Annotated in this window: 52 protein-coding genes, 1 tRNA gene and 1 pseudogene; 25 read left to right on the forward strand and 29 right to left on the reverse strand. The window is 62.0% G+C overall.

Going from position 1 to position 56,990, the window contains the following annotated elements; all coding sequences use genetic code 11:
• Positions 1-1,284: 1,284 nt before the first annotated feature.
• From PCA20602_RS07055 to PCA20602_RS07070, 4 genes are all read right to left on the reverse strand, one after another.
• Positions 1,285-2,418 (reverse strand): YbdK family carboxylate-amine ligase, encoded by a 1,134-nt coding sequence (locus PCA20602_RS07055; protein WP_150720624.1) that lies wholly within the window; start codon positions 2,416-2,418, stop codon positions 1,285-1,287.
• A 3-nt stretch (positions 2,419-2,421) separates the two neighbouring features.
• A complete protein-coding gene (locus PCA20602_RS07060) occupies positions 2,422-3,627 on the reverse strand; it encodes a cation:proton antiporter (protein ID WP_150720625.1) in 1,206 nt (401 codons plus the stop codon).
• A gap of 537 nt (positions 3,628-4,164) precedes the next feature.
• Positions 4,165-6,183 carry a bifunctional tRNA (5-methylaminomethyl-2-thiouridine)(34)-methyltransferase MnmC2/FAD-dependent 5-carboxymethylaminomethyl-2-thiouridine(34) oxidoreductase MnmC1 gene (gene mnmC / locus PCA20602_RS07065; RefSeq protein ID WP_150720626.1) on the reverse strand — a complete coding sequence of 673 codons (2,019 nt, stop codon included), beginning with the start codon at positions 6,181-6,183 and terminating at the stop codon, positions 4,165-4,167.
• Positions 6,180-7,889, reverse strand: coding sequence for a ClcB-like voltage-gated chloride channel protein (locus PCA20602_RS07070; protein ID WP_150721082.1), 1,710 nt, complete (start codon positions 7,887-7,889; stop codon positions 6,180-6,182). Before PCA20602_RS07070 ends, mnmC begins: the two co-directional genes overlap by 4 nt.
• Positions 7,890-8,495: 606 nt before the next feature.
• Between PCA20602_RS07070 and PCA20602_RS07075 the strand changes: the two genes are divergently transcribed.
• Positions 8,496-8,951, forward strand: a complete 456-nt coding sequence (locus tag PCA20602_RS07075; RefSeq protein ID WP_150720627.1) for a MarR family winged helix-turn-helix transcriptional regulator — start codon at positions 8,496-8,498, stop codon at positions 8,949-8,951.
• Between the two features lie 78 nt (positions 8,952-9,029).
• Here the strand turns inward: PCA20602_RS07075 and PCA20602_RS07080 are convergent, their stop codons facing one another.
• Both PCA20602_RS07080 and PCA20602_RS07085 read right to left on the reverse strand, forming a co-directional pair.
• Positions 9,030-9,977, reverse strand: a complete 948-nt coding sequence (locus PCA20602_RS07080; protein ID WP_150720628.1) for a DedA family protein/thiosulfate sulfurtransferase GlpE — start codon at positions 9,975-9,977, stop codon at positions 9,030-9,032.
• Between the two features lie 273 nt (positions 9,978-10,250).
• On the reverse strand, positions 10,251-11,816 hold the full coding sequence (locus PCA20602_RS07085) for a DHA2 family efflux MFS transporter permease subunit (protein ID WP_150720629.1): 1,566 nt from the start codon (positions 11,814-11,816) through the stop codon (positions 10,251-10,253).
• Positions 11,817-12,264: 448 nt separating this feature from the next.
• Here PCA20602_RS07085 and PCA20602_RS07090 point away from each other — a divergent pair, with 448 nt between their 5' ends.
• Positions 12,265-13,059 (forward strand): MHYT domain-containing protein, encoded by a 795-nt coding sequence (locus PCA20602_RS07090; RefSeq protein WP_150720630.1) that lies wholly within the window; start codon positions 12,265-12,267, stop codon positions 13,057-13,059.
• A gap of 169 nt (positions 13,060-13,228) precedes the next feature.
• On the opposite strand, the gene PCA20602_RS07095 is transcribed toward PCA20602_RS07090, so the two are convergent.
• From PCA20602_RS07095 to PCA20602_RS07115, 5 genes are all read right to left on the reverse strand, one after another.
• Entirely contained in the window at positions 13,229-13,444 is a 216-nt protein-coding gene (locus PCA20602_RS07095; RefSeq protein ID WP_069341069.1) for a hypothetical protein, read from the reverse strand.
• A 57-nt stretch (positions 13,445-13,501) separates the two neighbouring features.
• On the reverse strand, positions 13,502-14,086 hold the full coding sequence (gene thpR / locus PCA20602_RS07100) for an RNA 2',3'-cyclic phosphodiesterase (RefSeq protein ID WP_150720631.1): 585 nt from the start codon (positions 14,084-14,086) through the stop codon (positions 13,502-13,504).
• Between the two features lie 214 nt (positions 14,087-14,300).
• Positions 14,301-14,696 (reverse strand): hypothetical protein, encoded by a 396-nt coding sequence (locus PCA20602_RS07105; RefSeq protein ID WP_150720632.1) that lies wholly within the window; start codon positions 14,694-14,696, stop codon positions 14,301-14,303.
• A gap of 105 nt (positions 14,697-14,801) precedes the next feature.
• Positions 14,802-15,317, reverse strand: a complete 516-nt coding sequence (locus PCA20602_RS07110; RefSeq protein ID WP_150720633.1) for a hypothetical protein — start codon at positions 15,315-15,317, stop codon at positions 14,802-14,804.
• A gap of 113 nt (positions 15,318-15,430) precedes the next feature.
• Positions 15,431-15,784 carry a hypothetical protein gene (locus PCA20602_RS07115; protein WP_150720634.1) on the reverse strand — a complete coding sequence of 118 codons (354 nt, stop codon included), beginning with the start codon at positions 15,782-15,784 and terminating at the stop codon, positions 15,431-15,433.
• Positions 15,785-16,347: 563 nt separating this feature from the next.
• Between PCA20602_RS07115 and PCA20602_RS07120 the strand changes: the two genes are divergently transcribed.
• Entirely contained in the window at positions 16,348-17,145 is a 798-nt protein-coding gene (locus tag PCA20602_RS07120) for a DUF2076 domain-containing protein (protein ID WP_150720635.1), read from the forward strand.
• Between the two features lie 634 nt (positions 17,146-17,779).
• On the opposite strand, the gene mnmE is transcribed toward PCA20602_RS07120, so the two are convergent.
• The 5 genes from mnmE to rpmH all read right to left on the reverse strand — a co-directional run bounded on the left by mnmE (position 17,780) and on the right by rpmH (position 22,045).
• Entirely contained in the window at positions 17,780-19,189 is a 1,410-nt protein-coding gene (gene mnmE, locus PCA20602_RS07125; RefSeq protein WP_150720636.1) for a tRNA uridine-5-carboxymethylaminomethyl(34) synthesis GTPase MnmE, read from the reverse strand.
• A 107-nt stretch (positions 19,190-19,296) separates the two neighbouring features.
• Positions 19,297-20,952, reverse strand: coding sequence for a membrane protein insertase YidC (gene yidC, locus PCA20602_RS07130; protein ID WP_150720637.1), 1,656 nt, complete (start codon positions 20,950-20,952; stop codon positions 19,297-19,299).
• Positions 20,953-20,976: 24 nt separating this feature from the next.
• Complete coding sequence (yidD, locus tag PCA20602_RS07135) at positions 20,977-21,333, reverse strand: membrane protein insertion efficiency factor YidD (RefSeq protein WP_150720638.1); 357 nt, start codon at positions 21,331-21,333, stop codon at positions 20,977-20,979.
• Between the two features lie 78 nt (positions 21,334-21,411).
• The gene (rnpA, locus tag PCA20602_RS07140) at positions 21,412-21,849 is read right to left on the reverse strand and encodes a ribonuclease P protein component (RefSeq protein WP_174980946.1); all 438 of its coding nucleotides are present in this window, start codon (positions 21,847-21,849) and stop codon (positions 21,412-21,414) included.
• Between the two features lie 61 nt (positions 21,850-21,910).
• Positions 21,911-22,045, reverse strand: coding sequence for a 50S ribosomal protein L34 (gene rpmH / locus PCA20602_RS07145; protein WP_010806664.1), 135 nt, complete (start codon positions 22,043-22,045; stop codon positions 21,911-21,913).
• A 319-nt stretch (positions 22,046-22,364) separates the two neighbouring features.
• Between rpmH and PCA20602_RS07150 the strand changes: the two genes are divergently transcribed.
• From PCA20602_RS07150 to PCA20602_RS26370, 6 genes and pseudogenes are all read left to right on the forward strand, one after another.
• The gene (locus tag PCA20602_RS07150) at positions 22,365-22,721 is read left to right on the forward strand and encodes a hypothetical protein (protein ID WP_150720640.1); all 357 of its coding nucleotides are present in this window, start codon (positions 22,365-22,367) and stop codon (positions 22,719-22,721) included.
• 140 nt (positions 22,722-22,861) lie between these two features.
• Positions 22,862-24,400: a chromosomal replication initiator protein DnaA gene (gene dnaA / locus PCA20602_RS07155; RefSeq protein ID WP_150720641.1), complete on the forward strand. Its 1,539-nt coding sequence runs from the start codon at positions 22,862-22,864 to the stop codon at positions 24,398-24,400.
• A gap of 263 nt (positions 24,401-24,663) precedes the next feature.
• Positions 24,664-25,770, forward strand: coding sequence for a DNA polymerase III subunit beta (dnaN, locus tag PCA20602_RS07160; protein WP_046290265.1), 1,107 nt, complete (start codon positions 24,664-24,666; stop codon positions 25,768-25,770).
• A gap of 180 nt (positions 25,771-25,950) precedes the next feature.
• Positions 25,951-28,428 carry a DNA topoisomerase (ATP-hydrolyzing) subunit B gene (gyrB, locus tag PCA20602_RS07165; protein WP_150720642.1) on the forward strand — a complete coding sequence of 826 codons (2,478 nt, stop codon included), beginning with the start codon at positions 25,951-25,953 and terminating at the stop codon, positions 28,426-28,428.
• Between the two features lie 120 nt (positions 28,429-28,548).
• A complete protein-coding gene (locus PCA20602_RS26365; protein ID WP_150720643.1) occupies positions 28,549-28,737 on the forward strand; it encodes a helix-turn-helix domain-containing protein in 189 nt (62 codons plus the stop codon).
• Positions 28,738-28,874: 137 nt separating this feature from the next.
• A pseudogene (locus PCA20602_RS26370) lies at positions 28,875-29,285 on the forward strand (IS3 family transposase); the annotation flags it as partial.
• Between the two features lie 78 nt (positions 29,286-29,363).
• Here the strand turns inward: PCA20602_RS26370 and PCA20602_RS07180 are convergent.
• Both PCA20602_RS07180 and fmdA read right to left on the reverse strand, forming a co-directional pair.
• Positions 29,364-29,702: an FmdB family zinc ribbon protein gene (locus tag PCA20602_RS07180; protein ID WP_150720645.1), complete on the reverse strand. Its 339-nt coding sequence runs from the start codon at positions 29,700-29,702 to the stop codon at positions 29,364-29,366.
• Positions 29,703-29,727: 25 nt separating this feature from the next.
• Entirely contained in the window at positions 29,728-30,966 is a 1,239-nt protein-coding gene (gene fmdA, locus PCA20602_RS07185; protein WP_150720646.1) for a formamidase, read from the reverse strand.
• Positions 30,967-31,338: 372 nt separating this feature from the next.
• Between fmdA and gdhA the strand changes: the two genes are divergently transcribed.
• Together gdhA and PCA20602_RS07195 are read left to right on the forward strand one after the other, a co-directional pair.
• A complete protein-coding gene (gene gdhA / locus PCA20602_RS07190; RefSeq protein ID WP_150720647.1) occupies positions 31,339-32,682 on the forward strand; it encodes an NADP-specific glutamate dehydrogenase in 1,344 nt (447 codons plus the stop codon).
• Between the two features lie 10 nt (positions 32,683-32,692).
• Positions 32,693-33,538 (forward strand): class I SAM-dependent methyltransferase, encoded by an 846-nt coding sequence (locus PCA20602_RS07195; RefSeq protein ID WP_150720648.1) that lies wholly within the window; start codon positions 32,693-32,695, stop codon positions 33,536-33,538.
• On the opposite strand, the gene PCA20602_RS07200 is transcribed toward PCA20602_RS07195, so the two are convergent.
• Together PCA20602_RS07200 and prpR are read right to left on the reverse strand one after the other, a co-directional pair.
• The gene (locus PCA20602_RS07200; RefSeq protein WP_150721083.1) at positions 33,520-33,660 is read right to left on the reverse strand and encodes a GyrI-like domain-containing protein; all 141 of its coding nucleotides are present in this window, start codon (positions 33,658-33,660) and stop codon (positions 33,520-33,522) included. The genes PCA20602_RS07195 and PCA20602_RS07200 overlap by 19 nt on opposite strands.
• A 25-nt stretch (positions 33,661-33,685) precedes the next feature.
• Positions 33,686-35,695, reverse strand: coding sequence for a propionate catabolism operon regulatory protein PrpR (prpR, locus tag PCA20602_RS07205; protein ID WP_150720649.1), 2,010 nt, complete (start codon positions 35,693-35,695; stop codon positions 33,686-33,688).
• Positions 35,696-35,953: 258 nt separating this feature from the next.
• On the opposite strand from prpR, the gene PCA20602_RS07210 reads away from it, so the two are divergent.
• The 3 genes from PCA20602_RS07210 to PCA20602_RS07220 all read left to right on the forward strand — a co-directional run bounded on the left by PCA20602_RS07210 (position 35,954) and on the right by PCA20602_RS07220 (position 39,108).
• Positions 35,954-36,835, forward strand: coding sequence for an isocitrate lyase/PEP mutase family protein (locus PCA20602_RS07210; RefSeq protein ID WP_150720650.1), 882 nt, complete (start codon positions 35,954-35,956; stop codon positions 36,833-36,835).
• Positions 36,836-36,999: 164 nt separating this feature from the next.
• Positions 37,000-38,343: an MFS transporter gene (locus PCA20602_RS07215; protein ID WP_150720651.1), complete on the forward strand. Its 1,344-nt coding sequence runs from the start codon at positions 37,000-37,002 to the stop codon at positions 38,341-38,343.
• 210 nt (positions 38,344-38,553) lie between these two features.
• The gene (locus PCA20602_RS07220; RefSeq protein ID WP_150720652.1) at positions 38,554-39,108 is read left to right on the forward strand and encodes a hypothetical protein; all 555 of its coding nucleotides are present in this window, start codon (positions 38,554-38,556) and stop codon (positions 39,106-39,108) included.
• A 127-nt stretch (positions 39,109-39,235) separates the two neighbouring features.
• Here PCA20602_RS07220 and PCA20602_RS07225 read toward each other — a convergent pair.
• The 3 genes from PCA20602_RS07225 to PCA20602_RS07235 form a co-directional block, all read right to left on the reverse strand.
• Positions 39,236-39,320 (reverse strand) — tRNA-Leu (locus tag PCA20602_RS07225).
• A gap of 140 nt (positions 39,321-39,460) precedes the next feature.
• Positions 39,461-41,341, reverse strand: coding sequence for a methyl-accepting chemotaxis protein (locus PCA20602_RS07230; RefSeq protein WP_150720653.1), 1,881 nt, complete (start codon positions 41,339-41,341; stop codon positions 39,461-39,463).
• 207 nt (positions 41,342-41,548) lie between these two features.
• Positions 41,549-42,040 (reverse strand): low affinity iron permease family protein, encoded by a 492-nt coding sequence (locus PCA20602_RS07235; RefSeq protein ID WP_150720654.1) that lies wholly within the window; start codon positions 42,038-42,040, stop codon positions 41,549-41,551.
• A gap of 222 nt (positions 42,041-42,262) precedes the next feature.
• Between PCA20602_RS07235 and PCA20602_RS07240 the strand changes: the two genes are divergently transcribed.
• Positions 42,263-43,150 carry a hypothetical protein gene (locus tag PCA20602_RS07240; protein WP_150720655.1) on the forward strand — a complete coding sequence of 296 codons (888 nt, stop codon included), beginning with the start codon at positions 42,263-42,265 and terminating at the stop codon, positions 43,148-43,150.
• Positions 43,151-43,300: 150 nt separating this feature from the next.
• Here PCA20602_RS07240 and PCA20602_RS07245 read toward each other — a convergent pair whose 3' ends face one another.
• Together PCA20602_RS07245 and PCA20602_RS07250 are read right to left on the reverse strand one after the other, a co-directional pair.
• Positions 43,301-43,966: an ABC transporter ATP-binding protein gene (locus PCA20602_RS07245; protein ID WP_343032029.1), complete on the reverse strand. Its 666-nt coding sequence runs from the start codon at positions 43,964-43,966 to the stop codon at positions 43,301-43,303.
• Positions 43,963-44,232 carry a metal/formaldehyde-sensitive transcriptional repressor gene (locus PCA20602_RS07250; protein ID WP_069344710.1) on the reverse strand — a complete coding sequence of 90 codons (270 nt, stop codon included), beginning with the start codon at positions 44,230-44,232 and terminating at the stop codon, positions 43,963-43,965. Before PCA20602_RS07250 ends, PCA20602_RS07245 begins: the two co-directional genes overlap by 4 nt.
• A 109-nt stretch (positions 44,233-44,341) precedes the next feature.
• Here PCA20602_RS07250 and PCA20602_RS07255 point away from each other — a divergent pair, with 109 nt between their 5' ends.
• The 3 genes from PCA20602_RS07255 (at position 44,342) to PCA20602_RS07260 (ending at position 46,164) form a co-directional block, all read left to right on the forward strand.
• On the forward strand, positions 44,342-45,298 hold the full coding sequence (locus tag PCA20602_RS07255) for a nickel/cobalt efflux protein RcnA (protein WP_150720656.1): 957 nt from the start codon (positions 44,342-44,344) through the stop codon (positions 45,296-45,298).
• 65 nt (positions 45,299-45,363) lie between these two features.
• Positions 45,364-45,495: a cysteine hydrolase family protein gene (locus tag PCA20602_RS25980; protein ID WP_425495651.1), complete on the forward strand. Its 132-nt coding sequence runs from the start codon at positions 45,364-45,366 to the stop codon at positions 45,493-45,495.
• A 96-nt stretch (positions 45,496-45,591) separates the two neighbouring features.
• Positions 45,592-46,164, forward strand: a complete 573-nt coding sequence (locus tag PCA20602_RS07260) for a DUF1993 domain-containing protein (protein ID WP_150720657.1) — start codon at positions 45,592-45,594, stop codon at positions 46,162-46,164.
• Between the two features lie 171 nt (positions 46,165-46,335).
• On the opposite strand, the gene PCA20602_RS07265 is transcribed toward PCA20602_RS07260, so the two are convergent.
• On the reverse strand, positions 46,336-47,214 hold the full coding sequence (locus PCA20602_RS07265) for a LysR substrate-binding domain-containing protein (RefSeq protein WP_069340485.1): 879 nt from the start codon (positions 47,212-47,214) through the stop codon (positions 46,336-46,338).
• A gap of 219 nt (positions 47,215-47,433) precedes the next feature.
• Here PCA20602_RS07265 and PCA20602_RS07270 point away from each other — a divergent pair, with 219 nt between their 5' ends.
• The 7 genes from PCA20602_RS07270 to metC all read left to right on the forward strand — a co-directional run bounded on the left by PCA20602_RS07270 (position 47,434) and on the right by metC (position 54,386).
• A complete protein-coding gene (locus PCA20602_RS07270; RefSeq protein WP_150720658.1) occupies positions 47,434-48,258 on the forward strand; it encodes a transporter substrate-binding domain-containing protein in 825 nt (274 codons plus the stop codon).
• 15 nt (positions 48,259-48,273) lie between these two features.
• The gene (locus PCA20602_RS07275) at positions 48,274-48,966 is read left to right on the forward strand and encodes an amino acid ABC transporter permease (protein ID WP_069340487.1); all 693 of its coding nucleotides are present in this window, start codon (positions 48,274-48,276) and stop codon (positions 48,964-48,966) included.
• Between the two features lie 2 nt (positions 48,967-48,968).
• Positions 48,969-49,661: an amino acid ABC transporter permease gene (locus PCA20602_RS07280; RefSeq protein ID WP_069340488.1), complete on the forward strand. Its 693-nt coding sequence runs from the start codon at positions 48,969-48,971 to the stop codon at positions 49,659-49,661.
• A 94-nt stretch (positions 49,662-49,755) separates the two neighbouring features.
• A complete protein-coding gene (locus PCA20602_RS07285; RefSeq protein ID WP_069340592.1) occupies positions 49,756-50,526 on the forward strand; it encodes an amino acid ABC transporter ATP-binding protein in 771 nt (256 codons plus the stop codon).
• A gap of 145 nt (positions 50,527-50,671) precedes the next feature.
• Positions 50,672-51,268 (forward strand): cysteine dioxygenase family protein, encoded by a 597-nt coding sequence (locus tag PCA20602_RS07290; RefSeq protein WP_150720659.1) that lies wholly within the window; start codon positions 50,672-50,674, stop codon positions 51,266-51,268.
• A 207-nt stretch (positions 51,269-51,475) separates the two neighbouring features.
• Positions 51,476-53,077: a rhodanese-like domain-containing protein gene (locus PCA20602_RS07295; RefSeq protein ID WP_150720660.1), complete on the forward strand. Its 1,602-nt coding sequence runs from the start codon at positions 51,476-51,478 to the stop codon at positions 53,075-53,077.
• 109 nt (positions 53,078-53,186) lie between these two features.
• Complete coding sequence (gene metC, locus PCA20602_RS07300) at positions 53,187-54,386, forward strand: cystathionine beta-lyase (RefSeq protein WP_150720661.1); 1,200 nt, start codon at positions 53,187-53,189, stop codon at positions 54,384-54,386.
• A gap of 112 nt (positions 54,387-54,498) precedes the next feature.
• Here the strand turns inward: metC and blaPNC are convergent, their stop codons facing one another.
• The 3 genes from blaPNC to PCA20602_RS07315 all read right to left on the reverse strand — a co-directional run bounded on the left by blaPNC (position 54,499) and on the right by PCA20602_RS07315 (position 56,891).
• On the reverse strand, positions 54,499-55,722 hold the full coding sequence (gene blaPNC, locus PCA20602_RS07305; RefSeq protein WP_150720662.1) for a PNC family class C beta-lactamase: 1,224 nt from the start codon (positions 55,720-55,722) through the stop codon (positions 54,499-54,501).
• Between the two features lie 279 nt (positions 55,723-56,001).
• Positions 56,002-56,427, reverse strand: coding sequence for a hypothetical protein (locus PCA20602_RS07310; RefSeq protein ID WP_150720663.1), 426 nt, complete (start codon positions 56,425-56,427; stop codon positions 56,002-56,004).
• Positions 56,428-56,447: 20 nt separating this feature from the next.
• Positions 56,448-56,891, reverse strand: coding sequence for a hypothetical protein (locus PCA20602_RS07315; RefSeq protein ID WP_150720664.1), 444 nt, complete (start codon positions 56,889-56,891; stop codon positions 56,448-56,450).
• Positions 56,892-56,990: the final 99 nt, after the last annotated feature.

Below are 56,990 nucleotides of genomic sequence, written 5' to 3' on the forward strand. Positions count from 1 at the left end.
GACGGCGAGTCGCTGTTGAACGCGCCGCCCCACCACGATTCCATTGTGTGTTCTGAGTTTAATTTTGGCGTATCAGTTCTTGTACTGATCTCCCAAATCCTACTCATGATGTTTACAAAATATTGGTGTCCTGTGCACTTGCGCGGCTAAGCGACGCACCGAAAAAATCATTTCGCATCCCATGCGAATTACACCGCTCACTGAATTGGCGTAACGCATCGCGGCGTATCGAAGCACGTCGTACCCCGCACCAATTCTCAACTGTCTCGCAAAGCCTCACCTGACGCGGCTCGTAGCCCTTAGCGATGCATTTCGCGAGCGCAACGTCCCCGTTACGTCCCCAATGAAAATCTCTTGATATTCGAGACATCCGCGCGTTTCGAGCCATGCGACGAATGCTCGCAGACCACCCTGCGTTTCGGACAGAACGCAAATGATTTGAAACACAACCGCCGGTCGTCAGTCGTCGGCAGTCGCATCGCGTGAGAAAAAAGGGAAAGAACTGATCGGCGAGTCCGAAAGCAGCCGCTTCGGGACTCGCGAATTGAGAAATTTGACAGTACGGACGATATCGCTCGTTACGGCCAGCAAAACCAACATCATTCACTTCTTGCACCACGTACGGCAGGTCGGGAAAACAACGTGGCGCGATTGTAGCCGCGAACCGGTCAACCAGTCCGAGAACGTCAAAATTATCCACAAAACCGTGTTTTCGGGGGTGTTTTGCACAATATTTAGGCGCCTGTGGATAACTTTCTGGATAAGTTATCGGAGTAGTTGTGCATGGGTTCGGGATAAGTCGCGAATCTTTCCACAGGGGTCAAAATCTGTTCAGAGTTGTTCTTCGGATACCCGCTGTTTGTCCATCCAGTTCTCAATCCGGCAACTTCCTGTTTACACAACGTTAACTGTGGTTATCCACAGGAGTTGGCTGCCTTTGTTAACTACTACTATGTATACATACAGTAAACCTATTAAAACCTTAAAACCTTGCTACGAGCGACGCAAAAACGGCAAAACCCTGTCGTCCTGAACAGTGGAAAACGCAGCGCTTGCGATGCGTGATCGGTCCCACTAACGACCTCGGAAAAGGCCTCTCGTAGGGCTTTGCCCGCGAGGGCGGCACGAACCGGATGCGAATCCCGTGGTGTGCCGCACAGCCGCCCCCACGGCGTCACCACAGACGACCGCATCCGGGAACGCCCGACACAAACCCGCCAGGCAAGAAAAAACCCCGCCAAGGCGGGGTTTCTTCACACCGATCGCTTAATGACCGGGATCAGGCTACAAAGCCCGTTCAGGGGGTGCTGCCCATCGCAGGCATTGCTGCCGGACCATCTCGTTGAGCGATTTGGCGTCTGCATGAACCTCACGCAGCCACACGGCGTCGTTTTTACCGGATGCCACCAACTGGCGAATCTCCTCGCATGCACCTTCGGCTTCAAGCGCCGCCGCATGCGGTTTGATGATCTCGAGCGTCTTGGTGATGTGATCGCCGAGCATCGACCGCTCACCGGTCTGCGGATCCACGTAAGCGCCTTCCAGACCGAACCGGCAGGCTTCGAAGCGGTTGAACGTGTAGACCAGATAATCGTCTTCACTGAGCTCGAACGGACGCTCGTTGAGCAGATAGTGGGCCAGAGACTGGATATAACAGGCGATAGCGGCCGCACGACCTACTGACAAGGGGGTATCCATCACCCGGACCTCGATCGTCCCAAAACCCGGTTTAGGACGAATATCCCAGTAGAAGTCCTTCATGCTCTCGACAACGCCCGTCTTCACCATCTTGTCGAAGTACGTCTCGAAATCCGACCACTTGAGCACGAACGGTGCACGACCCGACAGCGGGAAGGCGAAAACGGAGTTCAGACGGGCTGAGTGGAAGCCGGTGTCCACCCCCTGCACGTACGGCGACGAGGCCGATAGCGCGATGAAATGGGGGATGTAACGCGACATGGCGTGCAGGAGGTACAACGCACTGTCCGGATCCGGGCAGCCGATGTGAACGTGCTGGCCGAAAACGGTGAACTGCTTGGCCAGGTAGCCATAGAGTTCAGACAGAAAGTGAAAGCGCGGGGAATCGTAGATCGTCCGCTCGCTCCAGCGCTGAAACGCGTGGGTACCGCCCCCACACAACCCGACGTTGAGCTGCTCGCTCGCGGCCACGAGCACGTCGCGCACGCGCGTGAGCTGGGAGACGGCGTCGCTGTGGTGATGACAGATGTCGGTCGATAGCTCGATCATGCTTTCGGTCATTTCCGGCTTGATATCGCCCGGATGCGACTCCTTGGCGACGAGCCGCATGACGTCGGCCGCCGCCTTGGTCAGATCGTAATCGTGACGATTGACGATCTGCATCTCCAGCTCCACCCCGAAGGTGCAGGGCTTCGAGGGAATGAATTCTTCTAATGACATGGCTTAATCCTTCCGTTCACCGACAAGGGCCAATGCCCAATAGACCACCAGCGGCCCGGCCAGTTGCAGCAACGCGATGGTGCACATCACCACGGCCTTGAGCATCGGATCGAACTGCGGATAGATGTCGTACGTGTCGGCAACGAGTACGAACGCGAGACTGGCCATCGGGCACAACGACAACCCGAGCGCGACGGCCTGCTTGTAACTGATACCGGCCTGATGGGCGACGGCCACCGTGCCCACGACCTTGGCTACGCCGCGAACGATGATGATCGCCAGCGCCGCCAACCCGCCGAGTACCAGGTATTCCCATTGAAACGCCAGCGACGTCAGCACGAACAGCACCACGGCGAGCAGCCATCCGGCCGTGCCGAAGTACGCCGGCCACAGTTGCGGGCGCTCATCCAGATTCCGGAAGATGATCCCGGCGAGCAGCAGCGTGAGCGAGTTCGGCAGCTTGAGCATGTGCACCAGCGCGACCATCAGCATGATCAGGCCGATCAGCATCACGAAGGCGTGATGGTCCTGGCTACCGAACTTGCGAAAGACCAGATTGCAGGCCTTGGCCAGCACGAACGCCAGCACGATCGAGCCGATGAGCAGGTAGAGCGGGTGGAACAGCACGACCCAGAAGCTGGAGTGATAGGCCTGGTGCATCCAGCCGTAGACCAGCTTGACGGCCACGACCGCATACACGCTATTGAGCGCCGCGAGCGCCAGCAGACGCTCCGTCACCTGCCCCTCGGCACGCAACTCGTTCTTCAACTGGATCACGACCGCAGGCGACGTCGCCATGCTGATGGACGCGATGAGGACCGCCGTGAGCGGCGACACGCTGAAGACACGCAAGACCGCGTAGACCGCGATGAACGTGAGCAAAGCTTCCAGCGCACTCGTGACGATGATCCAGGGATTGGCCCGCATCCATTTCAGGTTCAGGCGGCTGCCCAGTTCGAACAGCAGCAGGCCAAGCGCCAGGTCGATCAGCAGCCGGATGGCCGCGCTCGTTTGCGCGTCCAGCATGGAAGACAGACCCAGGGTGCCACCGACCAGCCCGACCACGGCGTAACCGGTGATGCGCGGCAGGCGCAGTCTCCGGAAACAGATTTCCCCGGCGAGACCGGCAAATACCAATGCCAGCCCGGCGAAGAAAACGGGATCGGGCGCCGGCGGCCAGCCCGGAAAAAGGGACAGTTCCGACGTCATTAATGCTCGCTTTGCGCCGCTTGACGGCGCATCAAGTGGTGAAAAGGAAAGAAAGTCGCGCGCGGGGTTGCAGATGAAGGACAAATGCGCGACGGACCCGAAGGGTTGGGGTCATTTTGCCACACTCGGTTTTTACGCCCTTCAAACGGTCGTCGAGATGGCCGGAGGCCCGCCGTACGGGCATGTCGGGCGAGTACGTCGCGGGAAGGCAGCTCCCGTCGCTGCCAACCCGGGACGTCGACAGTCTTCGAGCACTTGATAATGCCGGGGTAGCCAGAAAGTACGGGGGCAAGCGCCGGCAGGGCGCGCCGCCCCCGCATGGGGCGGGCTTTGCACCGCTATAGGGTCAGATTCGATTTATCGAGACGGTCCACCATTTTCAGAAAATGGACGTGTTGAGCCGAAGCGCTACCGCTCCGACGGGGCGCGAATAACGGGCTGAACGGGGTTTCATCTGACGATCCTGGCGAGGACTTAGCCAGACGGCCGCTGACCTTGGAGACAACGCCATCCCGGGCATTCGGCGCGTAAGGTGTCTCAGGCCTTTCGCAGCGCCTGCATGAGATAGCGTGCCGGATCGATGGCGTCGGCCAGATCGCTGCCGATCGGCCACGGTTCGCCTTCGATCTGGCTGGCGACGAGCTCCGCACACAGCGACGCGAACACCAGTCCGCGAGAGCCGAACGCAAAGCTGGCGTACAGGCCGTCCAGCCGTGGCAGATCCCGCAGATGCCCCCCGGACAGACGTCGCCGCAGCGGCTCGATGGCCGCGACATCCGGCAGTTGCCCGGCCATCGGCAGACGATCCGGGACGAGTGCCCGGAAGGCCGTGCGTCCGCCCAACTCGGCGGCGGCACTCTCACTGGCCAGTCCACCGTCGCCAAAGGCCGCTGCGTGCGCGGGCAGCAAGGTGGCTAGCCGACGCAGGTTGGCCTGATGATCGGCCAGACGGACTTCCTCGGCCGGATCGTCGAACCCGTAGGTCGCGCCTGTGATGGGTCCAGCGCCCCCCAATAGCGATGGCGCGACATAACCGTCGCCGCAAACCGGCACACGAAGCTCGGGCAGCGCGTCGGGCGGCAGGAAGGTCAGTTGCCCGCGAACCCGTCTGACCGGCAGGTACGTCGGGTCGAGGTACGGCGCCAGCAGCTTTTGCGAGAGGTCGGCAGCGGTCACGATTGCCACATCGGCGGTGGTCAGTTCGCGTCCGGTGTCGTCGAACGCCGTCCAGCGGCCGTCCTCACGTCGCGCCAGCCGTTCGACGCTCACGCCATAGCGCGCATCCAGCGACGGCCCCGACGCCACCAGTTCGGCGCGACACAACATGGCCGGGGCAAGCCAGCCGCCCTCCGGATACCACACCCCCCCGTGGGCCAGCGTTTCTCCGGCGAGCGCCGAGGCTTGCGCCACGTCGACCCATTTCGCATACGCGTCCGGATACGCGTGCGCTTCCATGACCTGCTGCAACGCCTGCGCCTCGGTGTCGGTCGTGGCGACCTGAAGCAGGCCGTCGGCGTGTCCGGGCAGGCCGCCCGGGAGCGTTCGCCATTGCGAGAGCGCGTAGAGGAAACCGGCGCGCGTCAGACGCGACAGCACGTTGTCATCGGCCGAGAGTTGCGGATGGAAGACGCCTGCGGGATTGCCTGACGCCGCCGTCCCCGGGGCTTGCGCCCGCTCGAAGAGCCGAACGCGCCAGCCGCGCGCGATGAGGCGTCGCGCCATCGCTGCCCCGGCCATCCCCGCGCCCACGATGATCGCTTCACGCGTGTGCTGCGCCCGTGGCGTGCGGGCCGCAGGCGGATCGTAACGGCGCATGCGGTACGGCGGCGCATAGGGCCCGGCGAGCATCGAGCGTTTTGGCCCGTACCCGTGATGACGGATGACCTGAAAGCCCGCGGCGATCAGATCGCGACGGACCTGTCCGACGGCGGTGTACGTCGCCAGCGTCGCTCCATCGCGCGCCAGCCGACCGAGCGACTTGAAGATCTCCAGCGTCCAGATGTCGGGGTTCCGTGACGGGGAGAAGCCATCGAGATAGAAGGCGTCCGCCCCCACGCGCAGCGACGGCAGCAGATCGGTCGCGTCGCCGAACCCCACGCTCAGCACCACGCCCGGGGCGAGGTCCAGCCGGTGCCAGCCGGCAACCGGCAAAGGCCATACTTCGCACAGCCGTTGCACCAGCGGCGCGAGTTCCGTCATGCCGGGCTGCACGAGCATCGGTTCGAGCGTGCGGCGCAGATCCAGCGCACGGAACGGATATTTCTCCACGGACACGAAGTGCAGCCGGGCGGGACGTTGGGGGTCGTCGCGCCAGGCCGCCCACGTCGCGAGGAAATTCAGGCCCAGACCGAAACCGGTCTCGACGATCACGAATTGCTCGCGCCCCCGCCAGCGCTCAGGCAAGCCATTGCCACCGAGAAAGACGTACCGCGCCTGGCCGAGCGCACCGCCCGTGCTGTGATAGACGTCTTCGAAGGCGTCTGAATAGGGGGTGCCGTCTTCCGTCGTGGACGGTTGCGCAGGTGTGATCGGGCTGCTGCCCGGACGGCGGCTCATTCGCTTCCCCGCTCTTCGGTGACGATTTCGATCAGCCCCGGCAGCGACACCACGCCCAGCCACTCGCCGTCGGCGCCCGTCACGGGCACCCAGTCGGCGTGCATCTTGCCCACCGAGCGCAATGCGCTGACCAGCGCCATGTCGCCGTCGAGCGCCTTGCAGGGCGTGACGATCTCCGTCCAAAGTTCCGGTTTGCCTGTCGCCTGACGTCGCCACCAACTGGCGGCGTCGAGCGTGCCGATCAGGCGGCCATCCTGCGCGCGCACCACAAGGTTGCGGTATCCGGTGTCGACGAAGCGCTCGCCAATGGCATCCGAGCTGTCGGCGGCGCTCACGACGGCGTCGTTATCCTCGTTATCCACGGCCAGAGACGAGAGCCGCATCTCGCTGCCCTCGCCCGTCATCGACAACCAGCGGCCAGCCACCTGATTGCGACGCAGCGACTTTGCGTAGACCGAGTCGGCGCGCAGCGTGTGCGCCGTCAGATAGGCGGTCACGCAGGCCAGCATGAGCGGCAGGACGACCTGATAACTCAGCGTCATCTCGAAGATCATCAGAATCGACATCAGGGGGGCGTACGTCGTGGCCGCAAGAAACGCCCCCATACCGACGACCGCGTAACTGCTCGCCACCGACGCCGTTGCCGGGGCAAGCGCGTTCATCGCGATGCCGTAAAGACTGCCGAGCGCGGCGCCGACGAAGAGCGTGGGCGTGAAGACCCCGCCGACCGCCCCGGACCCGGCGGACGACGCCGTCGCCAGCACCTTGAACACCAGCACCATTGCGAGCGCCTGCCAGGCCCAATGCGTGTGCAGGATCGAGTTCACCACGCTGTAGCCGTTGCCCCAGACCTGCGGCACCTGCAACGAGAGCACGCCCACGATCAGGCCGCCGAGCGCGAGCCGCAGGAACAGCGGGATGGGCAAGGCCCCGAAGCGCGCCTTGGCGGTGTCGAGCAGGCGCAGGAACAACGGTGCGAGCACGCCGGCCAGCACGCCGAGGCCCATGTAGAACAGGACTTCCCAGCCGGAAACGAAGTCGAAGCGCGGCATTTGATAGACCGCGTCGTAGCCGAGGAACTGGCGGATGACGATGTTGGCGATGACCGACGCGACGACCAGCGGCCCGAGCGTTGCCGTCGAAATGGAGCCGTAGACGATCTCGGAGATGAACAACGCGCCCGCAATCGGCGCGTTGTAAGCCGACGTGATACCGGCGGTGGCGCCGCAAGCGACCAGCAGACGGAGGCGCTCGGGCGGGAACGCCAGAATGCGTCCGACGAGTGAGGCAAACATCGCGGCGAGCTGCACCATCGGCCCTTCCCGGCCGATCGATGCCCCGGACGCGACCGAGCACAGCGACGACAGGCTCTTGACGAGCGTTTGCCGCAGACTGAGCACGCCCGTGCCGATGGCGATCGCCTCCATATAGTCGTCGGAGCCCTTCTTGGGCACCCACAGCGAGGCGTACTGAAGAATCAGGCCGGCGACGAGCCCGCCGGCGGTCGGCAGCAGCAGACGCTGCCACCAGTTGAGGTCCTGCGCCAGCTCGACCATGCCGCTGCGGTGTCCGGCGAGCAGAAATTGCAGACCCGAGAGCGCCTCACGGAACGCGACGGTCGCCAACGCCCCCAGCAGTCCCACGATGCCGGCCAGCAGCAACGTGATTTGCAAGGTGTTCGGCGCGAATTGACGTCGCACCCACACGACGACGGGCAATTTGGCCCAAGCGGACACGGCTGACACGGATAGGAGGCGGTTGTTGTCGTAGTGGGCCTCATGGTATCGACCGACGCCTTTTTTTGAAAGCGCACCGCCGGACGATCAAATTGACCGTAGAAACTGAATAATGCTCAGGTAAGGCATTTTTCGTCAGGGTATCGGTGCCGTTTCGGCGCATCGCTCGATGTCGATTGGGTGTCGTCGATCCGTGATCGATTTTGGCTCTGACGGATTCCACCGATTTTTCAAGTTCGGTGGATTTTGCAGACCCTCCGACCGACGACTCGTTTCTGAACGTTATTCAGATAAAGGTAAATTTCGAGGCTTGAAGCGGGTTTTAGAGAGGGATTTTGGCGCTTTGGCGGACGTAGCGCCCTTTCGCTAGGCCACTGATTGCATGGCGTCTGTTGGCGGCCTAATTCCCGCGCGACCCCGGTTGGCCCATCCTTCGACACGAATTCAGTGACGGTGCGCCCTTCCGGCCTTTGCCCCTCATGGACACCTTCAACGCCCCATCACATTGCTGGTCACATTCCACGCGGTGAAATAGAATGGCGCGCAATCGAATTGGAACTCAAGCGTAATACCCGAATGGCAGTTAGCAAAAAGGCCGCACAAAAATCGCCCGTGCGTCTGGAAGATCAACTGGGCTTCGCGTTGTACTCGGCATCGCTGGCGATGACAAAGGCCCACAAGCCGATGCTCGACCGACTGGGTCTGACCTACTCGCAATACCTCGCCATGGTCGTGCTCTGGGAACAGGACGACATCGCCGTCAATCAGTTGGGTGCGCGTCTCGGTCTCGACTCGGGCACGCTCACGCCGTTGCTGAAAAGACTGGAAATCATGGGACTTTTGACGCGTCGTCGTGGCGAAGAGGACGAACGTCAGGTGTTCATCGACCTGACGCCGCGTGGCGTGAGTCTGCGTCGTGAGGCGCGTCAGGTGCCGGCACAAATTCAGGCCGCCACGGGGCAATCCGATACCGCGCAAAAGACGCTGCGCAACCTGCTTCTGCAATTGCGCGATACGCTCACCGACGTCTAAGAAAGAAAACGCGCGCTTCCGTACGGAAAAGCGCGCGTCATTCAGTTGTGCGCAATCTAATGCGCCATCGTCGAAAACTCAGTGTGCGGGCACGAGCATTTCCATCCCGTCGATTTTCTCCACGGTATAACCGGCATCACGCCAGGCATCCAGTCCGCCGAGCAACGGACGCACTTCCGCAAACCCCTGCTGACGCAGTTGCTGGGCCAGTTTCGCGGCCGTCACCTCGTTGGGACAGGCGCAGAACACCACGATGCGGCGATCGCGAGGGATATCCCGCAGCTTCTCGGCGATTTGGTCCGGCTCGATGGCCAGCGCCCCCGGAATCGTGAAGGGATCGACGGCGCGGCGTGCGGCGGAGCGCACGTCGATCACGACCGGCGTGATCTCGTCCTTCATCCAGCCTTCGAGCGTCTTTACGCCGATCCGGGCCATGCGCAGCGAACGCAGCAGGCGGTAACGGTTCAGCCAGCGATTGAGCAGGTACAGCGCGAAGACCAGCACTACCAGCCACAGCACGCCGCGACCGAGCGTGTCGAACGCATCGAGCACGGCCACGATGTGCGACGCGAAGCCCACGCCGAGCGCCACGGCGACACCCGACCAGAGCACCGCGCCAATGGCGTCGTACAGCAGGAAGGTGCGCCACGGCACGCCGAGCGCCCCGGCCATCGGCACCGACAGCGCGGAAAGCCCCGGCACGAAGCGGGCAAACATCAGCACCCGCACGCCGTGACGTCCGATCGCCCCTTCCGTGCGGCTCACACAGGTGTCCGGCGAGATGGACAGACGGCACATCAGACGCAGGATGTGGTGACCGTAGCGACGTCCGGCGAGGAACCAGAGCGCGTCGCCGAGCAATGCGGCGAAGACCGCGAGGGCGATGATCAGCAGCGGCGAGAACAGCGACGTCGATGCCGTCACGATGAGCGTGGGATAGGCCGGCAGCGGCAGCCCCAGCGCCTGTCCGAAGATGTTCAGGAAGACGAGCCAGAGCCCGAAGCGGGCGATCATATTGAACAACATGCCGGGTACCTGTTGGCGGATGAGGGTTGGCCGAAGCGAGGCCGCAGACGACGAACGCGCGCCAGTCGGCGCGCAAAGTTGCATGTTACTGCCGGGCTGTGACGGCCAGAAGCCGTGAAGCCGAAAAGTATTGTTGCTTTTCTGGAACGATCGCCTCAAAAGCGACGGCGACCTGCCGCAATCGTCCCGATAGCGCGCGATTCGGCGACCCCAATGAGGCACCCGACCAAAAAGGCACGGCCTACGAGCGTTCAGCCTGTCATTGACGCGCCATCAGTGCCCCATCGCCGCCGACGCCCCCCGCTTCGGCCGGGTCAGCCAGACGAGCGCGGCCATCGCGAGGAAAACATACCCCGACAAATGGAAGATGTCGTTCGTCGCCAGCATGAAGGACTGGCGTGTCACCAGATCGTTGAGCATGCCGAGATCGGCGCCGTTCGCCAGCCCCAGCCCCTGGCGCAACTGATCGAGGTAGCTCGTCGTGGCATCCGAATACGGGGTGACGTGTTCGGCGAGCCGCGCGTGATGGTAGATGGCGCGGTCCTCCCACATTGTCGTGCTGACCGCCGTGCCGATGGCGCCCGAAAGCGTACGGAAGAAGTTCGACAGGCCGGAGGCGGCCGCCAGACGGTCGTCCGAGATGCTGGAGAGCGTGATGGTCGTGACCGGCACGAAGAAGCAGGCGATCCCGATGCCTTGCACCAGTCGTGGCTCGATGACCTTCGCAAACGACAGATTCAGCGCGAAATGCGAGTTCCAGAACGACACCCCGGCAAAGACGAAGAACGCGAACGACGCCACCGCCCGCAAATTCAGCCGGTTCATGTTTTGCCCGATGATCGGCGACAGCACGAGCGCCAGCAGACCCACGGGCGCTGTCGCCAGCCCGGCCTTGCCGGCGGTGTAGTCCATCACCGTTTGCAGCCATAGCGGGAAGATCACGACCGAGGCGAAGAACGTCATGAAGCCGAACGAAATCACCACGACGCCAAGCGCAAAGTTGCGATCCTTGAAGAGCGTGAGGTCGACGATCGGTTTGTCCGACGTCAGCTCCCACAGGATCAGGAACGACAGGCAGATCGCGGCGGTAAGCGCGAGCGTGACGATCAGACTGTTGTTGAACCAGTCGCGGTCCTTGCCGAGGTCGAGCATCATCTGCAACGAGCCGACGCCGATGGCCAGCAACGCGAGTCCGATCAGATCGATGGGCAGCTTCTGCGTCTTGGTTTCATGACCGCGTAGCAGGAGGAAGCATGAGATTGCCGAGAACAGGCCGACGGGCACGTTGATGTAGAAGATCCACGGCCACGTGTAGTTGTCCGTGATCCAGCCGCCGACCACGGGACCGAAAATCGGCGCGACGATCACCGTCATCGCCCATAGGCCAAGCGCCAGCCCGCGTTTCTTCTCGGGGAAACTGCGCAGCAGAATGGTCTGCGAGAGCGGCACCATCGGGCCGGACACGAGCCCTTGCAGCAGACGGAAGAAGACGAGCGACTCCATGTTGGGCGCGAGGCCGCACAGCATCGACGCAATCGTGAAGGCCATGACCGAGAGCACGAACAGTCTGGCTTCGCCCACGCGCCTCGCGAGCCATCCGGTCAGCGGCACGGCGACGGCGGCGGCCACTGCGTAGGAGCTGATCACCCACGTCCCCTGACTGTTCGAGACGCCGACACTCCCGGCGATGGTCGGCACGGCAACGTTCGCGATGGACGTGTCGAGCACCTCCATGAACGTGCCGAGCGCGAGCCCGACGGTCAGGATGGCCAGTCGCCCGCCGGTAAGCGGCGCGCCGGTCGGCGCGGCGGCGGAGGTTGCGGTGGCAGCGTCTGCCATGTGATGCGTCTCCCTGAAACGACGGCCGGCGCCCGTGGCGCCGCACGATCGATGTCTTTCCCGGATGGTGCCGCACATCCCGCGCGTTGTGCGACGCGGGTTTGGAAGCGAGTCTCTAAATCGTCAGGATGCGCTCGTTACTGTCTCGCAACTCGTCACGTCTTGCGTGAATTACGCGTCCCGTAAGGGTTTGCGGCCGGGGCGGTTCATGGGTTGAGCGTCGGCTGCGGCGATTCGTCCAGTTGGGCCGAACGCCGGACGGTTTTACCTCTTGACGCCGTAGGGGCGGCAGGATTGAATCGCCCGTAGCGCCCGACGTTTGCCATGCTGCGTCGCTGTCCACGGGTGCTGTCGTCACGCCGTCCGTTGTCTCGCAGGCTCAAATAAGAAACTCTCGTCCCTTCGCCCAACGGCGGTCCGGCGAAAAGAAAAACCACAGGATAAGCCCATGCAGCCAGGTAGCGTCGTTCCCCTGTATTACAGCGAGTTCCTTGTCCTGCTGTCCTTCGTGATATCGGCGCTGGGTGCCTATGTCGCGCTGGTGGCCGCGTCGCGGATTCGCGATGAGGACGGACGTATCAGCGCCGGCTATGTCATCGTGGCGGCGTTCGCGCTCGGGGGCATCGGTATCTGGGGCATGCATTTCATCGGCATGGCCGCGCAACGCATGCCCTTCCCCGTTACCTATTCGCTCTGGCCTACGCTGGGTAGCCTCCTGCTGGCAGTGATCGTCTCCGGACTGGCGCTCTGGTACGTCGCGCGGGCGCCGTATCGAAACGCACTGCAATGCGCCGTCGGTGGCGTGGGGGCGGGTCTGGGCGTTGCCGGCATGCATTATCTCGGCATGAGTGCGGTGCGCACGCAGGCGTACTTCGAATGGGATACGACGATCATTGCGCTCTCGGTGCTCATCGCCATCGTGGCGGCGAGCGTGGCGCTATGGCTGGCGTTTCATCTGGAGACCAGCCTGCAACGTGCGCTGGCGGCGCTGGTCATGGCGGTGGCCGTGTGCGGGATGCATTACACCGGCATGCGCGCGGGCACGATCATCTGCACAGCGGAGACACGCGCGCAGGTCAGCCTGCGCTTGCAGGGCGATACGCTGCCGTACGGGGTATTCGTGATCGCGTGTGTGGTGCTGATGGCGATGGCTGTGCTGCTGTATCGCACTTCGCGCAAGCGGCGCGAACGCATGGCGGCGCGTCTGGACGCACTGATGCGTCAACGGGCGGGGCACGTCTGACCGGTTGTGGCAACGTGCAAGACATCTCGCGGAATTCGGAATAGGCGTACGGAATGCGTTGAACGAGCGCATTGCGCGTCGTCACAATACAAAACGCCGGCCCCTCGTAAGACGGGCCGGCGTTTTGTTGGGTCAGGCTTTCAGAGCGTCTGACGACGCTGCACCACGATCAGTGCAGAATCGGGCTTCCGCTGATGGGCATGACATCGCCTGTTTCGATCAGGTCGACGATATCGAACGGTTCAGTGTTGAGTTCGCGCGACGCGCCGGGTTGGCCGGCGTACCACTTAACCATCGCCATGTGACCCAGCACACGGGTCACGATGCCAACGGCACCACGCGGCACTGCGATGTGATTGGATTTGACGATCGATCCGACTTGCACTTGAGCCTCCTGCGAATGACGAGAAACCGATGCGCCGACCGGCCGGCCGGTGCATCGTCATCCGACTATACCGTATTGCGTTGACGGCATTGCCGATTTCTCGGGTGAGGTCTCGAAAAAGCCTTCCGGCTGCCCGCCGTGATGCTCGGCCAGCACGCGGTAATGCGGCCCGCGCGGCGTGCGTACCGAATGGACGAGCACATAGCCATCGCACTGCCAGACCAGCGGTGGCGGAGACAGATCGGACGGCGCGCGACGCGCATGGCGCAACAGGCAGACGTGCGGACGAAACGCTTGCGTCACGACGCGTGCGCCGGTCGCTCGCCACTGCGAGAGCAGCGCGTCGCGTGTGGAGAGGAGATTGTCCGGCACGCTCGGCGCGCCTGCCCAGACGATCTTTCGGTCGGACCAGTAGCCGAGGTGATCGACTGTCAGCGTGAATGGATCGAGCGGCGTGCGCTGCATGAGCCCGAGCAACACGGGCAGACGTGCGGGGTCGACCTCGTCTAGGAATGCGAGCGTCAGATGCAAGGTCTGGGCGCGAAGTATGCGTCCGCCGCATTCTGCATGGGCCGACCGGGCCCAGTCGTGAAGCTGCGCACGTACGCCCGGCCCGGGCCACAAGGCAAGGAAGAGTCGCATGAGAACACCAGGGAGTGGATCCTGCTGATGATTCTCATAGTAGGCGGGAGATCCGGCGAATTCCAGCCGGACAAACGGCAGTGGATCGGCACGATGGATTGTGCCGGCGTTGTGCTGGCACCAGCGAACTTCAGACGGCGCAATGCCGCGTGAGGCGCTGCCCGGACATCACGCTAGGCAATCTTCGTCGCCCAGGCCGGTTACCGGCCGCAGATCAGTTCGTCGAAATACCCGGGGTGATGCCACGGCGACCGCGACGCGGCGTGTCGGCCGGTTTCTCTTCGGGCTTGGCCTGCACGGGCGGACGCATGATGCTGTTCCAGTTGTTCTGGATGGCGGCGTCGGCGCTGTCACGGGAGACGGCGCGTGAGATGTCGGCCGTCGGGTTGAATGCCGACGCACCGCCTGCCGGGGCCGATCCGCCCACACCCGTGGCGCCGTTCGCCGGTGCCGGCGTGTTTTGCGCGTGAGCGTGCGGCGTGACGGCCAGTGCCGTCACGAAAACGGCGGGAAGCATCCACCACAGCGACTTGCGCAACAACGCGAGCGAGGGGATGTAATGGGCAAAGGGGGCATTGGAGGCAACGCGGACAGTCGACTTGTGGGCCATCGGGAATCTCTAGCGAGAAGACGTAGACGCCGGTTCGCTCGCCTCGCAGGGGCGACGTCGGCCGACGTCCGTCACATCGCAATTATCGTTAATGTCGCTACGGGATCAGTAGCTGCCGGGCGGCGGCTTCCAGCCCGGCGGCGGAGGCGGCGGCGGTGCATAGCGCTGAACGGGTTGCGACGACACCATGTCGCCGCGCACAGGAACGCGATTGCCGGAGGCATACATGCACTGAACGTAGGCCTGATCATAGCGGCTTTGCGTCAGATATGCAGACGACTGCGCGTTGCCGGCGCCCACCGCGCCGCCTGCGAGCAGGCCTGCACCCGCACCGATGGCGGCACCTGAGCCGCCACTGATCGCGGCACCGGCCGCAGCGCCGAGGGCGGTACCGAGCACGGCGCTGCCGATGGCACTGTTGTTGGCTGCCGTGGTGGCGTCGATGCCGCCGTTCTGGCCGGAGGCGTACTGGCGGCAGTTGAAATCGTCCTGACGGAACTGATCGAACGATTTCCCCGTACCGGGCAGCGCCATGAGGCTCGGCCCGGTGGGCACGACGACACAGCCGGCGAGTGTGGCAGCGGCGATTGCGATGGCGACGGGGGCTACGAGGCGCGGCATGCGCACGCGGCGCGCGGGTGCTGCGTCATGCGTCGCTGGCGTCGTTGGCGTCGTTCGCGCGTCAGGTCGGGTCAATTGGCTGGGTGATTCGAATGACATCACGTGTCTCCCGATCAGTTCGACGCCGGTTGCGCGGGCACTTCGCGCCATCCGGCAGGACACGTTTTCACGTAGGGATAGTAGGCACCGGCCTTGTCGCAGTAGTACCAGGTGTCGCTGCTCGCACCGGGCTGATCGTTTTGCGCGCCGGGTTGCGGTTGCTCGACGTATTGCTGCGGTTGGGTGGGGACGACGACGAGCGGCGGTGCGTAGTAAGGCGTGGGGGCGGCGTAGGGATAAGCGTACGGATACGGGTAATAGCCGGGGCCGACCCAGACGCGCACGCCGCTATGCCAGGCGAAGGCGCTGCTGCTGGCCATCGCGGCGGCCACGGCGACGAAGCCGAGGACTACAGGAAGACGTTTCACGACACAGACCTCGAAGAACGAACTCCGGGCGCGGTGGATTCCGCCTCGCGGACGAGCGTCGAATACGAGTTGGGTGAAACCGGAGCGATGGCATTCGAAGCCATCCATTCACCCGTCCGACGATGAAGATCGTCGCACACCGATTTCGACCTGAGTCGACGCAACGCCGCCCTGGAGTTGACGCCTCAGAGTCTAGGCCTGACACCCCTGCCGGGCAATTACGACGCCTGTTAGAAGTGTTTCAAAGCATTACGTTTTTGCGTGGATGTTTCCTGACTGAGGTGCCTTCATCGAGGGGGACGGAGTGTCAGCGGGCCGGTGCGTTCCGATGTCGGCGGCGGCGTATCACGGGGATGCGATCGACGCGCCGCCGACGCCATTTCGCTGCGGTATGTGCAGGCGGCTACATGTCGTTACATGACGGTCGGCCGTCTTAAGATCCGCTTAAGCTTGCCGCCGCACACTGGCCTCGTGACTCGCACCCGTCGCATCATCGGTGCGAGGCGCATGACACTTATCACACGCACCGCTCGCACCACTCGCGTCGCTCATAGGGGCACATCATGAATCAGCAGGAATTGCAGACACTTCAGGGCTTTCTGACTCAACTTACGCAAGCGCAGGCTGGCGTCAAGGACGAGCAGGCGGAGGCATTGATCGCCGATGCCGTGCGTCGTCAGCCGGACGCGGCGTATCTCCTCGTGCAGCGTGCATTGCTGCTCGATCACGCACTGGTGTCCGCACGCGCGCAGATCGCGACGCTGCAATCGCAATTGCAGTCGGCGCAGGGCGGCGGCGCACACGACAGTTTCCTCGGGGGCGCCAACACGTGGGGTAACGCGGGGAATGGAGGATATGCAGCGGGGGCGGCGGCACCGACAGCGGCGGCGGGGTATGGCAACGCGGGCGCGGGTGCAGCACCGGCTCAAGCACCGGCCCAGTACCCGACGCAGATGCAAGCCCCTGCGCAGGCGCAACCGGCTCCACAGGCTGCTGCGCCCGCGCAACGCGCGGGGTGGCTAGGCGATGGCGCTCGCAGCACGCTCGGCAGCATCGCGACGACCGCCGCGGGCGTGGCGGGCGGCGCTTTCCTGTTCCAGGGCATCGAGAGTCTGTTTCACCGCAACAGCGGCGGCGGCTTCTTCGGTCAACCGGCGATGGGCGGATTGGGCAGCGGCATGATGCCCTCGGAGACGATCATCAACAACACGATCTATGAGAACGGAAACGGCGGCGGAAGTGGTGGTGGAAGCGGAAGCGGAAGCGACAACTTCCTCGACACGTCGGACTCGGATTTCTCAAACATCGACGACGGCCTGATGGACACCAGCGATTACGACGACGATTCGAATTACGTTTGAGCGATAGAGCGGTGGACGCAGGCGACGACGGTTCGTCGCGGTAGCCCACTAGATTGCATGAATAGCGAATCAAGCAGTCGTCATCACTTTTTTTGCGCCGTATCCGATTCTGACCATAGTGAGGAGATCCTCGCTATGGTCCTCCGTGCGCTGCGCCATTCGAGCAAACTTCCCGCGGACCATCGAGTTTCAACCGTGCGCGCTCAACGGGATCGAACGCGTGTGTGAGGGCGTCATGCCACACATCGGTGCTGAGCTAGCTGTCACCTTCATGCGAAGTCGCCTCTCAAAGGCTCATACCGATTTGCGAGATCGATCGATAGCGTAGATTGCCTCTGGCGTGGTGTCGCCGATTCTGGAGAGTGACACTCTCTACCAACGTTTACGACGAACTGGAGCAGGACCCCTCCACTGCATACTTGATGGCTGCACGCATCTCGCAAGGAGCGATTGAAGTCATCATGCTGCGACCGGCCTGTTTGCAGGGGGCAGGTCACTGCTTCAGTAGAGGGCACGCCGGCAGTGCGCAAGGTGGTAGAGCCACCTCAAGGTGAAATGGACTTCGACAGCGTAGAACGTTGATATCCGGTTGATGGCTGGCAGTGGCTTGCCGTGCAGACAGCTCAGCAGCCCCCTACTTCCCAATACAAAACCGACTGAAGATCACGCCAAGCAAATCATCTGAAGTGAATTCACCGGTGATCGTGCTGAGTTGTTCCTGCGCGAGACGTAGTTCTTCGGCGAAGAGATCGAGTGCGTTTGCGTTCTGACGCGCATGCGCATCCGCCATCTCGATGTGATCGCGTGCCGCGCGAAGGGCCGACAAATGACGTTCGCGCGCCAGAAACACGCCTTCGTTACCCGCCTGCCATCCGGCAATCCTGAGCAGTTCCGCGCGCAGGAAGTCGATTCCCTGCCCACCCTTCGCCGACAGACGTACGCCCAAGGGGGCCGTGCCTTCCGCCGGCAATACCGTCGCCGGTTCGCCCGCCAGATCCGTCTTGTTGTACACGCGCACGATGGGCACGTGCTTCGGCAGTTGCGTTGCGATGACTTCGTCTTCGGGCGTCATGCCGGTGCGCGCATCGAGCAGATGCAGGACCGCATCCGCCTTCGCGATCTCGCTCCAGCTACGCGCGATGCCAATGCGCTCCACTTCGTCTTCCGTCTCCCGCAAACCCGCCGTGTCGATGATGTGCAGCGGAATGCCATCGATCTGAATCGTCTGTTGCACCTTGTCGCGTGTGGTCCCGGCAATTGGCGTGACGATCGCCAGCTCGGCCCCGGCCAGCGCGTTGAGCAACGACGACTTGCCGACGTTCGGCTGCCCGGCCAGCACGACGTTGATCCCCTCACGCAACAACGCCCCCTGCCGCGCTTGCGAGAGCACCTGCGCCAACTGCGCGCGAATGCGTTCGAGTTGACCGAAGGCGTCCGCCGCCTCCAGAAAATCGATTTCCTCTTCCGGAAAATCGAGCGTCGCTTCGACGAGCATGCGCAGATGAATCACCAGATCCACCAGCGAATGAATCTCGCGCGAAAACGCACCGTCCAACGACCGGCTCGCCGAACGTGCCGCCGCTTCGGTGCTCGCTTCGATCAGATCCGCCACCGCTTCGGCCTGCGCCAGATCGAGCTTGTCGTTCAGAAACGCGCGATGCGTGAATTCGCCCGGCTCGGCAAGACGTACCCCGAGCGTCGCCCCTTCGTCGATACAACGCTGCAACAGCAGTTGCAGAACGATCGGGCCGCCGTGACCTTGCAGTTCCAGCACGTCCTCGCCGGTGTACGAATTCGGACCGGGGAAGTACAGCGCGATGCCGCGATCCAGTGCGTCGCCGGCACCGTCGAGGAACGGCAGATACGACGCATGACGCGGCTTGAGCGGTTGCCCGACCAGACGCGCGATGACACGTTGCACGGCGTCGCCGCGATGCTTGCCGAAGGACACGCGCACCACGCCGATGCCGCCGCGTCCGGGGGCGGTGGCGATGGCAGCGATCGGGACGCTTGCAACGGCAGAGGTGGAGGCAGTAACACTCATGGAACGATTCGTTGAAAAACAGTGGCTTATTTTGACATGCACCAAACAAAACCGCCCGCGAGAGACTCGCGGGCGGCCAGGTCTTTCAAACGGTCAGACGTCAATCGTCAGGCCGCCTTTTCCTTTTTCTTGGTCCCGAGCATTCGGTTGATCGACCATTGCTGCGCGATCGACAACGTGTTGTTGACCACGTAGTACAGCACCAGACCGGACGGCAGGAAGAGGAACATCACCGAGAAGATCAGCGGCATGAACATCATCATCTTGGCCTGCATCGGATCCGGCGGCGTCGGGTTCAGCTTCGTCTGGATGAACATCGACACGGCCATCAGCACCGGCAGGATGTAATACGGATCCTGTGCCGAGAGGTCATGAATCCAGCCCAGCCACGGCGCGCCGCGCATTTCCACCGACGAGAGCAACACCCAGTACAGCGCAATGAACACCGGGATCTGAATCACGATCGGGATACAGCCGCCGAACGGATTGACCTTCTCGGTCTTGTACAGCTCCATGAGCGCGGCGTTCATCTTCTGCGGATCGCTCTTGTAGCGTTCGCGAAGCGCCTGCATGCGCGGGGTGATTTCCTTCATGCGCGCCATCGACTTGTAGCTTGCTGCCGACAGCGGGAAGAACACCAGCTTGATGATCACGGTCACGGCGATGATCGCCCAACCCCAGTTACCGATCAGCGCGTGCAGCTTCGAGAGCAGCCAGAACAGCGGCTTGGCCAGAATCGTGAAGTAACCGTAGTCCTTCGTCAGTTCCAGACCCGGCGCGATCTGTTCGAGCATGTGCTCTTCCTGCGGGCCGGCGAACAAACGTGCATCGACCGTCTGGCTGCCGTTCGCGGGAATGCTCGCGAGTTGCTCCTTCACGCCGACACGATACAGACCGTTGTCCAGCTTTCCGATGTAGTTGTCGCGTGCGACACCTTCCTTCGGAATCCAGGCGGTAGCGAAGTAATGCTGCACCATGCCGATCCAGCCATCGCTGGACTGCTTGATGTACTTCGCCTTGTCCTTGTCGATGTCGCTGAACGTGATCTTCTGGAACTTCTCGTCGCTGCTGTAGACCGTCGGGCCCGTGAACGTGTGCGAGAACTTCGCGCCGCTGATTTCGCGGCCGTCGCGCACCAGTTCCATGTACAGCGTCGGCTTGATGGCGGCGTCGGTCTTGTTGACGATCGTGTTCGACACGTCGATCACGTAGCTGCCGCGATGGAACGTGTAGGCACGCACCAGTTGCAAGCCACCCTTGACCGGCGATTCGAACTTCACGGTCAGCGTGTCGCCCGTCATCGTGGTCGGGCCCGGCACCAGCGTGAAGATGTCGTTGTGGTTCGGGAAATCGCCGCCGATCAGACCCGTGCGAGCGAAGTACTGATGGCTCGGGGTGTTGTCGAACAGCACGACGTGCTTGTCGGCTTCGTCGGCATCCGGCCACTTCGTGAGCGCCAGGAACGACAGCGTGCCGCCTTGCGTGCTGATGTCGGCTTCGTAGACGTCGGTCGTGATGCGAACCTTCTGCGCGGTGGCGGCAGCCGGTGCGTTACCCGGTGCGTTGCCTGCGGCAGCGCCGGCGTTGGCCGATTGCGGCAGGTCGTTAGCCGCCGTCTGGTTGGCGCCCGTCGCGGCCGGGGCGGATGCCTCGGGCGTCGGGAAGAACAGCGACGAATGGCCATTGGCGCGTTGCCAGTTGTCGAAAAGCATCACGACAGACAGCGCGAAAATGACCCAGAGTACGGTGCGTTTGATGTCCATGCGGTAACTCGTGGTGGACGAAACTCAGGAATGGCCCGGCGCGCGGCGCGTTACTGCCGATGCGGCCGCGGGCCCGGACGAGACCGTCTGCCTGGCTCGCGACGTGTCGTTTCCGGCGGCCTTGTCGGCGCCATCGGCGTTTTGGTCGGGAACGTTACAGACGTGTCGGGCCGGCGGCACGGGATCGAAACCGCCGGGGTGAAACGGATGACAGCGGCATAGACGCCTGGCCGCGAGATAAGTGCCGTAACCGGCACCGTGCTCGACGATGGCCTCGCGTGCGTAGTCGGAGCAGCTCGGATGAAAGCGGCAACGGTTCCCCAGCCAGGGACTGATCACCAGCTTGTAACCGCGCAGGAGCAACAACAGCACGCTTCGCATCTCGATTCCGCCTGTCAATCCGGCCGAGGTGGCCGGGAGGGCGGCGCATGCCCGGGGTCGGGCGCTACCGTGTGGGGACTAACTACCTTCCGTCTTGTCGTCGGAGGCGCGGCGCTTGCGGGCGGCCTTTTCGGCTGCGTCGAAGAGCTGCGCGAACTCGGTCTGGCACAGTGTGTACAACACCGGCGCCGCCGCCGCTGTATACGTCCCCTTGTCGAATCGCCGGGTCAGTCGCAATACAAAATCCCAGCCGACGAGTGCCGCACGACGCTGGCGGAACATCTCGCGCGCCTGACGTTTGATCAGATTGCGAGTGACCGCACGCGGTGCGTGCTTCTTGCCGACGACAATGCCGATGCGGCCTTCTTGAGGCGTGGCATCGGCAGAGGTGTCCGGCGCATCTTCGCGCCAGCGCATATACAACACGAAGTGCGCGCTGCGACGCAGGGGGCGCAAACTAAAAACGGATGAAAACTCATCCGTTTTGAGAAGTCTGGCGGCCTTGGGAAACCCCAGAGCCGGGACTTCGCGCCTTGCGGACTTAACGCGCAAACCGCGGTATGACCGAGAACCGCGATTAGACGGCCAGGCGCTTACGGCCCTTGGCGCGACGAGCGGCGATGACCTTGCGGCCGCCACGGGTCTTCATGCGAACCAGGAAGCCATGGGTGCGCTTGCGGCGCGTCACGGAAGGCTGAAAAGTACGTTTCATGATGCACTCACTGTGTGAAAAAATTCCCGCGCAGCAGCATCGTAAAACGCCACAAGGACACCGTGAAAACCTGCAAATTCAAGGACTTTCACGCGCATCCCAGCCGTCGGGAGTTGGATAGGAATCCGGTTATCTTTCTAACGAACCCGCTATTTAATCGGCTTTTCCGTTGTGTGTCAATAGGTTAGCCATCGCCCCCGCTGCGCCCGCGCACGATCGCCGCCCGGGTTGTCGCAGATACGCCATCCGGCAGCCTCAAGGCTGTGGATAATGGCGCGAAATGCCTGTGTCGTCATTTTGTGCCAGTGGATAAATGGGAATGTGGGCAGATTTCCCGGGCGTCGCGGCAAATCGTCGCAATTGCCGGGCATTTGCGCAGGCATCGTGCGAACGCAGGCGGGTTAACGCGGTGCGTCCGCCCGGAGATGCGCGTGCTGTGGGCATTCCTGTGGATAACTCGCTTTGCCGACGCTTTGGCGGTAAAATCCCCCATCAATTTTTTTCCCAGCAGAGTACCGGTGACGTCGCCATGTGGATAGCGCGCCGGGTTTTGTCGTCTGCGCGCGCCGGAGGAGCCGGCCGCACGCGCGAGATGGAACCCGAACGCAGCGCCGTGGTTCGCGTCCTGCCGGACTTCTGCAATGCGCCGCTGGTCCGACTCGACCTCTACCGGTGACCCGTCCCGATCCAGTCTGGGACAGGGAAACCGCTTGGTTTGGCACGTTTCGTCCCCATATCTGATGTAACGGATAGTGGGCGAAATAGTGCCAGACCGATGTCGTCGGATGGGCTCCGCGCCACCTGGATACACGCTGCATGAACGATTTCTGGCAACACTGCGCGACCCGTCTCGAACAAGAGCTCACGCCCCAGCAATTCCGCACCTGGATCAAACCGCTGGCGCCGCTCGACTTCGACGAACAGGCGCGCACGCTCAAGATCGGCGCGCCCAACCGCTTCAAGCTGGATTGGGTGAGGAGCCAGTTCTCCGGGCGAATCCAGACCATGGCGTCGGACTATTGGAACGCCCCGATCGAAGTGACGTTCGTTCTCGATCCGAAGGCGGGTCTGCGCGTGCCCTCCTCGACCCCTGCTCCGGCACCCGCCCCGACGCCGAGCGTCGCACCGGCCCCCGTGCCGACGAGCGTCGCGCGTGCCAACCCTGCCGCCGCTGCCGCGCAGGCTGCGGTCGCGGGTGGTCATGCGGCCGATACAGCGTCGCTCGACGGGGAGCGCCCCGATCTGGAAGCGAGCGAAGCCGAGGCGGTGCGCCGCAACTGGCGAGTGACGCCGCAGGAGCCGGTTCAGGTCGGCGAAGTCGAGTCGATCTATGAGCGCTCGAAGCTCAACCCGGTGCTGACCTTCGACAATTTCGTCACCGGTAAGTCGAACCAGCTGGCCCGCGCTGCGGCGATCCAGGTCGCGAACAACCCGGGTACCTCGTACAACCCGCTGTTCCTGTATGGCGGCGTCGGTCTTGGTAAGACCCACTTGATCCATGCCATCGGCAACCAGTTGCTGGCCGAGAAGCAGAACCCGCGCATTCGCTATATCCACGCCGAGCAATACGTGTCAGACGTGGTCAAGGCGTATCAGCGCAAGGCCTTCGACGAATTCAAGCGTTACTACCACTCGCTCGATCTGCTGCTGATCGACGATATTCAGTTCTTCTCGGGCAAAAGCCGTACGCAGGAAGAATTCTTCTACGCGTTCGAGGCGCTGATTGCGAACCGTGCGCAGGTGATCATCACGAGCGACACGTACCCGAAGGAAATCACCGGCATCGACGACCGGCTGATTTCGCGCTTCGATTCGGGGCTGACGGTGGCCATCGAGCCGCCAGAGCTCGAAATGCGCGTGGCGATCCTGATCAAGAAGGCGCAGGCCGAAGGCGTGGGGCTCTCGGAGGACGTGGCGTTCTTCGTCGGTAAGCACTTGCGCTCGAACGTCCGTGAACTGGAGGGCGCGCTGCGCAAGATCCTGGCGTACTCGAAGTTCCACGGTCGCGAGATCACGATCGAGCTGACGAAGGAAGCGCTGAAAGATCTGTTGACGGTTCAGAATCGTCAGATTTCTGTCGAGAACATCCAGAAGACGGTCGCCGATTTTTACAATATCAAGGTCGCCGACATGTATTCGAAAAAGCGCCCTGCCAATATTGCACGGCCGCGGCAGATTGCGATGTATCTGGCGAAGGAGCTGACGCAGAAGAGCCTGCCGGAAATCGGCGAACTGTTCGGCGGACGCGACCATACGACCGTGCTGCACGCCGTACGCAAGATTGCAGAAGAGCGGGGCAAGGACGCGCAGCTCAACCACGAGTTGCACGTGCTGGAGCAGACGCTCAAGGGGTAACGGACCGGTTGGGGCCGGCGTCACGGCCGACGAATTCTCAGGGTGTCGGGCGGGGTTGCCCGGATCCCTGTGGATAAGCTGGGTGCGGTTTGGGGGGAACTGGGGTTTTCGGGCACAATAGCGGATCGGCGCACAATGCGTCCCCGGCTCGTCCACAGCGTTTTCCGCCCTGTTATCCCATCTGCAAGCGATTGATTGATAAGGGAATCTTCGGGTTTTCAGCAGAAACTGGCACCCGTTAACAGTTACTACGAAGGATAAATATGCAATTGGTCAAAACTCAACGAGACAATCTGCTGCGGCCGCTGCAAATTGTGAGTGGCATCGTCGAGCGTCGCCACACGTTGCCGATTCTGGCCAATTTGCTGATTCGCAAGCACGGACAGGACATTTCCTTCCTGTCGACCGATCTCGAGTTGCAGATCACGACCACCGCTGATTGCGGTGCCGGCGCCGATGACGTGGCGACGACCGTGGCCGCGCGCAAGTTGCTCGACATCCTTCGCAACATGCCGGACGCCGAAGTCGCGTTGTCGCTCTCCGACAAGCGTCTGACGGTGCAGGCCGGCAAGAGCCGTTTCCAGTTGCAGACGCTGGCGGCCGAAGATTTCCCGACGGTGGCTGAGGCCAACGACTACGCCGCGAGCTTCGCGCTGCCGCAGCGTGCGTTCCGCCAACTGCTGGGCATGGTGCACTTCGCCATGGCGCAGCAGGACATCCGTTATTACCTGAACGGCATGCTGCTGGTGGTCGAGGGCGAGAAGATCGAAGCGGTGGCGACGGACGGTCACCGTCTGGCGTACTGCAACACGACGATTGCGGGCGAAAAGTTTGCGCGTCAGGAAGTGATCATTCCGCGCAAGACGATTCTCGAATTGCAGCGTCTGCTCGAAGACATCGACGATCCGGTGCAGATCGACGTGGCGCCGAGCCAGGTCAAGTTCCGTTTCGCGAACGTCGAGCTGGTGTCGAAGCTGGTCGAGGGCAAGTTCCCCGACTTCAACCGAGTGATCCCGAAGGGTTACAACAAGAGCTTCGTGATCAGCCGTGAAGAGCTGCATCGTTCGTTGCAGCGCGCCGCGATCGTGACGTCGGACAAGTTCAAGGGTGTGCGTTTCCTGGTGAGCGAAAACCAGTTGAAGATCAGCGCGAACAACACCGAAAACGAAGAAGCGCAAGAAGAAATCGAGATCGATTACACGGGCGAGTCGGTGGACATCGGCTTTAACGTGACGTATCTGCTCGACGTGCTGTCGAACCTCAAGGTCGAGCAGGTGAAGGTCAGCCTCGGCGACGCCAATTCGAGCGCGCTGATCACCCTGCCTGACAACGACGAATTCAAGTACGTCGTCATGCCGATGCGCATTTGAGCGGCTTGTCCGCCATACGCGCCGTCACACATGCGCGAAGGGGCCGAGCGCCCCTTTGGCGTTTCTAGAGAATTATCCTTTTGCGGGATAAGCGGCCTTCGGAGCGCCAAAAGCGTTCGGGGGGCGGCAGGTCATGAAGCAGTAATTCGTCAGAAATGACGCAGTAACCGGAAGATTGTCATGAGCGAACAGCAAAAGCAGGCCGAAAGCGGCTATGGTGCAGCCTCCATTCAGATCCTCGAGGGTCTGGAGGCTGTGCGCAAGCGTCCCGGCATGTACATTGGCGACACGTCGGACGGTACGGGTCTGCATCACCTGGTTTTCGAGGTGCTGGACAACTCGATCGACGAGGCGCTTGCGGGTTACTGCGATGACATCCACGTGATCATTCACGCGGACAATTCCATTTCCGTGACGGACAACGGTCGCGGTATTCCCACGGGCATCAAGTTCGACGACAAGCACGAGCCGAAGCGTAGCGCGGCGGAAATCGTGATGACGGAGCTGCACGCCGGCGGCAAGTTCGACCAGAACAGCTACAAGGTGTCGGGCGGTCTGCACGGTGTGGGTGTGTCGTGCGTGAACGCGCTCTCGTCGTACCTCAAGGTCACCGTGCGTCGCGACGGCAAGAAGCACTTCATGGAATTCCACCGTGGCGTGCCGCAGAACCGTGAGATCGAGATGGTCGACGGCGTTGAGACGTCGCCGCTCAAGGTGTTGGGCGACACGGACAAGCGCGGCACGGAAGTGCACTTCCTGGCTGACGAAACGATCTTCGGCAAGGTCGAATTCCACTACGACATTCTCGCCAAGCGCATGCGCGAGCTGTCCTTCCTGAACAACGGCGTTCGCATTCGTCTGACGGATCAGCGCACGGGCAAGGAAGACGATTTCGCGTTCGGTGGCGGCGTGAAGGGCTTCGTCGAGTACATCAACAAGTCGAAGACGGTGCTGCACCCGACCGTCTTCCACGTGATGGGCGAGCGCGACGGCATTGGCGTGGAAGTCGCCATGCAGTGGAACGACAGCTACAACGAATCGGTGCTGTGTTTCACGAACAACATTCCGCAGCGTGACGGCGGTACGCACTTGACCGGTCTGCGTGCGGCGATGACGCGCGTGATCAACAAGTACATCGCCGAGAGCGAGATCGCCAAGAAGGCCAAGGTCGAGACGACGGGCGACGACATGCGCGAGGGTCTGACCTGCGTGTTGTCGGTGAAGGTGCCTGAGCCGAAGTTCTCGTCGCAGACGAAGGACAAGCTGGTGTCGTCCGAAGTGCGTGCGCCGGTGGAAGAGTACGTGGCGAAGGCGCTGGAGGATTTCCTGCAAGAGACGCCGATCGACGCGAAGATCATTTGCTCGAAGATCGTGGAAGCGGCGCGTGCGCGCGACGCGGCACGCAAGGCGCGTGAAATGACGCGTCGTAAGGGCGTGCTCGACGGCGTGGGTCTGCCGGGCAAGCTGGCGGACTGCCAGGAGAAGGATCCGGCGCTGTGCGAAATCTACGTGGTCGAGGGTGACTCGGCAGGCGGTTCGGCAAAGCAGGGGCGCGACCGTAAGTTCCAGGCGATTCTGCCGTTGCGCGGCAAGGTGCTGAACGTCGAGAAGGCGCGTTTCGACAAGCTGATTTCGAGCGAGCAGATCGTGACGCTGATTACCGCGCTGGGTTGCGGTATCGGCAAGGACGACTACAACATCGACAAGCTGCGTTATCACCGCATCATCATCATGACCGATGCTGACGTGGACGGTGCGCACATCCGTACGCTGTTGCTGACGTTCCTGTACCGTCAGGTGCCGGAGCTGATTGAGCGCGGCTACGTGTACATTGCGCAGCCGCCGCTGTACAAGGTCAAGCACAACAAGGACGAGCGTTACATCAAGGACGAGTCCGAGTTGGGTCAGTACATGCTGAAGCTGGCGCTGAACAATGCGGAGCTGGTGCCGACGACGGGCGCAGCCCCGATTTCGGGCGATGCACTGGGCGAATTGACGCGCAGCTATCAGTTGTCGGATGGCGTGATCGAGCGTCTGAGCCGCGTGTATGAGGCCTCGGTGCTGACGGCGGTGACCGAGGGCGTCGACATCGATCTGACCAACGAAGAAGTCGCGAAGCGATCGGCGGCGGCATTGGAAGCGGCGTTGAGCAATGACCCGCTGGCGCCGGAGATCACGATCACGGCGGTGACGGAAGACGTCGAGAATGCGGATCCGGTGGTGTCGCTGCGTGTGGAGCGTCGTCATCACGGCAACGTGAAGGTCAGCGTGATCGATCCGGACTTCCTGCAAACGGCGGACTATGCGCAGTTGCAGAAGACGGCCGAGACGTTCAAGGGCCTGATTGGCGAAGGTGCGACGATCAAGCGCGGCGAGCGTTCGCAATCGGTGACGAACTTCAAGTCGGCGATGAAGTGGCTGATGGCCGATGCGGAGAGCAAGGTCTCGAAGCAGCGCTATAAGGGCCTGGGCGAAATGAACGCCGAACAGCTCTGGGAAACGACGATGGACCCGACGGTCCGCCGCCTGCTCCGCGTACAGATCGAAGACGCCATTGCTGCCGACGGCATCTTCACGACGCTGATGGGTGACGATGTCGAACCGCGTCGCGCGTTTATCGAGAGCAATGCGCTGCGGGCTGGGAATATTGATGTTTGATTGGGGGGGCATGCCGTTGAATCAAAAGCGACCGCTTCCCAGTTCCCAATAATGAAAAAGCTCCCTTTGTGAACTGCACCCCAAAAGTTGGACGTAAATCCAACCTTTGGGGTGTTTTTCATGAGCGCGCGCTTCGATCTGCGAGAGGCCGCCAGTGTTTCTCGCTGGCAGCGCCAGTATCATGAGGGCGGAATCCACGCTCTGGAGCCGCGCCCCAAAGGCCGACGCCCATCTGTTATGTCCCCGCTCAGTCCCTCAGCCCCTCCCCCCAAAGAGAATGACACTCGCACCCGCGAGGAATTGCTCTAAGAACTTGAATATTTGCGTGCGGAGAACGCGTATCTAAAAAAGCTCGATGCCCTGCTCAAGCAAAAGGAGCAGGGCCAGTACCAAACGGGGCAAAAGAAAAAGCGCAAATAGTGCGCGAGTTACGCTCGCAATACTCACTGGCTAACGGCGAGATCATCGCTTGGCAGACCGGTGAGCGGCCTCACTGCGGCTTCGTAGGCAAGATGCTGGATCAAGCTATGCGGCGCCTGACTGGCAAGCAACGCCCCGTCTTGCACTCCGATCAAGGCTGGCAATATCAGATGAGCGACTGGCAGCGCAAACTTGCACAAAACGGCGTCGAGCAAAGCATGTCGCGACGGGGAAATTGCCTGGACAACGCCGCTATGGAAAGTTTTTTCGCTACGCTCAAGACAGAGTTTTTCTATCTGAACCGGTTCGAAAGCACCAAGCAATTATGCGATGGCTTGCGCGCATACATTCACTACTACAATCACGAACTCATCAGCCTCAAACGAAACGGGCTGAGTCCTGTGCAATACAGAACTCAGCCCGTAGACGTGCGCTGAGCAAACTTGACCGTCTAACTTTTTGGGGTCAGTTCAAAAGGGAGCTTTTTCATTTCGTAGCGACCCCTAGCAAAACGGCTAATGACTAATCATCCACGGTCTCCCCGCTGGTTGCTTCATGCCATTCGACGCCTCTGTCCCGGCGAACTTCACCTTCCCTGTCGAGCAGCAACTACACCCTGCCCTGTGTCCTCCCGTCGGTCCGTCTGATAACTGACGTGGCGCATTCGCAGCCCGCTCATTCGTCGCATGGGCGGCGCGGCTTGCACCTCCCATCAACGCCAGCGCCGGTGCCGTGATCACTCTCGCGCCTTCCGTCCCGCAGTCCGGGCAATGACACGGTGCATCGCGGTCCGCGATCCGGCGCATTACCGCAAACGTCCCGCACGTCGCACATTCGAAGTCGTATATCGGCATTGCTGTCTCCGTCGTGTGTAGCGTGTCAGGACTTCACCAGATCCGGCGAACACGGCATATCGATGCCGCCCTTCACATGACGGACCGGTCCATCGGCATTCGGACGAATATCGAAGTCGAAGATTTGTGTGGGCAACCACAGCGTCGCACACGCATTCGGAATATCCACCACACCGCTGATATGCCCTTGCACCGGCGCGCATCCCAGAATCGAGTACGCTTGCGCACCCGAATAGCCGAACTTCTTCAGATACTCGATGGCGTTCAGACACGCCTGACGATAGGCCACGGTCACGTCGAGATAATGCTGACCGCCGTTTTCGTCGACGGAAATACCCTCGAAAATCAGATAGTCGTTGTAGGTCGGCGTAATCGGACTCGGCTGGAACACCGGATTACGAATGCCGTACTTCTCCATCCCGCCCTTAATCACGTTCACGCGCATATGCACCCAGCCGGCCATCTCGATGGCGCCGCAGAACGTGATCTCGCCGTCCCCCTGACTGAAGTGAAGATCGCCCACGGAAAGCCCGGCGCCATCCACATACACCGGGAAGAAAATCTTCGAGCCGCGTGACAGATCCTTGATGTCGCAATTGCCGCCATGCTCGCGCGGCGGTACCGTTCGCGCACCCGACGCTGCCGCTTTCTCCCGCGCAGCACCCGACAATTTCCCCATGTGCGCCGTCGCTGCGAACGGCGGATTCGCTAGCGGTGGCACACGGTTCGGCTCCTTCGCAATCAGTCCCGTCTCACGGGCATTCCACGTCTCAAGCAGCTTCGGATCCGGCAAACATCCGATCAATCCCGGATGAATCAACCCCGCGAAATTCACGCCCGGAATGTGACGCGAACTCGTGTACACCCCGTGAAAATCCCAGATCGATTTCTGTGCGTGCGGAAAATGATCCGTCAGAAAGCCGCCACCGTTCGTCTTTGAAAAGAAGCCGTTGAATCCCCACTGGCTGTCCGCCTTCGCGCCGATATCCAACAGATCGACGACAAGCAAATCGCCCGGCGCTGCGCCTTTCACGCCGACGGGGCCGGACAGAAAGTGCACGATGGAAAGATCGATGTCGCGCACGTCGTCTGCGCTGTCGTCGTTCTTGATGAAGCCGCCGGTCCAGTCGTAGGTTTCGAGAATGAAGTCGTCACCGGGCTTTACCCAGCATGCCATCGGAATGTCCGGATGCCAGCGGTTATGCACCTGCTCATTCTCGTACGCGGATTGATTGAGATCGACTTTGATGAGAGTTTCTGCCATTTCTCGCTCCTGGTAACAAACGCCAGTGGGGGGCACCAGCGATTCAATTGACGCCGGGCGGCGTCGGATTCACACAGAGAGGTATTCGAGCAACTTCTGACATCAACTACACAGACGAACAACGCACAACGAACGCAAGCTGCTACAGCAGATAAATACAGACATGCTACGTACAAATGTGACGAACTGAGACGGTCCAGCAAAATCCGTACGCAAGCACTTCCAAAAGCACAAACACTTCGCACTACATCAAATTACGGCACGAACTACCGTATTTCCCCTGATTTTTATAATTGCAGATCATATCGCGATCCTAATTGGTGCAAAATACTTTCCCTGTACAGGAATAAGCACCATCGATGGGCATCCGAGATGAAATATCAATCACTTGACGACTTTCTGCGCGCCACCGGCGAGCGCAATCCCGGTCAACCGGAGTTCCTGCAAGCGGTCACGGAGGTGATGGAGAGCCTCTGGCCGTTCATATCGAAGCATCCCAAATACGCCGAGCACGGCCTGCTCGACCGTCTCGTCGAGCCGGAGCGCACCGTCATGTTCCGCGTCTCGTGGGTCGACGATCATGGCGACGTGCAGGTCAATCGCGGGTATCGCATCCAGCACAGTTCGGCCATCGGGCCGTACAAGGGCGGCCTGCGCTTCCACCCGTCGGTGAACCTCTCCATCCTCAAATTCCTCGCCTTCGAGCAGACGTTCAAGAACGCCCTCACCACGCTCCCGATGGGCGGCGGCAAAGGTGGCTCGGACTTCGATCCGAAGGGTAAGAGCCCCGGCGAAGTCATGCGCTTCTGTCAGGCGTTCGTCAGCGAACTCTTCCGTCACGTCGGCAGCGACACGGACGTGCCGGCGGGTGACATCGGCGTCGGCGGCCGTGAAGTCGGCTTCATGGCGGGCATGATGAAGAAGCTCTCCAACCGTGCCGATTGCGTCTTCACCGGTAAGGGGTTGTCGTTCGGCGGCTCGCTGATTCGTCCCGAGGCGACCGGCTACGGCACGGTGTACTTCGCCGAAGAGATGCTCAAGCAAACCGGGCGCAGCTTCGACGGCCTGCGCGTAAGCGTCTCCGGCTCAGGCAACGTCGCGCAATACGCCGTCGAGAAAGCAATGGCGCTCGGCGCGAAGGTCGTCACGGTCTCCGATTCGAGCGGCACCATCGTCGACGAAGACGGCTTCACCACCGAAAAGCTCGCCGAGTTGATGGACGTGAAGAACCACCACTACGGACGCGTCAGCGATTACGCCAAGCGCACCGGTGCAAAGTTTCTCGCGGGCGAGCGTCCGTGGCATATCCCGGTGGACGTCGCGCTGCCGTGCGCCACGCAGAACGAACTCAATGCCGAGGACGCCCAAACGCTGATCGCGAACGGCGTGATCTGCGTCGCGGAAGGCGCCAACATGCCGTCGACCAACGAGGCTGCCAAGCGCTTCGAAAGCAAGGGCATTCTGTACGCGCCCGGCAAGGCCAGTAACGCCGGCGGGGTTGCGACATCGGGTCTTGAGATGAGCCAGAACGCCATGCGCATCTCGTGGCCGCGCGAGGAGGTCGATGCGCGTCTGCACGACATCATGCGCAGCATTCACGAAGTCTGTGTGCAGCACGGTCGTCGTGCCGATGGCTCGGTGAGCTATGTCAACGGGGCCAATGTCGCAGGCTTCGTCAAGGTCGCCGACGCGATGCTCGCGCAAGGCGTGATCTGAGCTAGACACCATGCCCGAAACCAACACCCCTTTCGGTTCCAACGACGCCAACGACGCCGACGACGCCGACGACGCCGACGACGTTATCGAACACAATCGCGCCGCGTGGGATCGCCAGGCGGCGACGCAATGCGAATGGTCGCGCCCGGTCAGCGCTGAAGTCATTGCGGCCGCACGCGACGGCCAATGGGGCGTGCATCTCACGCCCTCCGCGCTCCCCGTCGGCTGGCTGCCCGACGATGTCCGGGGCCTGCGAATCCTGTGTCTCGCCTCGGCAGGCCGCCAGCAAGCCCCGGTATTGAGCGCAGCCGGGGCCAATGTCACCGTGCTGGATATCTCCTCAGCACAACTCGCGCAAGACGACAGGGTCGCGCGTCGCGACGGTCTGACGCTCACGACCCGGCAAGGCGATATGCGCGATCTGTCGATGTTCGACGACGGCGCGTTCGACATCATCTTCCATCCGGTGTCGAATCAATACGTGCCGGACATCCGTCCGGTGTGGCGCGAATGTTTCCGTGTACTGCGACCCGGCGGACGCCTCCTGAGCAGCTTCTTCAACCCGGTGGTGTTCGTCGCAGACCGCAACCCGGAGGACGCCGAGCAAGGCATCATCCGCCCGCGCTTCAAGGTGCCGTACTCGGACGTGCGCGATCTTCCGCCCGATGCCCTCGCCGCGAAGCAAGCCAACGGCGACGCCCTGGTTTTCGGTCACAGCCTCAGCGAGCAGATCGGCGGACAGCTCGACGCGGGTTTCCTGCTCAAGGGCTTTATCGAAGACGACCAACCCAATCCGCGATTCGTCATCGATCGCTTCATGGCGACGTTCGTTGCCACTTACGCGGTGAAGCCATGAACGGGAATCCAGATATCCAGCGTCCCCGTACCCGTCACCGGATCGAAGTCCGCGCTGTAACGCTCGAAGTCGGGGGCGTCGGCGGCTTGTAATCCGGGCGACGGCAGCCACTGGTGCCAGATGTGACGACACCGGCCGTGTCCTTCGTTACCCGGCTTTCATCAATCGCCAGAAGGTCGTTCGGCTGATGCCCAGCGAGCGCGCCGCAGCCGCGCGATTGCCGCCCGCCGCCTGCAACGCGGCAATGGCAGCCTCACGCGTGACGGCTTCGTGACGCTCTCCGGCATCGACTTCGATCTCCCGCTGCGAATCGCGGACCGGCGCACGTGTCTGCGTCAGACGCGCCAACTCCGGAAATACCTCATGCAGTGTTTGCGCATGCGCGGCGACGTCGTTATCGAGGTAGATCGCCGCGCGTGCAAGCAGGTTCTCCAGCTCACGCACGTTGCCCGGCCAGTCATAGCGGTCAAATAGCGGCGAGAGCACGTCGAGGATGGGTTTCATCACGCGCGCATTCAACCCGTATTGCACGGCATTTCTCGCCAGCAGCGTTTGCGCCAGCAGACGAATATCGTCGCGCCGCTCGCGCAGCGCCGGCAACATCACCTGCAACAGGTTCAGACGGAAATAGAGATCGGCACGGAAGCGTCCCTCTGCGACCAGTGCGTTCAGATCCCGGTGCGTCGCGGCGATGACGCGAACGTCGACCGGCACCGGACGCCCCGACCCCAGTCGCATCACCTCACGCTCCTGCAACACGCGCAACAACCGGCTCTGCATCGCCGCCGGCATTTCGCCGATCTCGTCGAGAAAGATCGTCCCCGTGTGTGCGATCTCGAACAGGCCCGCCTTCCCGCCGCGTCGCGCCCCCGTGAACGCCCCCTCGTCATGCCCGAACAACTCGCTCTCGATCAGCCCTTCGGGCAACGCGGCACAGTTGAAGGCGACGAACGGATTGCCGCGCCGTGCACTCGCATTGTGAATGCCCTGCGCGACCAACTCCTTGCCCGTGCCGCTCTCGCCCGTCAGTAGCACCGTGGCGTCGTGCGACGCGCCCGTTCGCGCAAGACGTCGCACTTTCTCGATCTGCGGCGAATCGCCGACCAGCTCCGCTAACTCATGCTTCGCGACGAGATGCCGGGGACGCTGCGTCGTGCGCAAGGACCGGTCGATGCGCTGCGCCATCTGCGCGTCCTGCACCGTGACCACGGCACCGGAGCGCATGCCGTGCTCGTAGATCGGCACGCAACTCGTGATGAATGCCCGGCCGTCGATATGCTCCAGACGCTCCTCGATGGCAAAACCGCTCTCCGACAGCTCCCGCAACATCGGCCCGAGCTTGCGCGTCAGTTCGAACTGACGTGCGCCAGGCGTGGCGATGCGCTCGCCATCCACATCCAGCAGCGTGAACATCGCGGGATTCACCGCTTCCAGTTGTCCGTTCTCGTCGAACGCCGCTACGCCATCGCGCATGTGCGCCACGATGGTATTCAGCCGCATGCGCTTCGACTCCTTCTCGCGACTCACGCGCGCGAGTTCGACGGAGCGCTCGAAGGCCTCCTCCACCGCGCCGAGGGAGTACAGGAAGACGTGTTCGAGCCCCGCCTCCTGCGCGAAGTCGCACGCCATGCCGGGACCGATGATGACTTTGCAGCCCTGCGCAGCGAGCGTGTCGACGGCGTCCTGCACTTCATCCACCGAGCGATACGCGCGCTGGCGGATCTGGATCTTGAGCAACTGGCCGAGATCGTCCAGCTCGCGCGATACGGTCTCGTGCAGCACCAGACCCAGCGGCTGGTCCGGCCACGTGGTCGTCGCACGCGTGATCGCACTGAGCACGTCGAATCCGTTGACCTTCACGGTCACGACCGGGACCGACAGGTTCTCGCGCAAGTACGCGCCGTTCGAACCGGCGGCCAGCACCACGTCGACCGCGCCCGACTCCACATACGACTGCAACGCCGCCACTGCCGCGCCGTAGCCCTCGCGCACGGAATAGAAGCGTGCGCGGTCGGTGTAGCGCGGGGCGACCGTCTCGCAAAGCGTCTGCAAGCGGCTGATGCTCACGAGGGCGATGCCGGGGCGACGGGCACGGGGATCGATGGGGGCGGGCGCAACGCGACGCGGCGGCTCCGCGCTGGTGTGGCTGGGGGGCATGACGGGTGTCTCCGAACGGCGCTGACGGCACGGCTTGAACGTTTCACGACACCGTTTCCGATGTGTTTCAAATGATGTTTCATGAAACGTTTCAAATACTGTTTCGCGAATTCTGCCACATCTGTGGAAAACAGACCGCCCAGCGCAAGCCCATGATTCGGCGGCGATTTTCGCGGCATTCTCAAGTTGAAGGCCGTCTGGCACGCAGATTGCGAACCGTGTCTCCATTTACCGATAACTCACACGGAGACCGTCATCATGACTACCGCGACCGCACAACGCCGCGCCGAATTCCGCCGCAAGGTCGAGGCCCGCCAAGGCCTGCTCGTCCCCGGCGCCTTCAACGCCCTTTCGGCACGCGTCATTGAAGACGCTGGTTTCGAGGCGCTCTACCTCACGGGCGCCGGCGTCACCAACATGTCGCTCGGTCTGCCCGACCTCGCGTTCATCGGCCTGGCGGAGATCGCCGAGCACACCGCCCGCGTGCGCGACGCCGTCTCGCTGCCCATCGTCGTCGACGCCGATACGGGCTTCGGCAACGCGCTGAACGTGCGTCACACGGTGCGCGTGCTGGAGCGCAGCGGTGCCGACGCCATCCAGTTCGAAGATCAGGTGTTGCCCAAGAAGTGCGGCCACTTCAACGGCAAGGCCGTGATCGGCGCCGACGAAATGGTGGGCAAGATCCGCGCCGCCGTCGATGCGCGGGAAGACGGCAATCTGCAAATCATCGCGCGCACCGACGCGGCCGCCGTGGAAGGCATCGAAGCGGCCATCGAGCGCGGCCACCGCTTCATCGAAGCCGGTGCCGACATCCTCTTCATCGAAGCGACGGAGACGCTGGCCGACATCGAGCGTCTGCCGGCGCTCTTCGATCATCCTCAACTGATCAACATCGTCATCGGCGGGAAGACGCCGACGCAGTCGCAGCCGCGTCTGGCCGAGCTGGGCTACGGCATCGTGCTGTACGCGAACGCCGCGCTGCAAAGCGCCGTGCTGGGTATGCAAAAGGCGCTGGGCACGCTGCGCGATAACGGACGTCTGGACGAAGATCCGTCGCTGGTGGTGCCGTTCGCGGAGCGTCAGCGTCTCGTGAACAAGCCGTTCTACGACGCCCTCGACAAGCAATACGCCGCCGACTGAGCGTTCAGCGCTAACGCAAGTCTCGGCAAGTCCCTGCAAGCCCTATCCCGCATGACGGCAACGCGCGATGACAAGCGTGTTGCCGGTGTTACCGCCAGCACCGCATCGCCGCAGTACAGCAACACTGCATTACGGCATCAAACAACAAGTATTGGAGACAGATTGTGACGCCCCCCTCGGATTCCCTAGCTGCACGTCAATCCCCCCGCTCGGCCACCCCCAACGCTGCGAACCCCTCCACCGCCACACGCGCGCCCGTCAAGATCGGCTCCATCGTGGGCGGTCTCGCGGGCAACCTGATCGAGTGGTACGACTTTCTCGCGTACAGCATCTTCTCGATCTACTTCGCGAAGGCGTTTTTCCCGGGCGACAACCCGACCGTCCAGTTGATGAACACGGCTGCGATTGCGGCGGTCGGCTATGTGGCGCGTCCGCTGGGTAGCTGGTTGATCGGCCTGTACGCCGACCGTCGCGGCCGCAAGGCGGCGCTCACGGGGTCGGTGCTGGCGATGAGCGTCGGCTCGATGATGATCGCGCTCACGCCCGGCTACGCGACCATCGGTATCTTCGCGCCGATCGTGCTGATCGCGGCGCGTTTGCTCCAAGGCCTGTCGATGGGCGGCGAGTACGGCACGAGCGCGACCTATCTGAGCGAAGTCGCGCCCGAGAACCGCAAGGGCTTCTTCCTCGGCTTCCTGCAAGTGAGCGTGGTGGCGGGGCAACTCGTTGCGCTGGGCCTGATGCTCGTGATGCAGCGCTGGCTGCTCACGGCCGAACAGATCGAGCATTGGGGATGGCGTATCCCGTTCGTGCTCGGCGGCGTGCTGGCGCTGTTCGCGCTGTACATGCGTCGCAACGTGACGGAGAGCGAGGCGTTCGTCGACAGTGCGAACAAGCGTGAGACGTCGATTGCGCGCGAAGTCTTCGCGCACTGGCGTCAGATCGTGCTGGCCATCGGCATCACCATCGGCGGCACCGTGGCGTTCTACACGTTCACCGTCTACATGCAAAAGTTTCTGGTGAATTCGGTCGGGCTGTCGAAAGAGTCGTCGACGTTCGTCTCCACGCTCGCGTTGTTGCTGTACATGCCGCTGCAACCGCTGTTCGGGCTGCTCTCGGACGTGATCGGCCGCCGCAAGGTGCTGATGATCTTCGGTGTAAGCACCACGCTCTTTTCCGTGCCGCTTTTCACCGCGCTCAGTCACACCAAGGATCCGCTGGTGGCATTCGCGCTGTCGTTCGCCGGTCTCGTGATGCTCTCGGGCTTCACGTCGGTGCACATGCTCGCGAAGACCGAGCTGTTCCCGCCGCGTATTCGCGCGCTGGCCGTGGGCTTCCCCTATGCCCTCACGACGGCGATCCTCGGCGGTACGACGGAATTCGTCGCGCTGCGCTTCAAGGCGAGCGGCCACGAGTCGTATTTCTACTGGTATGTGACGATCTGCGCGGCGATCTCGCTGGCCGTCTATCTGAAGATGCCGGAGACGCGCGGGCGCAAGTTCGACTGATTCGCCGGATTCACCGGGTCCGGCGCGCGCAACGCAACAGGCGCAGGTGGGGACGTTTTGCGTCCTTTCCTGCGCTTTTTTCTATGCCGATTCCCGACGTTCCCCGGAATGACGAAGCCGGCTTGCTGAAACGCAAAGCGCGGCACCCTTTGCGTGGCATCTTAGGCCGTTCATTGGCCTTAGGCAGTTCACTGCTGCGGAGATGCGATCATGTTGCCGTCGTCGATTCCGGATATCAGTCTTGTGCCGCCGTCCGATATGGAGGAGGCGTCGCGCGCGAGTGCGACGCCCGAGGTTGCGCAGGATATCGAGGGGGTCGTCAACGTTCCCGAACCGCCGGCACAACTGCCGTTCCCGTGCGTGACACCGGACCCTGGCACGGCATTCCGGTTTCAGTCGGAATTCCTGGGCGTCGCGGAGGAAGCGTCGGAGGACATCGTGGCGCATTGGCGTCAGGCGGTTCGGCGCGGCGGCGGCACACTGGAGTGGCGGGCGTTCGTCGCGCGATGGCAGGCTAAGCTATCCGGCGCGCATCAGCCTCACCCGCTTCATCCCCGTTATGCGCTGTTCCATCTGCTGATCTTCTACTTCGGCCGTCTGGATGCGAGGCTGCGGCCGCTGGCGCTGGAGTGCCTGCTCACGGATGGGCCCGAGGGCCGTGCCGCCGTCCGGCGCAACTGGAAACGTATCGGGCTGGGCATGTTCGCGCGGGAGCAATGGCCGGTGGTGCAGCGGCTGCTGCGTGAAGCCGACATGCTGCGATGAGATCGGTGTACGAGCGCGGGTCGGCATGCGCCGGAACGTTATTCGCCGGTACGTCGTTCGCCAAGAACGAGGCGCACCGTAAACGAAAAAGGCAGAAGACCTTTCGATCTTCTGCCTTCTGAAACCTTGGTGCCGACGGCGAGACTCGAACTCGCACAGCTTTCGCCACTACCCCCTCAAGATAGCGTGTCTACCAATTTCACCACGTCGGCTTTGTCCTGCAAGGGAGCGCGATTGTAACGGGAAATTTAGGTTTTGTGAATGCTTCGCTCACGAAACGGCCCCGTCTTCATCGTATATATCGCGCGCGCTCGCCTGACGCGAGCCGACGTTTGCGGTGGCAGCGCTGCGCTCAGGCAGCGAGCCGTTGCGAGCTGCCCACCAGCGACAGCGACGGCGCATGCATGCCGCCAAAGCCGTGGCTTTCCCCCGATTCCCTCAGACGGAAGCGCGCCACCGTCTCCGCCAGCATTCGGGCCTGTTCGCTGAGCATGGCCGACGCGGCTGCCGACTCCTCCACCAGCGCCGCGTTCTGCTGCGTTGCCTGATCCATCTCCGACACCGTCCGGTCGATCTGGCTGATGCCCGCGCTTTGTTCGGTCATCGCCCCGTGAATCTCGCTCACCAGACGCTGCACGCGCGTGATGCCGTCGACGATCTCGTTCATCGTCGTGCCGGCCGCCTGCACCCGCTCGGTACCGCTCTTCACGTTCTGCACCGACGTCTCGATCAGCGCCTTGATCTCCTGCGCCGCCGCCGCGCTGCGTTGCGCCAGCGTACGCACCTCGCCGGCCACCACGGCGAAGCCGCGACCCTGCTCGCCCGCGCGGGCGGCTTCGACCGCCGCATTGAGCGCCAGAATGTTGGTCTGGAAGGCAATGCCGTCGATCACGCTGATGATCTCGGTAATGCGCTCCGACGACTGCGTGATCGCGCCCATGGTGCCCACGGCGTCGGTCACGACCTGACCGCCGCGTGCGGCAGCCGCGCTCGCCTCGTTCGCCAGACGCGTCGCGTGCTCGGCAGTGTCGGCCGTCTGCTTGACGCTGGAGGTCAGCTCCGTGAGTGCCGACGACGTCTCTTGCAACGATCCGGCCGAGGCCTCCGTGCGCTGCGACAGATCGCGGTTGCCCATCTCGATCTCGCTGGTGGCCGAAGTCATCGACGAGACCCCGGTGCGCACGTCCAGCATCACGTTGCTGATCTTGTCGACGAAGGCGTTGAACGACTGCGAGATTTGCGCCACTTCGTCGTGACCGGAGACGTCCAGACGCTGCGTCATGTCGCCGTCGCCCGAACCGATGGTGTCCATGGCGTCACGCACCATCGACAGGCGCTTGAAGGCGCGCGAGGTGAAGATCGACGCAATCAGCAGCGCGGCCAGCGTGAGCACCACCAGCGTGACGACGGTGGCCGTCAGCACATGCGTGAGGCCGGCGGTGGCCTCGGCACGGTCCAGGGCGACGACCAGATACCAGTCGGTGCCCGGAATACGCTTGGCCTTAAGCAGTTTGGTGGCGCCGGAGAATTCCATCGAGACGGGCTTGGCGCCGTCGGCGGCCATGCCGGCCAGCGAATCGGCCGTGAGCGTGGCGGCCACATCGGTAGACGGCTTGAGCGAATACTTGCTGTCGGGGTGAGCGATGACCTGTCCGTCGCTCGACACCACGAGCGCGAGGCTCGACGGCGTGGGGTGCACTGCCTTGATGATGCCCTGCACGCCCGTGAGCGCCACGGCGCCGCTGATGGCGCCGGTGGTCTGTCCGTCGCGCACGAGCGGTGCGGTAAAGGCCACGTAAGGAATGCCCGTCGACGAATCACCGTACGGCTTGGTGACGGTCAGCTTGCCGGCGGCCACCGCGCTTTTGTACCAGGGGCGGGCGGTCGGGTCGTAATCCGGCGGCGTGGGAGCGGTGGAGAAGAACGTCTTGTCCGACCAGCCGATGCTCGTGATCGGGAAGTCGTTGGTCTTGCCCATGAGTTTCACGAGACCGGCCGGATCGCCCTTCTCGACGACTTGCGACGTGGCGACGACAGCTTGTGCCTTGTCGGCGGACCAGCGTTCGATGGTGGCGGCGCTACCGTTGGCCACGGCGGAGAGGGTGTGCTCGATGCTGGACATCATGCTGTCGCGCACGACCACGTAAGTCGTAATGCCTGAGAGGATCAGCGCGCCGATCACCGTCAAAGAGGTGATGAGCAGAATCCGGGTTCGCAACGAAGTGACTTTCATGGGCTTTCATCGGTAGGCCCGCGAGCGGGCCGTTGACAGGGGGGCGACTGCTCGGGCCGGACTGCCGGCGCCGTTGCAGCGAAACATGGATGCCATTGCGTCCTTACTCTCTGCGCTTACGGCTCAACGCAGCGGTAACTTTAGTGAGCGCAGATCAATGCGAGTGTGTTGTGCTTCAACGCAGGCCCCTGTTTGCCTCAACCGGACTTAACGGTCGCGAGGGTCTGATTTCGATGAGCGAAACTGGGGCGAATGTGTGTCGCTCTTGTCATCTCCATCGTCGTCGCCCTCGTCGACGAATGGCGAATCGGTATCGGGATTGCCGTGGCGCAACGCGCGGCGCGCTTCGTTGGCGAGCGCTTCGTACCGCTTGCGAAAGCGGGCAAGTTCCTTTTCGTCGAGTTCTTCGAGGTCGAGCAACGCGTTGTGCGCGCCTTCCATGGCACGAATCAGCTCGTCGAGTTTGATGTGCATGGCCGCCGTGTCGCGGTTCTGCGTGTTCTGGATGAGGAAGACCATCAGGAAGGTGACGATGGTGGTCGAGGTATTGATGACCAGTTGCCACGTGTCGCTATAACCGAACAGCGGCCCGGTTACCGCCCAGATCAGCACCAGCGCGACCGCCAGTACGAACGACACCGGTCGTCCGGTCAGCGTGGAAAGGTAGCTCGAGAACTTCGAAAACCATTTGCCGTTCATGACCGTCTCCCGTTTTGAAACGATAGGCGGATGATGGCACAGACGGTGCCGGAGGAGATTCACCACCCGTCGAGACCATTCCCCATGCGGTTGCGTTGCGAACGTCCCAAGTGCCATCCCGTTGATTCACGGTACCAAAGCGGCGAGTTGAAAAGCGCAAGTGCGCCGCGCCATCGGTGCCAATCTGGAACTCCGATCAACGGAATTTGAAGGAGTTGAATCATGGAGAGCCAAATTTCTTCCAACAGGAACGTGGCGAGTGCGGCGCAGACTGTCGCCTTGCAAGGTGAGTCCGAAAGCACACGAGCGGATTCGACGAAAATGGGCAATGACCTGAGCTCGGTTGCGCATGGTGCCGCTGATTCCATGGCGAACCCACCTGCGAGTAGCGGACCTGTTGCTGCGACAACGCTGCGTCCCCTGATGACTTCCGGTAACGTAGATAAGGCCGCCAAAGACTTATGGGCGGCAGTCTGTACCGGATACAAACGAGAGCACGACGCAAAAACGCCAGCGTCTTTTCATACACTGTCGGCGTCTGAGAAACGGCTGATCGTCAAGCGTGCCGTTGACGAAGTATTCAAAATGGACAGGCTGAGGATCGACGGGTACTTTAATCGCCTCACCGCGAATGAAGACGTAAAACCATATCTGAAAGGGTCGATATCGCAGGCAACGCGTGCGGCGGCTGAAAAATTGGATAAGGATGATGAGCGTTTTTACGACAAACGTGTTTACCTCATAGGGCGAATAGACAAATACGGAATGGTCTTCACCGCAGAAACGTGGGAGATGGAAAACGCGAAGAGTGATTTGTGGGATGAAGTTCGCAACGCCGTTAGCGAAAAACAAAGTATTACCGTGCCGGAATCGTTCTTGCTGCTGAATCACGAGGACCGACGAAAGGTCGTAAAACTCACCGTGAATTGGGTATTCAGTCCGGTGAATGACGAGACGGGAGTGTGGTTTGATCGATTCACCGAAAACACCACTATGCAGCCGTATTTGAGGAAAACGGTGCCCCAAAAAACGTACGACGAGGTCGCGCGATTGAGCGCATTGCATCGCGTCATAGACGGTATTAAGGAGTACGGCATGTTGGAGCCGTGAGCGGGCCCCTGTACCGCTCGGCACAGGGGGCGAGCAGATAGGACTAAGCGGAGAGTGCCTCCGACTCGCAAGTCAATCGAAGCGACGATTGAGAACTAAAAAATTCAGGCACCTGCTCGACAAGTGAGCGGCGAAGTTCCAATACGCCGGTCAGTCCGCACGAAAGTTCGTCAGATCGGCAAAGCCGAGGGTCGTCGCCTGACAGCCCTCGGCAAGTTCGTCGTCATGCGTCGAGAAAAACACGCAACGGTCTTTGCCGAACGATTTGAACAAATCGATGAGCACGGCGCGTGACGGCCCGTCGAGGCCGCCGCTCGGTTCGTCGGCGAGGATCACGCGAGGCGCGCCGAACAGCGCGGCCGTCAGATAGAACTTGCGGCGCGTACCCGTCGACATCTGGTCGAAGCGCTTCTCCATGTGCGGCATCAGACTGAAGCGTTCTGCCAGATCCAGCACGTCGGCGGTGATCGTCGTGCGACGTTGCGCTGCGCGCTGCTCAAGGAAACCCCGTCCCGTTTGCGACGGCTCGGTCAGACAATCGAATGGCACGACCGCGAGTGCGGCCTTCGCCGCCTCGGGTGCACTCTGCATCGAACGACCATCGATCCACACCTTGCCGTCACCGGCATCGACCGCACCCGCAAGCATGCCGAGCAGGGTTGTCTTGCCGCCGCCGCCTTCGTCGCGCAATGCGAAGCAACCGGCGCCGGCGCGCAGGCCGAGACGCTCGAAAAGTACGAAATCGTCGAAGCGCCGGGTGAGTCCTTCAAAGCAAAGCAGCGGTTCGTGATGCATGACGTCGCGCATTTCACTCATTTCAGGTAAGCCTTGATGACGTGAAGCAAGGGTGCCAGTTCGGCGTCACGCTGCGCCTGATCGGGCTCGTTGATGACGTGATCGACCAGATGACCCTCGATGACCGCGCCCATCAGCCCGTTGATCGCACCGCGAATGGCAGCGATCTGCTGAAGGATCTCGACGCAGTCGCCCTCCTCACTCAACTGACGCTCCAACGCCTGCGTCTGCCCCTGAATGCGACGCACGCGTGCGAGCAGTTTGTTCTTGTCCCGAATCGTGTGCACGGCCGGTCGCGCTCCTGTCTGTCACGAATTAGATGGAAAAAATGCTAACACGAATATACTGAGGGGGAGTATATTGCGCGGACAACGTTTCCTTATCGAGCGATGTGCCATGACCGAGTTCTCGCCCCTTCTCCAGCAAGGCAATGCCTGGCTGTTCATTCCCAGCGCGATCTTGCTCGGTGCGTTGCACGGGCTCGAACCGGGGCATTCCAAGACGATGATGGCGGCGTTCATCGTCGCCGTGCGGGGCACCGTCGGGCAGGCGGTATTACTCGGGCTGTCGGCCACGGTATCGCACACGGCCGTGGTGTGGCTCGTCGCCATGGCGGGTTTGTACTTCGGGCGAAACTGGAATGCGGACGCGACGGAGGCGTACTTTCAGGCGGCGTCCGGCGTGATGATTCTCGTGATCGCCGGGTGGATGCTCTGGCGCACGTGGCGCGATAACGTGCGTGCAAAAGCACATGAGGCCGGACACACGGATCATCCTCGCGACCACGACCACGACCACGACCACGACCACAGCCATAGCCATAGCACCGGCACCGAACACCGTCGCGACGTCCATCGCGCGCAGGCTCACTCGACCGATCACGTTCACGATCATCACTACGATCGCGTGCGTTCGTCGCAAGGGGCATCGAACGTTTCTGCGCGCACCATCGCATCGGCCGACGACTATCAGGACGCCCACGAACGGGCCCACGCGCGTGACATCGAGAGGCGCTTTACAGGTCGTCAGGTGAGCACCGGACAAATCGTGATGTTCGGCCTGACCGGCGGGTTGGTGCCCTGTCCCGCATCGATCACGGTGCTGCTGTTGTGTCTGCAACTCAAGCGCTTCGCGTTAGGCGCGGGGCTGGTGCTGTGCTTCAGCATCGGGCTGGCGATGACGATGGTGGCGTCCGGCGCGCTGGCGGCGCTTAGCGTGCGGCATGTGTCGCGTCGCTGGCGCGGTTTCGGCGAGTTCGCTCGCAAAGCGCCTTACGTTTCCGGTGCGCTGATCGTTCTCGTGGGGTTGTACGTCTCGTATCAGGGACTGTCGCACATCGCCTTCAGCGCGTGATCGACTGAGGTCTCGCTCCGCCCGATTCGTACGGCCGCCGCACAAATGATGTGTGCGGTGGCCGCATGCCGATTCCGGAGGGCGCGCAGGCACTCGCCAACACACGAAAGCTCCTCGCGTTCGCCGACCACGCGGGCATGCCCGTCTTCCAGATCCAGCACGTCGCGCCCGACTTCATGGTCGAGCACTATCGTTAGGCAATCCTGTCGTGCGAAACGTGCGAGATCACGATAAGCTCCTGCGGCGGCGCGGTTTGCCGCCCATACCAAAAAAGTCCACCGGAGGGACCCCCCATGACGCTGACCGAGCTTCTCATTCCCACGTTCCTGCAAATGCTTCGCGGCCATTCGGCGTGGCTCGACAAAGCGGCTGCCTACGAGAAAGCCCAGGGCAAGGATCCGGACGCCCTGATGACGTTGCGTCTCGCGCCCGACATGTATCCGCTCGCCGCGCAGGCGCGCTTTGCGAGTTATCTGTCGATGGAGCCGGTGTACCGGCTGCGCGGCGAAGCGATCCCGGAAGCCGCGCAGGCGATTCAGCGCGAAGGCTGGAACAGCGCGCAGCATCCGGGCACGTTCGACGAGGCGAAGGCGTGTCTCGCCCATGCGATCGCGTTTCTCGAAGCGCTGCCAGGCAACGCGCTGGATGCCGGTGAGTACATCGACATCGCCCTCACGCTGCCCAACGGTGTGATCTTCGACATGACGGGCGAGCAATACGCCCGCGATTGGGCGCTCGCGCAGTTCTACTTCCATACTAACATCGCTTACAGCATCCTGCGTCATCACGGCGTCGAATTGGGCAAGGCCGAATACGTCGCGCATGCCCTCGCATATCTGCGGCCGGGTTCGCTGCCGAGAGCGTGATTCCGTACGCGGCCGAAATGATCAAAGCGGCGTTTTCGATGCGCGGCTGCGGTGCACGCCCATCGTGCGCCCACCGCGCGCTCATCGTCAGCCGGTTACAGGCATGGCCCGTCGGCATCGTATCGCTCGGCCGTCTTGCCGGCTCGCCGTTTCAACGTTTCGTTGGGGGCCTCACTCCCCCATCAGAAACGGTGGTCCGAAGCGCGTAGCAATGTGTTCCGTCGACTCGAACAGCTCGCGCAGCACCTGACTCGTGCACGTCGGCTGCACGTAGAGATAGAACGCCACGTCGGGCAGACGCGGCAGGCCGTCCGCTTCGGAGAGCACGCGCATGTTTGCGTCGAGCAGTTCGGTCGTGCGTGCGGTTACGCCGAGGCCCGCGCTGATCGCCGCCTTGATGCCGGTGAGCGTTGGCGAGATGAAACTCGTGCGCCAGGCAATGCCCGCAGCGTTAAGCCGTTCGATGGACAGGCGTCGGAACAGGCTCAACTCGTCGGCCATCACGAGCGGTACGGGGGCTGCCGCATTGAAAATGAAATCGTCCGCACAGATCCACACCATCGGCGAAGTGCGCAGCTTGATGCCGGGAAAACCTTCGTCGTACCGCGTCGAAATCGCCAGATCGAGTTCGTTGTCGCGTAGCGCGTCCATCAAATGCGGACTGCGGCCCACGATGATTTCCAGCTGCAATTCCGCCGAGAGTTTCGAGAGCCGTCGCAGCATGCTCGGCAGGATCGACTCGGCGACGTCATGCGGCGACCCGATGCGCAACTTCTCCGCCGGCCCGCGCGTCTGCATGACCTGCACGGCCTGATCGTTGAGCGCGAGGATCTTGTTCGCGTAGGCGACCAGACGCACGCCGTCGGCCGTCATGGTCTTCTGCCGCCCCTGCTTTTCAAATAGCGGGCACCCCATTTCCTGTTCAAGCCGCTGCATCTGCTGCGTGATGGCCGACTGCGTGCGACCCACGCGCGTGGCGGCCGCAGCAAAGGTCTCATGCTGCGCAATAGCCACGAAAGTGCGTAGCAGATCGATGTCCAGATTTCGCATGATCGTCCGAATCAATACTTCAGGAACGTTAATGTTTCTGAGATAAAAATTAAATTGTTCTGGACAATTTTGGTGGATAACCTGCCTGACACTCAAGCAATATTTATGTGACTGGGGGTGCAAGCCAGCGTTGACTGGTCCCCGCTAATCGATTTTCGTTATTAGCTTTCCCGTAAATCGATGCGCCCTTCGGTCGAACCCCCAAGGAGACTCAGCATCATGTGGCAACGACACCTTGCAGCCGCGCTGTTCGCGACACTCGCCATGACGGGGATCGCGCACGCCGATCAACTGGCTGACATCAAGGCACGCGGCACGCTCGTTTGCGGCACGCAAAACGCCAGCGAACCCTACGCCTTCCCCGATGCCGCCACGCGCAAGATCGTCGGCTTCGACGTCGATGTGTGCTCGGCGCTCGCCAAAGGGCTCGGCGTGAAGCTTGAGCATCGCGCGCTGTCGACCGACGCCCGCATTCCGGAACTCAAGACCCGTCGCGTGGACGTGCTCGCCGCCGCCGTTGCCTGGATGCCCGCGCGCGCCGCGCAGGTCGACTTCAGCGATCAGTACTTCGTCGCGCCGATCCGCGTGCTGGTGCGCGCCGATTCGCCGGTGCAGACCCTTGAACAACTCTCCGGCAAGAAGATCGCAGCGTCGGAAGGATCGAGTTCGGCGGCGGTGTCCGTCACCCGCCTGCCCGATTCGAACCTGCTCACCTTCCACGACATTTCGTCGGCGTTCCTCGCACTGCAACAAGGCAAGGTGGAAGGGCTCGTCGCCGGTCAGCTGATTCTTGCGCGCTTCGCCAACGAAGCGGCAACCAAGGGCGGTCAGCAATACCGTCTGCTCACCAAGCCGGTGTTCGAGGAGCGCTGGGGTGTGGTGATGAACAAGGGCGAACCGGCCCTGCGCGACGCGGTGAACAAGATTCTCGTCGACTACGACAAGTCCAACGGCTTGCAGGACAGCTTCGAGAAGTGGCTTGGCAGCAAGTCGGTCTACAAGTTCACGCGCGACTACAAGGTCGAGCCGATCAAGGTGCAGTGAGCGAGACGTCGCACCATGTTCGATCTCTCGTTTCTGCTCGAAGACGGTTACCTGAAGCTGTTTCGTGACGGGGTACTGACCACGCTCAAGCTGTTCGTGGTCTCGGGGTTGCTGGCCATCGTGGTGGGCGTGGTGCTCACCACCTTGCGCGCACTGCCGGTGAAGCTTTTCAAGGGCTTCGTGATCGTGGTGGTGGAGTATCACCGCAACGTACCGGTGCTGGTGCAGATCCTTGTCTGGTACTTCGGCGTGCCGCAACTGCTGCCCGAAGGCATGCGCGACTGGATCAACGCGGGCAATACCGAGTTCTTCTTCGCGACGGTGGCGCTCGCGCTCAACGCCGGAGCGTTCATCTCGGAAGACCTGCGCTCGGGCCTGCGTGCGATTCCGCACACGCAGCAGGAAGCGGCATGGTCCATTGGCCTCACATACTTGCAGTCGTTCCGCTACGTGATCCTGCCGCAAGGCATTCGCGTCGCCCTGCCCGCGCTGCTCAACCAGTCGCTGCTGCTCTTCAAGAACAGTTCGCTGGCGATGGCGATCGGTGTGCATGAATTGCTGTATCGCACGCGTCAGATCGATAACCTGACGTTCCGCACGTTCGATGTGTTTCTCGTGGCGACGATTCTTTATCTGATCGGCACGCTGGCCTTGATGGCGCTCTCCGAGCACTTCGCCAAACGCCGCACGGCGCCCTCGGGAGTCTGACGATGTACGAGATTCTTCACGACTATCTCGCGCTGTTTCTCGTCGGCAGCTGGCCCAACGGCCCGCTCGGTGGCGTGGCCATCACGCTGATCCTGTCGGCGCTGGGGCTGGTGGTGTCGTTCCCGATCTCGGTGATGATCGGTCTGGCGCAGGTTTCCCCATGGCGCTGGATGCGACGCATCGCCGGTATCTGGACACGGCTCGTGCGTGGCATTCCGCTGCTGATGATCATCTTCTGGGCGTACTTCGCGGTGCCGCTGCTCGTCGGCGCCGAGGTGTCGGCCTTCACGACGGCGGTGTGCGCGATCATCGTCTACGAAAGCGCGTTCCTGTCGCAGATCGTGCGCGCCGGTCTCGAAGGGCTGCCGCGCGGACAGATGGAAGCCGCCCGCTCGAACGGCCTGTCGTGGCTGCAAAGCATGCGCTACGTGCAGTTGCCGCAGGCGCTCGCGAACATGCTGCCGTCGATCGTCAATCAGTTCGTGTCGATCATCAAGGCGACGTCGCTCGCCTATGTGATCGGTGTGCCCGAACTCACGTATTCGGCGGCGCAGGTCAACACGATCACGTTGACCAAACCGTTGCAAACGTTCCTCGTGCTCGCGGCGTTCTACTTCGTGTTGTGTTTTGCGATCTCGCGCTTCGCCGGTTGGCTGGAACGTCGAATCGCCCGGCAGCGCGCGGGGCTGGCATGACGATGATGACGCCAGGGACCGCGACAGGAACCACGAAGCCCGCAGTGGCAGCACTCAAGCATCAAGTGTCAGGAGGCAGAGCACGATCATGACCATGCTCGCATTCGAGAAAGTCGATAAGTTTTACGGCGAACACCATGTCCTCAAGGGCATCGACGCCACCATCAATCGCGGTGAAGTCGTTGTCGTGTGCGGGCCGTCGGGCTCGGGCAAGTCGACGCTGATTCGTACCGTCACACGGCTCGAAGCCATTCAGAAGGGACGCATTCTCTTCGAGGGCAAAGACGTCACCGCGCGCGATGTGAAGCTCAACCAGTTGCGCGCGCGCATCGGTTTCGTCTTCCAGAGCTTCAATCTGTTTCAGAACCTGTCGGTGCGTCAGAACCTGATTCTCGGGCCGACGAAAGTGCTGGGCATGTCGCGCGACGAAGCGGTCGCACAAGCCGAAACGCTGCTCGCCAAGGTCGGCCTCGCGCACAAGATCGACGCCATGCCCGCGAACCTCTCGGGCGGCCAGCAGCAGCGCGTGGCGATTGCCCGGGCGCTGGCGATGAAGCCGCCGTTGATGCTGTTCGACGAACCGACAAGCGCACTCGATCCGGAGATGGTGCAGGAAGTGCTGCAAGTGATGCGCTCGCTGGCGGACGACGGCCTGACGATGATGATCGTGACGCATGAGATGGGTTTCGCACGCGACGTCTCGAGCCGCGTCTGGTTCATGGATCAGGGGCAGTTGCTCGAAGATGCGCCACCGGCGGAGTTTTTCAGTCAGCCGAAGCACGCGCGGGCCCAGCGATTCCTGCAGGACGTGTTGCGTCCGTCGCCGATGATCAGCGTGCCGCGCGGTGAAGCGGTGCCCGTCTGAGACCCGGCACCGCACGCCGAACGACCGGAACGACCGCAAAGACCGCAAAGACCGCAAAGACCGGACAACACAACACACGACAACGCCTGACCCGGGCGCCCCGCACAACAACGTCATACAAAGCACTACGGAGAAGACTCTCATCATGTCCACGTCCCAACTCCCCGAACAACGTCAGGCCGTCGTCGGCGAGGCGATTGCCGCCATGAAGGCGGCGCTGGCACCGGCGGGCGAAACGCGCCCCGCACTGGCCGCCGTGCTCGAACAGGTCAAGTCGCTCGCCGCTCGTACGGCGCTCTGGAATGAAGCCGAGTTCCCGCCGCCGAACGACGGCGAACTGCAAGCGCGTTATCTGATTCATGAAGACGCCGACAAGACGTACGCGCTGTATCTGAACGTCATGCGCCCGGGCAAGAAGATCACGCCGCATAACCACACGACGTGGGCGTGCATCGCGGCGGTCGACGGCGTGGAATACAACTACGTCTACCGTCGCACCGACGACGGCAAGACACCCGGCGTCGGCACGCTCGAAGTGAGCGACACCGTCGTGGTCGATCCGGGCAACGGCATTGCGCTGGCGTCTGAAGACATCCATGCGGTCGAGATCAAGGGTGAGGCGCCGATCCGCCATCTGCACATGTACGGCCGTGCGCTCGAGACGCTCACCGAGCGCATCACCTTCGATCTGACCAACGGCACGTATCAGGTGATGGACATCGGTGTGAAGACGCGCCGCTGATCTCTGGTGCCTTCGATGAACTAATCCGCTGACGGCTGCGCCGCCTGCCGACGCCTACGTCGCCGGTCACACGCAGCCACCACCGATTCCCAACGGCGCGTACGTCCACGCGCCGCCCGCATCACACCGCCCTCACCGGCGGTGCGGGTCTGCTCATCCCTACGCTTTGGCTACGGCCGGGCGGAAACCGACAACCGACGCAACGTTATGACTTCGTTCACTCCTCATTTTGTGCCGCCAGCCCGACTCAAGGAATGGCTGCACGACGGCGCCGAGATCGCCGTGTTCGACGTGCGCGAACACGGCCAGTACGGCGAGGCGCACCTCTTCTACGGCGTGACGCTGCCCTACAGCCGCCTCGAAATCGACATCGTGCGTCTCGCGCCGCGCCGCGATGCGCGCGTGGTCGTGTATGACACCGACCAGAGCGTCGCCGTGCTCGCCGCGCAGCGTCTGAGTGCGCTGGGCTACACGGATGTGTCCGTCCTCGAAGGCGGAACCGATGCCTGGCAGCAAGCCGGTTTCACGTTGTTCGCGGGCGTGAACGTCCCGTCGAAGACGTTCGGCGAACTGGTCGAGATGGCGTATCACACGCCGCGTGTGACGGCACGTGAGCTTGCCGCGATGCGTGAGCGTGGCGACAACGTGGTGATTCTCGACGGACGTCCCGTCAACGAATACCTGAAGATGACGATCCCGTCGTCGATCTGCTGCCCGAACGGCGAACTCGGCTATCGCATTCGCGAGCTGGTGCCGGATACGACCACGCCCATCGTGGTGAACTGTGCGGGGCGCACGCGCAGCATCATCGGTGCGCAGACGCTCATCAACCTCGGTATCCCCAATCCGGTGATGGCGCTGGAGAACGGCACACAGGGCTGGTATCTGGAAGACCTGCCGCTGGAGCATGGCAGTACGCGTCGGTATCCCGATGTGGTGACGCCGTCCAGTCTCGCGCAGATGCGCGAAGCGAGCGGTGCGCTGGCTGAGCGCTTTGCCGTGCCTGAAGTGGAGGCGTCGACGTTTGCGCAGTGGGCGAAGGATACGTCGCGCACGCTGTTCCTTTGCGACGTGCGTACGCCCGAAGAGTTTGCCGCGGGCACGCTGCCGGGTGCGCAGCATACCCCGGGCGGACAGTTGATTCAGGCGACGGATCAGTACGTGGGCGTGCGTCACGCACGTGTGGTGCTGTTCGACAACGACGGCGTGCGTGCGCCGATCGTCGCGAGCTGGCTGCGTCAGTTGGGCCACGATGCCTATGTGTTGCGCGACGGTCTTGCCAGCGGGGCATCGCTGCCCCTACCGGTCGCCGGTGTCGCCACAACGCTCCCGGAAATCGATGTCGCCGCGCTCGTCACCGCCCTGGCTGACGGCAGCGTGACGGTGGTTGACGTACGTCCGAGCATGAGCTTCCGTCGTGAGCATGTGCCGGGGGCGCTGTGGGCGATTCGTCCGCATTTGCCGACGCTGCCCGCCACGGGCGACGTCGTCGTGATCGGCGACGAGCGCGGTGTTGCGGAGTTGTTCGTGGCCGACTGGCGACGCGAGCATGCACAGGATGCGCGCACGTTCTCGTGGCTCGCAGGCGGCTTCAAGGCGTGGACGGCGGCCGGGCAGCCGGTGCAGACCACGCCGGATTCGCCGCCCGATGCCCAGTGCATCGACTATCTCTTCTTCGTGCATGACCGTCACGATGGGAACAAGGCGGCGGCGCGTCAGTATCTGGCGTGGGAGACGGGCCTGCTCGCGCAGCTGGACGAGCAGGAGCGCGGTGCATTCCGTATTGGTGATGCCGCCGCCACGAAGTAAGCTGTGCGTCTGGCGTGGGCGCGTGCCGTGCAGGTATGGCGCCCACGCTTAGGCCCACATCCTCATCGCATGACCTGAATCGCTCGAAACGTCTTTTCTACGCCAGACCATGTCCCGACAAATCCCCCCGCTACGTCATCCGCGCCTTGCCACCCGTCTCGTCAAGGGCGGCACCGATACTGCCGTCGTCGGCGGGCGCGCCGTCAATCCGCCCGTTGTGCGCGCGTCCACGGTGTTGTTCGACACGATGGACGACATGAACGACGCTCGCCGCCGTCGCGGCACCGAGCGCATGTTCACCTATGGCGCGCGTGGCAACCCCACGGGATTTGCACTGGAAGACGTGGTCGCCGGGCTCGAGGGCGGGTATCGCACGCGTCTGTTCCCGACGGGGCTCGCGGCGATCTCGATGGTGTTCCTGGCTTACGTGCGTCCCGGCGACCACGTGTTGATTGCCGATTGCGTGTATCAGCCGCTGCGTCATTTCGTCGAGACGTTCCTGAAGCCGTGGGGCGTGCACGTCACGTTCTTCCGTGCGGACGGCAGCGACGCAGCGGAGCATATGACAGCGCGCACCAAGTTGATCTACATCGAAGCGCCGGGATCGCTGGTCTATGAGATGTGCGACATTCCTGCGCTGGCCGATCTGGCGCATCGTCACGGTGCGTTGCTCGTGGCTGACAACACCTGGGGATCGGGTGTGCAATGCCGTCCGTTGATGCTGGGGGCCGACATCTCCGTGATGGCCGCGACGAAGTATCTCAGCGGTCACTCCGACGTGATGATGGGCACCGTCACCACGACGCAGGACGTCTGGCAAACGCTTTCGACGATGGCCGATGCGCAAGGCGTTGCGGTGAGTCCTGATGACGCGTATCTGGTGTTGCGCGGCACGCGCACGCTGGGGGCGCGCTTGCAGATGCACGAGCGTCATGCACTGGAAGTCGTGCATTGGCTGAATGGGTTGCCGGATGTGGCACGCGTGTTCTGCCTCGCGTTGCCGACGGACCCGGGGCACGAGCTGTGGCGACGCGATTGTCTCGGCACAAATGGACTGGTGTCGTTCGAGTTCGCGAATGCGACACCCCAGCAAGCGGACCAATTCGTCGACTCACTGACGTTGTTCGGCATCGGGGCGTCGTGGGGCGGCTTCGAGAGTCTGGCGACGGTGTCGAACGTTGTCGGCACGCGCACGTGCGAAGACTGGTCGAACGCCGGTCCGATCGTGCGTCTGCATATCGGGCTGGAAGATCCGCAAGATCTGATCGACGATCTTGCGGCGGCGTTCGAGAAAGTGTTCGGCGGCTGATTGCCGGACGATGGCCTGACGCGGCGAGGACGTTGGATACGGTGGCGTATCCAACGCTGTCGCGACGTTCGTCGGGTGACGACGTCAGACCGGGCCGGATTGCGGTTCGCCGTTATTTGGCCGGTTCGGCCTTCGGGCGAAGGCCGTCGAGCGTAGAGAGAATCCGGTGTGCGGCACGGATGCGCTCGTCCATCGCATAGTTCTTGTTGGCGAGGATCACGATCCCCATCTGCTTCGACGGCACGAACGCCACATAAGTCCCGAAGCCGTTCGTCGAACCGGTCTTGTTCACCCAGGCGACCGGTGACGGCGCCATGGGCGGTGCGAGTTCGCGCACCGATGTCGGCTCGTACGCCATGCGCGACGAATTGCCGTCGAGCAGCGTGTCGACACTGGCCGGGTACGGGTACTGTTCCCAGATGACGTCTTGCGTCATCGGCGCATCGAAGAAATAGCTGGTGCGTGTGGCGTACAGCGCGTGACGCAGACGGCGGTCATGCACGGCTTCACCGAGGTTGGCCTGCACGAAGCGCAGCAGATCGCTCGCGGTCGTTTTCACGCCGTACGCCTCTTGTTCGAAGACGCCCGGATTCACGCGCACGGGCTTCCCATCCTTATATCCCCAGGCGTAATTCGCTTGCTGATCCTCCGGCACGCGCAGGAAGGTGTGCGTGAGATTGAGCGGTCGCAGGACATGCTCGGACATGAGCGATGCAAAGTCGCCATGCATCGCACGAGCGGTGATCCATCCGAGCGCACCGATGCTGACGTTGGAGTAGGTGCGCACGGTGCCCGTCGGCTTGGCGGGTTTCCATGCCTTGAGGTATTGCGTGATGGCTTCGGTATCGGTGACGTTGTCCGGCACTTGCAACGGCATGCCGCCCGTGGTGTGGGTGGCGAGGTTGAGTAGTTTGACGTCGCCGAACGGGGTGCCCGCGAACTCGGGGGCACGACGACTGACCTTGTCAGTTAAGGAGAGTGCGCCAGCGGCTTGCGCGTAGGTGGCGAGCGTCGCGGTAAAGGTTTTGCTCACAGAGCCGATTTCGAAGAGCGTGTCGTGAGTGACCGGCTTGTTGGCGGCTTTGTCGGCAACACCGTAATCGAAGACATAGGACTGTCCGTCGACGACGACACCGACGGCCATGCCCGGAATGTCCTGCCGCGCCATGAGCGGCGTGATGGTTGCATCGACGAGCGATTTGATCTGTTCCTGACGGGGATTCGTCTGAACTTGCGCGCCGGACTCGGCGGCATAACTGCGCGCACTGAAAGCCATCCAGCTAATAGCGGCGGTGGCGGCGAGTGCCGCGAAGAGTGTGAGGTAGGGTTTGGTCATCGACGCTCGTCTCCGTATGAGGGCTCACGGGGACGTACATTCTGCATCGCCGTGAGCTATGGACGAAGCGTAAACCCAAAGGGGAGTGGGTTTAGGGTGATTGCATGTAACTGTTGTAACGGTTGCAACTCAGATGGAATCAATCAAATGAAGCGCGCAATTGACATCGCGTGAAGCTTCCTGATCGGGACACCCAATGAAACGATGTAAATTGCGCGATTTCATCCGCGAAGCTCGTTGAAGCGGGGTTTCATCTCGGCGCTTGAGGAGAGCCGGGTATCAGCCGTGCACGACACCCGAAGTATCCCTCTTTGACTTACCGAAAACCGCATTTCGCTCATAGATCAATGATGCAATACCCGCGACCGAAACCACGGTGCTCAAAATCGGCATGATGGACAGTTGCGCAAGCATCGCTAGCACATTGACGATCACAGCCACCCCAAGGACGATCAACGCTATCCGCCAAACGACTTTCGTACACCGCTCTAGGCTCATGGCCATGACTGAGAATCCGAGCGTTATCAGAAATACGTTCGCGATGGTGCTCGCCAAAATCGATATTCTTTGGAGCAATGGTGCGCCGTTCAAAGAATAGTCGGTTCCGATCAACGCCAGTACAAGAACAAATGCGTTGAATACAGCAAAATAACAAAACGCAACTTGGGCAATCAGAAAATTGTCTTTTAGGGATTTCTTTTCCATCAAACATTCACTCTCATCAATCAGACTTCGGGCTTCACCGCGGCAGTATTCCGGCCCTGCATCGACTTCCGCCCACGAACAACCGAAATTACTCCTCCCACCGAGAGGATGACCAGCAGCATCGAAAGTGGCCCGGGTTTGATGATCATCAACTGCGCGTTATAGATCAGATTTAGCAAGAAGACGCCTAGCGCTATTCTCCATGCCAGCATGGAGCAACTTGAGAGACGCCTTGCCAAAGCGTAATAGAAGACGAACGAAAATATTTTAAAAATCAAGGCAACGATGAGGACGATCGCTTGCCGCTTAAAGGAGAGGACTGAGTCCGGAGAGTTTGGACTGGCGCCTGCCAACAAGATGAGCGCGTCCAAAATACTCAACATCGCTAGTAAGTAGCACGCAACCTCTGCAAACGCGAAACTGTCGTCGCCCGCGAAATTATCAAGATTCTTTTCAAGCCTCACCTCTCTGCGAAATGTCCGTGAGGGAGTTTTTTGCGATTCATGTGCCACAACCTAAAATTTCGCATTAGGGTTGGAAATATCGCTATCAGACAGATAACG

The sequence above is a fragment of the Pandoraea capi genome, from assembly GCF_902459735.1.
GTDB classification, from domain to species: Bacteria; Pseudomonadota; Gammaproteobacteria; order Burkholderiales; family Burkholderiaceae; genus Pandoraea; species Pandoraea capi.

Bases quoted from the DNA above. Each gene is read 5' to 3' on its own strand.
- PCA20602_RS07055 (WP_150720624.1), bottom strand. From the start codon at position 2,418: ATGTCATTAGAAGAATTCATTCCCTCGAAGCCCTGCACCTTCGGGGTG.
- PCA20602_RS07060 (WP_150720625.1), bottom strand. From the start codon at position 3,627: ATGACGTCGGAACTGTCCCTTTTTCCGGGCTGGCCGCCGGCGCCCGAT.
- mnmC (WP_150720626.1), bottom strand. From the start codon at position 6,183: ATGAGCCGCCGTCCGGGCAGCAGCCCGATCACACCTGCGCAACCGTCC.
- PCA20602_RS07075 (WP_150720627.1), top strand. From the start codon at position 8,496: ATGGCAGTTAGCAAAAAGGCCGCACAAAAATCGCCCGTGCGTCTGGAA.
- PCA20602_RS07080 (WP_150720628.1), bottom strand. From the start codon at position 9,977: ATGTTGTTCAATATGATCGCCCGCTTCGGGCTCTGGCTCGTCTTCCTG.
- PCA20602_RS07085 (WP_150720629.1), bottom strand. From the start codon at position 11,816: ATGGCAGACGCTGCCACCGCAACCTCCGCCGCCGCGCCGACCGGCGCG.
- PCA20602_RS07090 (WP_150720630.1), top strand. From the start codon at position 12,265: ATGCAGCCAGGTAGCGTCGTTCCCCTGTATTACAGCGAGTTCCTTGTC.
- thpR (WP_150720631.1), bottom strand. From the start codon at position 14,086: ATGCGACTCTTCCTTGCCTTGTGGCCCGGGCCGGGCGTACGTGCGCAG.
- PCA20602_RS07105 (WP_150720632.1), bottom strand. From the start codon at position 14,696: ATGGCCCACAAGTCGACTGTCCGCGTTGCCTCCAATGCCCCCTTTGCC.
- PCA20602_RS07110 (WP_150720633.1), bottom strand. From the start codon at position 15,317: ATGCCGCGCCTCGTAGCCCCCGTCGCCATCGCAATCGCCGCTGCCACA.
- PCA20602_RS07120 (WP_150720635.1), top strand. From the start codon at position 16,348: ATGAATCAGCAGGAATTGCAGACACTTCAGGGCTTTCTGACTCAACTT.
- mnmE (WP_150720636.1), bottom strand. From the start codon at position 19,189: ATGAGTGTTACTGCCTCCACCTCTGCCGTTGCAAGCGTCCCGATCGCT.
- yidC (WP_150720637.1), bottom strand. From the start codon at position 20,952: ATGGACATCAAACGCACCGTACTCTGGGTCATTTTCGCGCTGTCTGTC.
- yidD (WP_150720638.1), bottom strand. From the start codon at position 21,333: ATGCGAAGCGTGCTGTTGTTGCTCCTGCGCGGTTACAAGCTGGTGATC.
- rpmH (WP_010806664.1), bottom strand. From the start codon at position 22,045: ATGAAACGTACTTTTCAGCCTTCCGTGACGCGCCGCAAGCGCACCCAT.
- PCA20602_RS07150 (WP_150720640.1), top strand. From the start codon at position 22,365: ATGTGGGCAGATTTCCCGGGCGTCGCGGCAAATCGTCGCAATTGCCGG.
- dnaA (WP_150720641.1), top strand. From the start codon at position 22,862: ATGAACGATTTCTGGCAACACTGCGCGACCCGTCTCGAACAAGAGCTC.
- dnaN (WP_046290265.1), top strand. From the start codon at position 24,664: ATGCAATTGGTCAAAACTCAACGAGACAATCTGCTGCGGCCGCTGCAA.
- gyrB (WP_150720642.1), top strand. From the start codon at position 25,951: ATGAGCGAACAGCAAAAGCAGGCCGAAAGCGGCTATGGTGCAGCCTCC.
- PCA20602_RS26365 (WP_150720643.1), top strand. From the start codon at position 28,549: ATGAGCGCGCGCTTCGATCTGCGAGAGGCCGCCAGTGTTTCTCGCTGG.
- PCA20602_RS07180 (WP_150720645.1), bottom strand. From the start codon at position 29,702: ATGCCGATATACGACTTCGAATGTGCGACGTGCGGGACGTTTGCGGTA.
- fmdA (WP_150720646.1), bottom strand. From the start codon at position 30,966: ATGGCAGAAACTCTCATCAAAGTCGATCTCAATCAATCCGCGTACGAG.
- gdhA (WP_150720647.1), top strand. From the start codon at position 31,339: ATGAAATATCAATCACTTGACGACTTTCTGCGCGCCACCGGCGAGCGC.
- PCA20602_RS07195 (WP_150720648.1), top strand. From the start codon at position 32,693: ATGCCCGAAACCAACACCCCTTTCGGTTCCAACGACGCCAACGACGCC.
- prpR (WP_150720649.1), bottom strand. From the start codon at position 35,695: ATGCCCCCCAGCCACACCAGCGCGGAGCCGCCGCGTCGCGTTGCGCCC.
- PCA20602_RS07210 (WP_150720650.1), top strand. From the start codon at position 35,954: ATGACTACCGCGACCGCACAACGCCGCGCCGAATTCCGCCGCAAGGTC.
- PCA20602_RS07220 (WP_150720652.1), top strand. From the start codon at position 38,554: ATGTTGCCGTCGTCGATTCCGGATATCAGTCTTGTGCCGCCGTCCGAT.
- PCA20602_RS07230 (WP_150720653.1), bottom strand. From the start codon at position 41,341: ATGAAAGTCACTTCGTTGCGAACCCGGATTCTGCTCATCACCTCTTTG.
- PCA20602_RS07235 (WP_150720654.1), bottom strand. From the start codon at position 42,040: ATGAACGGCAAATGGTTTTCGAAGTTCTCGAGCTACCTTTCCACGCTG.
- PCA20602_RS07240 (WP_150720655.1), top strand. From the start codon at position 42,263: ATGGAGAGCCAAATTTCTTCCAACAGGAACGTGGCGAGTGCGGCGCAG.
- PCA20602_RS07245 (WP_343032029.1), bottom strand. From the start codon at position 43,966: ATGAGTGAAATGCGCGACGTCATGCATCACGAACCGCTGCTTTGCTTT.
- PCA20602_RS07255 (WP_150720656.1), top strand. From the start codon at position 44,342: ATGACCGAGTTCTCGCCCCTTCTCCAGCAAGGCAATGCCTGGCTGTTC.
- PCA20602_RS25980 (WP_425495651.1), top strand. From the start codon at position 45,364: ATGCCGATTCCGGAGGGCGCGCAGGCACTCGCCAACACACGAAAGCTC.
- PCA20602_RS07260 (WP_150720657.1), top strand. From the start codon at position 45,592: ATGACGCTGACCGAGCTTCTCATTCCCACGTTCCTGCAAATGCTTCGC.
- PCA20602_RS07265 (WP_069340485.1), bottom strand. From the start codon at position 47,214: ATGCGAAATCTGGACATCGATCTGCTACGCACTTTCGTGGCTATTGCG.
- PCA20602_RS07270 (WP_150720658.1), top strand. From the start codon at position 47,434: ATGTGGCAACGACACCTTGCAGCCGCGCTGTTCGCGACACTCGCCATG.
- PCA20602_RS07275 (WP_069340487.1), top strand. From the start codon at position 48,274: ATGTTCGATCTCTCGTTTCTGCTCGAAGACGGTTACCTGAAGCTGTTT.
- PCA20602_RS07280 (WP_069340488.1), top strand. From the start codon at position 48,969: ATGTACGAGATTCTTCACGACTATCTCGCGCTGTTTCTCGTCGGCAGC.
- PCA20602_RS07285 (WP_069340592.1), top strand. From the start codon at position 49,756: ATGCTCGCATTCGAGAAAGTCGATAAGTTTTACGGCGAACACCATGTC.
- PCA20602_RS07290 (WP_150720659.1), top strand. From the start codon at position 50,672: ATGTCCACGTCCCAACTCCCCGAACAACGTCAGGCCGTCGTCGGCGAG.
- PCA20602_RS07295 (WP_150720660.1), top strand. From the start codon at position 51,476: ATGACTTCGTTCACTCCTCATTTTGTGCCGCCAGCCCGACTCAAGGAA.
- metC (WP_150720661.1), top strand. From the start codon at position 53,187: ATGTCCCGACAAATCCCCCCGCTACGTCATCCGCGCCTTGCCACCCGT.
- blaPNC (WP_150720662.1), bottom strand. From the start codon at position 55,722: ATGACCAAACCCTACCTCACACTCTTCGCGGCACTCGCCGCCACCGCC.
- PCA20602_RS07310 (WP_150720663.1), bottom strand. From the start codon at position 56,427: ATGGAAAAGAAATCCCTAAAAGACAATTTTCTGATTGCCCAAGTTGCG.